Here is a 56,151-nt window from a genome sequence, read left to right as displayed (position 1 = left end):
TTCGTCCGGCAGATCGCCGGGTGGCGCGACTACGTCTGGCACCTCTACTGGTGGTTCGGCGACGACTACGGCGCGTCCGAGAACGCCCTCGACGCCCACGAGCGACTCCCCCGCTGGTGGAAGGAGCTCGACGCGTCGGAGATCGACGCGGCTTGTCTGCACACCGCGATCGACGGCTTGCACGAGCACGGCTGGCTGCACCACATCCAGCGGCTCATGGTGCTCGGCAACTTCGCCCTGCAGCGTGGCTACGACCCGGTGCACCTGACCGAGTGGTTCACCGACGTCTTCGTGGACGGGACCGACTGGGTCATGCCCGCGAACATCATCGGGATGTCGCAGCACGCGGACGGCGGGATGGTCGCCACGAAGCCGTACGCCTCCGGCGGGCGCTACATCGACCGGATGTCGGACCACTGCGGCGGCTGCCGGTACGACCCGACGAAGCGGGTCGGCGAGGACGCCTGCCCGTTCACCGCTGGCTACTGGGCGTTCCTCGCACGGACGGAGCTCGCGCTGCGGAACAACAACCGCATGGCGCGTCCCCTGCAGCAGATGCGGAAGCTGGCGGACCTCGACGAGGTGATCGCCCAGGAGGCGCGGCGCGGCACGCCCTGATGACACACGTCCGGAGGGTGGGCCGTCGCGGCGGGGCCGACCCGTGCCTCCCGTCCGGTGCCTGCCGCGCTGTGGGGGCGCTGTCGCGCCCGTGCAGTCGCCCGATAGTGTCGTGGACGTGAGCAACGAGGCATTCGACGAACGGTACGAGCTCCGCACGATCGCGCCGGCGCTGGACGAGCAGGGGGCGCCCACCGCGGAGACCGACGCGTGGATGCGCGCGGTCAACCTGGGCTTCCACGAGACCGACGCGACGCCCGAGCACGCAGCGCGCGCCGTCGGCGAATTCGCCGCGGACGACCAGACGTGGCTCGGTGCGTACGTCCGACACCCGCTGCCCGGCTCCGTCGACGAGACCTGGCCCGCCGGCACCTTCGCCTGGTTCCGCAAGGCGCTGAGCTGGGGCGACGGCTCGACGATCGACACGCAGGCGATCAGCGCCGTGACCGTCCGGCCCACCGAGCGGCGACGCGGGATCCTCCGCGCGATGATGACCCGTGCGCTCGAGCAGGGCGTCGCCGAGGGGTACGCGATGGCGTCGCTCACCGCCTCCGAGGGCACGATCTACCGGCGGTTCGGGTTCGGCAGCGCCATCCGCGAGCGCGCTGTCCGCGTCCGTCGTGCCCGCGCGCTGCCGCTGCTCGCGCCGACCTCCGGCACCGTCACGGTCGTCACGCCCGAGTGGCTCGAGGCCGGCCCCGCCCGCGAGGTCTTCGCCCGGTTCGACGCCCGCACGCCGGGGTCGATGGTGCGGAACTCCGGCACGTGGCCGGTGGTCCTCGGCCTCCGCGGGTACGACGGCGAGCCTGCGAAGGACGTGCGCGCAGCCGTGCACCGGCCGTCCGGGGCGGACCAGGTCGACGGCTACGTGACCTGGCGGTTGAAGGAGGGCCACGGTCGCGAGGACGAGACCGTCCTCGAGGTCGTCGACCTCGTCTACGCCACCGACGAGGCCTACCTGTCGCTCTGGGAGTTCCTGCTCTCGATCGACCTCAACGACGTCGTGCGGTACAACCGCTCGCGGCTGGACGACCCGATCGTCGCAGCGCTCGGCGACAACCGGGCGTACGACGTCGAGCACGAGGAGGACCACGTCTGGCTGCGCGTCCTCGACGTCGCCCGCGTCCTGGAGTCGCGGCCGTACGCCGTGGACGGGTCGCTGACGCTGGCGGTCTCGGACGCGATGGGGTTCGCTGCCGGCACGTACCGGCTCGACGTCGCCGACGGGCACGGTGCCGTCACGCGGACGGCCGACGCGTCGGACGAGGGTACCGACGGTGGGGTCGATGTCCGACTCGACGTCGCAGACCTCGGTGCGCTGCTCATCGGCTCGGTGTCCCCCACGACGCTCGCGGCCGCAGGACTCGTCCAGGCCGACGACCCGGCCGCCGTGACCCGGCTCCGGGCGATGCTGCTGCCGGAACGGACGCCGCACGGGATCACCTACTTCTGATGGGTGCGGGGGCGCCGTCGGGTGCAGGCGCATCGGCACCGTCGGGTGCGGGGCCGTCCGACGTCGCGCGCGCGGTGGCCCGTGCCCGGCAAGCCGTCGCGGTGCTCGCGAGCCCGACGCTCCGGGGCGCGCTGGTCGGCGGCGGCGAGCTCGACGACCGGACCCGCGCGGCCGTCGACGCATTCGACTGGGTGGACGAGCACGGTCCGGACCGGGCACTGCTCGGGTCGACCGCGCGGACACTGCAGCTGCTGCAGGCACCAGCGGCGGCCCTCGAGTTCGACCGGATCGCGCGGATGCCGCACGCCGAGGCCGAGCGCGTCCCGCTGTCCCTCCGCATCGTCGGGGTCGTGGGCGACCGGCTCGGTCGTGCACGGCCGATCAGCGAGCCGGTGCTGAACGCCGCCATCGCGATGTTCGCCGAGGACGTGGCGATCGTGCGGCGGGATGCGGTCGACCAGGGAGTGCTCGAGCGGACCGAGGACGGAGCGTCCTACCGCTTCGTGGGGTGAGGACTACACCCGGTCGAGGCTCGTCACGGGGACGACGACCGGCCAGGGCTCGTCGTCGAGGAGCACGCATCGGAGGCCCAGCGGGAGGTCGGGGGCGTCGTCCGCGGTGACGACCGAGCCCTCGAGTCCGACGAGGTCTCCGGTGCCGCGGCTGTAGCGCACACGATCGCCCGCCACCGGGACGATGATCGTGTCGTCGGGTTCGTGTCCGGAACCGAGCGCTTCGGTGAGCGCGAGCGCATCGGCGAGTGCGAGCGCGAGCGCCTGGCGGTCGAACTCGTCGAGCGCGTCGGGCTCGTCGAGCTCGTCGACGGCGTTCAGCGGGATCGCGAGCAGCACGGCGCACACCCCTTCGCCTCGTCGCGGGGATGGTGCTTCGCGTGGTGGTCCATCGGGTTGCCTTCGGGTCGGCTCCTCGCGGCCTCGGATCGGGCCGTGCCGGGACCGTACGTCCGTACAGGTCCACACCGCGAGGGATGCTCGACGACTTTGCGGGAACCTGCACCGGGGTGTCCTCCTCGGATCGCAGTCGTCAGGGGTGCGATCTGCCGGCAGCGCGGTAGCCTGCGCGGCATGGACGACGTCGTCGGATGGCTGCTCGACTCGGACCCGGCGATCCGCTGGCAGGTGGAACGGGACCTCGTCGGCGCGCCGGCCGAGGTGTGGCAGGCCACCCGCGCCCGCGTCGCCGCCGAGGGGTTCGGAGCCGCGCTGCTCGCCCACCAGGACGCCGACGGGCAGTGGGCCGGCGGCGCGTACTTCCCCGCCGACTTCGACTTCCAGGGTCCGGAGGCGTCTGCGCCCGGACAGCCGTACACGGCGACCACGTGGGCGCTCAAGGACCTGCGCGAGTGGGGGCTCGACGCCGCGGTCCTCGGCGACACCGCGGCACGACTCGACGCGAGCAGCCGGTGGGAGTACGACGACCTGCCGTACTGGGGCGGCGAGGTCGACTGCTGCATCAACGCGTTCACACTCGCGAACGGCGCGTGGCTCGGGGCGGACGTCGACGGGATCGCGCAGTGGCTCCTGGACCACCAGATGGACGACGGCGGGTGGAACTGCTCCTGGGTCGACGGGTCCACCGTGTCGTCGTTCCACTCGACCCTCAACGTGATCGACGGCCTGCTGCAGCACGAGGTCCTGACCGACGGACGGCACCCGCTCGCCCAGGACCTGCGCGCAGCCCGGCACCGTGGTGCCGAGTACCTGCTCGACCGCCGGTTGCTCCACCGGAGGTCCGACGGGGCGCTCGTCGGGTCCTGGGCGACCGACTTCGCGTACCCGTTCCGCTGGAAGTACAGCGTCCTCCGCGCGACCGACCACCTCCGGGCAGCGGCGCTGCGGGACGCCTCCGCGCCGGACCCGCGTGCCGCGGAGGCGGTCGCGGTCGTCCGCGCTGCCCGTGGCGCGGACGGCCGGTGGGTGCAGGGCGACCGACCCCCGGGTCGGCAGTGGCTCGAGGTCGACGTCCCCGCGGGCGAGCCATCGCGGTCGCTCACGCTCGTCGGGACGCGGGTGCTGCGGTGGTGGGACGCTCCCGTCACTCCGTGAGCAAGGACTCTTCGGGGCGTCCGTACACGCGACCGTCATCGAGACACTTCGCGGACCACTCATGTGAGACGTGTGGCTAGCGCCGTTTCGTGTCGTGTTTCTCGCCGCGTTCCGTGTCATAGCAAACCGCGTCCTCAGCAGCCCCTGGCCGCACACATTCGGCCGGGAGGCTCCATATCGAGCACGTGGATGACTGAGAGTTCATTAATAACGCTGCGGTACTACCGCTTCTGAACTGGGATTTTTCTATCGACCCCCAAGTGGGTGATACCGATTGAAGCCGGGACCACTCTTACGCTGCGAGAACGAACAGCAACTCATGCAGTTCGTTCATAGAGGGGGTCTCGTGCAACCAGTTCTGCACGCTCCGCGGGTGAGGAAGCGCAGCCTGGCTGCTGCGGTCCTCGGCGCGGTCGCACTCATCGGCTCATTGCTGGTGGCCACGCCGGCGCATGCGCTCAACGACACTGGTACGGGTGGTGTGTTCGTTCCTGCGACGGGCCGCATCCTCGACACTGCGAAGGGTACTGGCGGGTTTAGTACGCCGATGGAAGCCGGAAAGTACCGGACCATCAAGGTCACCGGGCTCGCGGGGTTGCCGGATGACGGGTCCGTGGGTGCGGTGTCCCTGAATGCCACCGTTGGCGGATCGAGCGGTGCTGGGACCCTCTTCGGGCGTCCCGACGCGGACTCGGGTCGGACGACGATGCTGATCTACAGCGGCGTTTCGGGGGAGTACACCTCCAACAGTGCCACGGTCGCGGTCGGCGCTGACGGCACCATCCAGGTCATGACCGAGAACGCGACCCGGCTGATCCTGGACGTGCAGGGGTACTACACAGCGAACACGGACGGCACTGCCGCTGGCGGGTTCGTGCCGGTCGCGAAGCGCATTGTCGACACTCGTTCAGGGCTCGGAGCTGCGAAGGCGACGATCGCGCCCGGGAAGAGCGTCGATGTGCAGATCACGGGATCGAACGGGATCCCGTCGGGCGCATCAGGTGTGGTGGTGAACCTGATCGCGATCAACAGCACCGACAGCGACGGCTACCTCACCCCCTACGCGACCGGTAGCACGAAGCCTCAGAACGCGCTGCACTACGCACCCTCCATCACCACCAGTGCACAGGCGCAAGTGCCGGTGTCCGCAGGCGGGAAGATCACAATCGCGAACGGCTCCGCCACCGCAAACCTCGTCGTCGACCTGCAGGGGTACTTCACCGCCGCCGGCAAGTCTGGGGCGGTCTTCACTCCCTCCTACGGGCGCGCGTACGACTCCCGGGCCTCCGGAAACACGGCGCTGGCGAGCGGGGAGACCCGTTCTATCCAGATCGCAGGCAAGGCCGGCGTACCCGTCATGGGTTCCGGCATCACTGCAGTCACGCTGACGCTGATCGTTTCCCACGCCGGCAGCGCGGGCTACGCAGAGGCCTGGGCTGACGGGACCAGCAAACCCGGCACGACCGCGATCAACTTCCAGGCCGACGACATCCGCACCAACACAATCACCGTCCCCCTCGGCGCAAATGGCAAGATCGCCCTCCGGAACGTTGCCGACGCGACGAACTACGTGGTGGACGTGCAGGGCTGGTACACGGACTCCACGCTCCCGACGATCGTTTGTGCAGCGCCGTATTCATCGGGGTCGTGGAACAACGCGGTCCCAGATGCAGACATTAGTTGCGTTGTCACCGCGCCTCGTGCAGCTGCAAGCGACGATGCGCTGGCGATCATCCTCGACGGCGAAGAACTCGATCCGATTGCCATGAGTGCGACAGCAACAACGCCTACCGACGTTGTAGTGGCTGCAACTCCAGGTAAGCACCTCCTGTCGTCGCGCGTCACCTCCGGGTCGCGCGGTCAATCAGCACCCGTCTCAACCTATTCTTTCGGTGTCGGCAACTGGGCGGAAAAAGCTATCGAGCCGTCAATTCTCGATGGCGACATTGTTGCACTCTCGCCGGACCTCGGGGTTGGCATCGAGGGAAGCGATGCCCTTCCGGCGACTGGGACGGTCAAGTACACTGTATGGTCCGCTGAAGATTCGACGAATCCTCTAATTGAATCTGATCCGATGGATCCCGACTCGCCTTTCTCGCTTCCTCAAGGCGTCCTGGAGGCGAACAGTACATATCGCTGGAACGCCGTTCTTTCGGGACCTTCGGGGCAGACTCAAGAAAATCGTGTAGTGACCTCCCCAACGTGGTCGTTTAGCACAAACGCCACCGACAACGTTGAAGACGCCAAGGAGACATGCGCCGACGCGCTTTCTGCCATGACCAGTAATGAGGATTACGACCCGCAAGATGGCGGACTCGGATACAACTGCTATGGGGATACTGCAGAGATCGCTTCTGTAGATGCAGCATCTCCGTCGTCATCCGTGGCGGCAACGACAAAGAGTCGCTCGATGGCAGCTGACGCGCCCTCTGAAACACCTACTCATGCTACCCACTACGTGTACAACAGGGTGTCGAATAAAATGGTGTCTCTGGTGGGACTCTCTGGCGAGAATGCTCGGGAAGCCGTTGATTCTATTCAGCCGGAAAGCACCGGGTCTGCGCCTGCTAAGCCAGTTATGCGAACGGCAAAGCTTGGGTTGTCAAACGTCTACGAGAAGATCAATAGCCAGTGGAAGGAGACCCTCGGACTCACTGTCACCTACGGAGAGCTGAACTCGCGCGGTGTGCCAACCTCTGCTTACGTTTTGAAAAACACAGTCACCTTCAATCTGGGAAAGTTCACGACTGCGGATTACTCGTACACCTGGACATCGCTCAGTAACCGGGACACCTCGCCACTTCTCGAGCTTCGTTCATACCAGCGCGCGCTGCCGCCAATCCGTATCGACACCGTCCATACTGGACAAGGCAAGGGCGCTGATATCGTGTTCCGCCGCTCGTATACACAAAAGGGCACTGTTCTACTCAATCGCGGGAAGTTCCAATATAATTTCGACCTTCGAAAGCTGACGATTAATGACCTTCGTAAGGGGTACTTCCCACAAGTTGGAGGGGATTGGCATCCAATGGTGACGGGCAAGCGTTTTCAGTGCTACAAGACCACAGTTTGCAAATTTCCGAACGGTAAGGAGGCTCCATGATGGTGCAGCCTGCGCTACTCGCCATTTTGTCTCGTATGCTAGGAAGGCAGTTTGATTCGAGCGGCGGGCTCCTCCATGCGATTGTTGCGCAAAAATTCGGTGTGGAACGGCGGGAGTATGAAGTTTGGGTGCTGCCACAGGCGAACTCGTGGGAGGTACTCGATCGTTCGCTTGGGGAGCGGCGAACCTACAATCCTGTCCATGGCTTGCTGATAGAAGAGGGCAAAACGCGAGAGGCGCATCCCCCTGAGATCGGACGCACGTACCCCGTTCCCCCACCGGTTCAGATGTTGCTGCCGGCCGCCCTTCCGATCTGGCGGGACAGCGACGACTGGCGGGTCGGTTCCGCGGAGCTCGGAGCCGACAGCCTGGAATTGAAGATATTCGCTCAAGATCCGTCCTATGTGATGGAAGGCACGGTTCGTATCTCCCAAGACGGAGTCGCTGAAAGGTTCTCAGTCCCGGAGTTTGAGCTGGTAATTGAGCGTTTGGTAGTGGAGGACGGCAGGTCGCGGTCTTCAATCTGGTGGGGTGTTTGAGAGTTTTGAGAGGGTGTTATTTCTGAATACTCTCGCTGTGCGGCGATATTCAGTTGTGCATCAGGTGCTGCGCGTTGGTCCCCACCGTTCTCGCGGTGGGGACCATTCCGCGGTTCGGCGACTACTGAAGGCGTGCGCGTCATCGTCCATTCATTTAGTCGCTGCGTCTCGTTTCCCTATGGTTGCGAGACGTCTCGTCGATCCGAGGTCGGGTACGCACGCTCCGCGAGAATCCGCAGCGCGGCGAGTCTGTGAGCAGTTTCGTTCTGTGTCGTCGGCCTCGCTTCGCTCCGTGTCGTGATCGCGTCTCGATAGCGGATCGGCAACCGAACGGGGTTGGCGGCCCTGACCGTGTCCTGGATGACGATCCACAAGCGGGCACGCCGAGCTGTTGTCCTCTCAGGAGGCGGCGAGAGCGTGGAAGAACTGGCCATGTGGGCCGACGATGGCAACAGGTGTGCCGTTGACCGCCAGGACGGTGCCGTTGTCGGCGTCTGCCGGGAGCTGCGCCGCGACCTCCGGCAATACCGACTTGCCTTCGTTACTGATCCACACAGCACCGCTCGCACACACCTTGCCGACGAACGACTCACGATCGTCCGGTCCCAGGTACACGAGCACGGCACTGTGGAACACGACCAACGTCGCGTCAGACGGAGCCCGCGCGACGACCTTCTCGAACTCCTCGTACAGGTCACCGGCCACGAGCAGCGGTCGTTCTGCCGCGACGAGGGACGCGGCGGCGTGCAGGTTCCGGCGGCGCTCGTCATGCTCGGGCCAGACGAGCGTCTCCAGCCATTCCAGTGAGGCCGGATCGGCGACATCGAGCGGGTTGAGGTCGATGCCAGCACGCCACACAACCTCCGGTAGGTGCGTCGGGGCTGGACACCCGCGCAGCTCGGTTTCGAGCACGACAGTGCTGCCGCTCGGAGGTGCCAGTTCGTCGACTCCGCTCTCGGTAAAGAAGCGGTAGGCATACCTGTCCGGGTACAGGCACAGTCCCGCCGATGCACCGACTTCGAGCAGGGCGATCGGTCCGGTGATCTTCGCCAGTTCGGGCAAGAGCACGGCACACCGGCGGACCTCGTTCGTCTGCGTCGCGTGTGTGAGTGTTACCGCGCGGACCGCGTCCCACCTGGCGACGAACTCGCTCCTTGCCTCGTGATAGGGCACGAGAGGGACGCCGGCCATCCGAGCAGAGGCGAAGACAAGGTTCGGTTGCCGCTTCGTCGCGGGCAGCTCGTCGATGAGCTGCACGACGTCATCATCAGCTGCAACACCAGTCGCCCAGTCGAAGTACAGGTCGGAGATGCCCTGCGCTTCGATCTCCGCCCACGCCAGGTACTTCTCGCCAGTCACGCTCACAGCCGCATCCTACGGAGGGGCCCATCGCCGCGGCGATCGCCCTGACGGTCACGACGTCCGCCTCTTTCTTCGCTCTGCGGTTGAGGCCGCCGCCGAGCTCGGGCGCTCTCGATGCTCGATCCCTGACCGGTCGAGCTACGGGATCAGGTGCTGCACGATCGAGCTGTCCGCTCCGTTGAGTCGGACCTCCGCCAGAGCGCCGTTCACGAGTGGCATCTGCGGCGGTTGGTGTCCGGTGTCGAAGTCGAGGAGTACCGGCACGTCGAGGTCGCCCAGCGCCCGACGCACGGCTTCTTCCTGGGACAGTTCGGGCACGGCCGAGCCATCGGTCCGACCGATCAGAACACCGTTCGCGTCGTCGAACCAGCCCGCGAGGCGCAGCGCAGTGAGCATTCGAAGGACGGTGACAGCGTTGGACTCGGCCGCTTCGAGGTAGACAATCGTGCCCTCCGGGGCATACTTCCGCGCGAACCCAGGTACGTCGCCGTAGGGCGTTCCAGCGAGCAGCGACACGGTTTCAAGGCAGCCACCGATCAGGCGGCCGCGCATCGTCACGTCATCCGTTCCGTCGAGGGACCGCCACTTCGTAGGGACTTCGTACGCGTGTCCGCGATCCAACGGCTCATCAGCCCATGCTCCCCACGGCCGGCTACGCCGACGAGGTGCGCTGCGTTGCCCGAAAGTGCTCCCTGGCGGAAGTGCCGCGACGGCGGTCCAACGCTCGAACTCGCCGGGCAGCTCGTACGGCTCGTCCATGAGGTTGGCACCGTGGATTGTCGCGAGCCCGGTCCGCGTGGTCAGGGGCAGCAGCAGTGTGGAGATGTCCGACCAGCCCACGAACCACGGGCGAGCCTCGGCGAGGGCGTCCCAGTCGATCTTCTCGACCAATTCGATAGCGAGCTCCCCGCCCCACGGTGGAAGAACCGCGTCGGCCGCCTCGAACGAAGCGTGCAGATCCTCGGCGCGCGCAGCTGCAGACGCTGGGGTGAGACCGGCCGTGGACGTGTGCGGGCGCACGTGGACCTCGAACCCGAGTGACGTGAGCGCTTCGACCGCATCCTGCATTCGATCGAGGAGATCCACTGGGACCCCCATCGACGGTGCAGGCACCTCGATCCGCCCGCCTGCTCGGAGCGGCGTCGGGTAGCTGATGCTCGCCATGCTTGAACCGTATCGGCATCCGAAGCGTGTCCCGCAAGCCGGTCGTCCACTGGTACAGGCTCGGAGGCCCGATGTCATCGGCTCCACCGTCGACGCCCGAGTCGCCGTCGGCAGCAACGAGCAGGGCGGGTTCGGGCTTGCCGTTCTCCTCGGGGTGACCAGCCCCGGCGTGGCCGCTGACCAAGCGCAGGCTCTCGCCGACGCCGCACACCAGATCTGCCCGTACTCCAACGCAACCCGCGGCAACATCGAAGTCACCGTCACCGTCACCGTCGCCGTGTCCGACGACTGGCCGACCGCCCGAACTACCGTGGTGCGCCGCCGCGTGGCGACGCACCACGGCCTCGGCCACCCGATGTGTGCTTGCGGAACGCCCGCGACGTGTGTCACAATCGTCCTGCGTCCATAGTGCGCGCAACCAGCCGACCCTCGGGTCGGTTTTTTTGTGCCCAAATATTCCGCCGCGATCCGCGCAGCCGGATGCGCCACCCCAGCGGGTTTCACCCGCACCCTCCCAATGGAGGCCACAGTCCTCGGACGTGCACGGTGCACGACCCCGAGAGTCAGCCGGTCGGCTGACAGATCGAACGGTGGAGGTCCCATGCTCCAGCTGTCGATTGAGATCCCTGCCCCCGCTGCCTACGCGGTCGGCTTCGCCCTCGCGATGCTCTTCATCGCGATCGCGATCCGCCACGCGTGGCCAGTCCTGAACGACAAGGCTGCACGCCGCGTCGCTCGAGTGCAGCGGGCCAAGGCTCTTCGCAAGAAGTAGCCGGACTCAAAAAACACGCCCCTCCATCGGCTAGGAGAGCTCTGTCCTCTAGATGTATCACAAACCTCCGATTCCGCTACATTCGACCGACCCGACGCCAGCGATCTCATCGAAGCGGCGTGTCTTGTAGCGGAACTCAGGCCCGGAATCTACGTTCCGCTACTACCCGCGCTGGTCGAGTTTCGCTACGTTCTCCTCATGGGTCACCTCCTCGGGTACGCGCGCGTGTCCACCACAGACCAGGACGCCTCGCTACAGATCGACGCGCTCAACGCCGCCGGCTGCTACCGCGTGTTCGTCGACACCATGTCCGGGTCACTCCAACACCGCCCCGAACTCGACAAGCTTCTCGATCAGCTCCGCCCGGGCGACACCCTCGTCGTCTGGCGACTCGACCGGCTCGGTCGATCCATCCGGCACCTCATCGACCAGCTCCATGCTCTCGCCGAGCGCGGCATCGGGTTCCGGTCGCTGCAGGAGACCATCGACACCACCTCACCCGGCGGCCGGCTCGTGTTCCATGTCTTCGCCGCGCTGGCGGAGTTCGAACGTGACCTCATCAAGGAACGCACCAACGCCGGCCTCGCCGCCGCCCGAGCCCGCGGCCGCACCGGCGGCCGCCCGTCACGTCTCTCCGCAGACCAGGTGCGAACCGCACGCCGACTCTACGAGCAGCAGGACATGACCGTCGCGCAGATCGGCGATGTCCTCGGCGTCAGCCGCACGACTATCTACCGGGCCCTCGCTCGCCACACTGAACCGGTCGCTGCGAGGCGGCCGAAGCCGTCGCCGACGATGTAGCTCGATCATGGACGCGGGTGAGCGGTGGCGGATCCTTCGACTGCACGTCGAGGACGCCATCCCGCTCGCCGCCCTCGCCCGCAGCACTGGCATCAGCGAACGCACCCTGCAACGCTGGCTCGCCCGCTACAGCACCAACGGGTACGACGCCCTCGCCGATGGAACCCGGACCGATCACGGCGTCCGACGGACGGCACCGGAACTCGTCCGCCTGGTCGAGGGCCTCGCGCTCACCAGGCCGAGACCGTCGATCGCCACGATTCACCGTCAGGTCGGCGTCCACTGCGCTGAACGGGGATTGCCGTCGCCGTCGTACTCCGTTGTGCGGTCGATCGTGAACGCGCTGGACCCCGGGATGGTGACGCTCGCGCTCGAGGGACCGGCCTCGTACCGAGACAAACACGAGCTGCTGCTCCGACGCCGCGCTGACCGTCCAAACGCGATCTGGCAGGCGGACCACACAATGCTGGACCTGCTCATCGTCGGACCCGCCGGCAAGCCCGAACGGCCGTGGTTGACGGTGATCCTCGACGACTACTCCCGCGCGATCTGCGGGTACATGGTGTTCCTCGGCGCCCCGTCAGCGGCGAACACGGCGCTCGCGCTGCGGCAGGCGATTTGGCACAAGTCGGAGCCGGACTGGCCGGTCTGCGGGATCCCAGACGTGCTCTACACAGACCACGGTTCCGACTTCACCAGCCACCGCCTCGGGGACACCGCCGCCGTACTGCACCTCCGGATCATTCACTCACTGGTCGCTCGACCTCAGGGGCGCGGGAAGATCGAGCGGTTCTTCGGCACGATCAACACCGAGCTGCTCCCAACGCTCCCCGGCCACCTCGCACCCGGGATCGCAGCACCGATACCGATCCTCGACCTTGCCGGCATCGACAACGCCATCAACACGTTCATCCGCCGCTACAACGCCCGCACCCACCGTGAGCTCCGGACGACTCCACTGCACGCGTGGATCGCAGACGGATGGGTGGCACGGCTTCCGGATTCCCTCGAACAGCTCGACGGCTTCCTGCTCACCGTCCCGACCACGCGGGTCGTGCAGCGCGATGGCATCCACTTCGAGGGCCTCCGCTACACCGCGGCCACTCTCGCGCCGTTCGTCGGCAGCACCGTCGCTATTCGGTACGACCCCCGCGACGTTACCGAGATCCGCGTCTTCCACCGCGACGCGTTTCTCTGCACCGCGATCAGCACCGAGCATCAGACCGAGACGATCAGCCTCAAGCAGATCCAAGCCGCCCGGAATGCTCAGCGCCGGGCGCTGCGCGGGCAGATCCGCGAACGCATTGCGATCGTCAGCCCGGCTTCAGACGACGCCAGCCCACCAGCCGACGAGCCGGAACAACCGCGACTGAAGACCTACGAGGAAGACAGGTCATGACAAGTCAATTCATCATCACCAAGGAGCACCGCCGGTTCGCGGAGTTCGCGGACGCCGTTCGGAAGCAGAACACCATCGGCGTCTGTTTCGGTCCCGCTGGCGTCGGCAAGACCCTCTCAGCTCGCCGCTACGCGCACTGGGACAGCATCGGCCCGTTCATCGCCAGGTGGGCCGCACGCAGCGAAGACGACACCAAGATCTACGCCGCCGCACACCGTGCCCGCACTGTCTTCTACACGCCCGAAGTCTCCGCAACAATGCGGGCCCTGCAGGACGATCTCCGGCACGACATGATCCGCACCGAACGCTGTATTGAGGAACACCTCCTCCTGCACGGTGGCCACGTCGACCACATGCACGGCCCCAACCCGTCCTTGCTCGAGCTGATCATCGTCGACGAGTCCGAACGCCTCACCGGCAACGCCATCGAGTGGCTCCGCGACCAGTACGACCGCACCGGCATCGCGATGATCCTCATCGGCATGCCCGGCATCGAGAAGCAGTTCACCCACTACCCCCAGCTCTACAGCCGCCTCGGGTTCGCCCACCAGTACCGTCCGCTCGGCCACGACGAGCTGCTGTTCGTCCTCGAACGTCAATGGCGCAAGCTCGGCAAGACACTCGACCCCGATGACTTCACCGACGCGCAAGCCATCGCCGCCGTCGAACGCATCACCCGCGGCAACTTCCGCCTCCTCGAACGCCTCCTCCCTCAGATCCAACGCGTCCTAAAGATCAACGAACTCGACGTCATCACCAACGACGTCGTCGAAGCCGCCCGCAGCACCCTCGTCATCGGCACCACCTGACCCGACACCGATCGCAGCGAAAACGACGACATAGATCGAAGCTGCTCACATGAGACGAGCTGGAGCGCAGGCGCTGGAGGTACGAACACGCGCACGTTCCTGTCCGCTGAAGGACCGGCTACTGAGACGGTGCGAGCGGCGCAGGCGGTGATAGACAGACGCATGCACATCCGACCCGCGACACTCACGCTTTTGGTCGTTCTCGCGGCTTGCGGAGTTGGCCTCTTCGTACTGCCCCCAGGAGTGCCGACGAAGATACTCGGGGCAGTACTCATCGTGGTGGCGTTCGCGGTGCTGATCGTCTCCGGGCGAGCTGGCCGATCGGACCGCTGACCGATCGGCTTTCGGACACGACGTCGTCGCAGCGGCGATACTGTGCGGTCATGGCGCTCATCTCGGACACCAGTCGAGGCGACTGGCTGCGCCCGCGCGCGGGAGACTGGTCGACTGCGGGTGGGGTCGCGGGAACTGGGTTCGAGGTGTACGCCCGGGTCCTGCACCCGCTACCCGCCGTCCGGGAGGACCTCGCGGCGGCCGACGGCTGGGGAGGTCACCCGATCGTCGAACATCGCGCGTGGACCTGGGCAGAGCTCGCAGCTCGGAACGGTCGACATGTGCACCCCCTCGTGCAGTGGGTGCGTTTGTCCGGCGAGGAGCAACCTCAGGGCGTCGAGACCGAGGACGGGTGGACCGTCGGTCCTCCAGAAGAGGGGCAACTCGACTCCGCAATCCTCGCAGCACTCACGGAGCACCTCGGACGAGCCACAACCACGCCGGACGACCTGGTCGCAGCCGTGTGGAATGGTTGGGGTGACCTCAACGGCGGTTCCGCTACAGCTTCTTTCGTCATCGGGGAACCGAGCGAGGAGCAGTTGCGAGAGATGCAGGAGCAGGCGGAACGGCGACGGCTCCGGAACGCCGCCGTCGCAGACGCGCTGGCGGGGCCGACGTTCGAGTGGCCGGGACGAGAGTTTCACCTGATGTCCGCGTCCCTCGCGCTGTTCGCGGAGCCCGACTGGCTCAAGACGGCTTCCCTCGATGTCTGGCCCGCTGCCGGGCACACGCCGCAGATGCTGTGGCCGGAGGACCGCAGCTGGGTTCTCGCGACCGAGATCGACTGGGACTTCACCATCGTCGCCGGCAGCCACGGCCTGATCGACTGCGTGCTCGAAGACCCTCGTTTCGAGGCGTTCGCCATCGTCGAAAGCGATGACCTGAGCTGGACGGGTGATGCGGTCAACCGAAACGGGCAGGCCTAGTGGTCACCATGCGTGACTTTCGATAGCCGATCCCTTTCGGACGCCGACTGGTCGATTCGATCACATCAATGCCCGCGCCATATGAAGGGACACCCTTGAGGGACCGCATTCGACGCGCACCGTTCAGCGGCCGCGCCGCCGGCTGGAACCTCGCCCTCATCTGGGTCGTCATCGTCGTCGGTCTGCTGAGCGCCATCGTCTGCGTCGGGTTCATCCTCAACGAGAGCCTCATCTCGTACAGCACCTGCTCGAACCGAGATGATGGCTGCAGCGGAGGGGATGCAGGCTGGTTCACCGGCATGGGCCTCACCTTCTTCGGCGGGTTCGCCGCCGTCATCACCGCCGGCGCTGCAGGCATCCGCTCCCACACCCGCAGGACCGGCGTCTGCTACCCACTCGGTGGCATCGGCGCGCTCCTCCTGATCACCGCAGCCGGGTACGTCCTCCTCAAGGCCCTGACCCTGACCTAGCCGGATCTTGCTGGTTCGGTCAGCGCCTCCGAGAGTCGATGCGCGCGGCGAAGTTCCTCGCCTGCGTCTCTCCTGCTGACGGGAGCGGGATGCTGCTGATTCCGTCTGTCAGCGTCTTCGTCAGGAGCCGCTCGCCGACCCGTAGTCTCGTCCCGTGACGGATCGGTTCTGGCATCAGCGCGATCCGATGGAGGTCCGTGACCGCGATGGTTCGGCCGGGTGGGTGGCTCTCGCACTCGTGGTGCTCTATTCCGCGGTGCTGGCGCTCGTGCTCTCCGTCTCGAACGGCGTCAGTGCGGCGGATCTCGCTGGCGCGGGCGCCGCACGGCACCCCTTCGACGACCCTCCGGTCCTGGTCGCGCGAGCGGGGTTCGTGGTCGGGCTCGTCGCTGTCGCCGCGCTCCCCACCGCACTCGCCGTGATCGCGCTCGGGTACCGCGGCGTGGTGCGAGGCAGGGTCGCCGGCCGTCGAGTCGGCTGGGTCGCGCTGGTCATCGGCGGGGTCGGTCTGCTCCCCGCGTTCCTCGCCTCCGCGCTGGGGGTCCTCGTCTGCATCCTGGACGGAGGTGCGATCGCCGCCTGATGGCAGGCGGGAGACGTCCGGCCGGTACGGTCGGCACATGGACGACATCGCATGGAGTGCCGGGACGTGGAGCAACCCGCCCGTCGCGGTAGCGACCTCGGAAGACGGCATCCGCGTCAGCGCCGCGGAGGGCAGTGATGCCTGGCGGCTGACCTCCTACGGGTTCGTGCACGACACCGAGCACGCACTCCTGGCCCCGTTCCCGAACGGCACCGCGATGGAGGTGACCTTCCGTTTGTACCTCGCCGAGCAGTTCGACCAGGCGGGGATCTTCGTCGCGGTCGACGAGGCGACCTGGATCAAGGCCGGGGTCGAGCGGAGCGACGGTGAGGACTGCCTCGGCGCTGTGGTCACGCGAGGGTTCTCGGACTGGTCCTTGTCCCCGGCCCCGGAGTGGCACGGCAGGCTCGTCACGATCCGCGCCAGTCGGTCTGACGACGCGCTCACGGTCCGCGCCCGCGTCGAGGACGAGCCGTGGCGGTTGGTGCGCGTCGCCCCGCTGGACGAGCGAGCCGTGGTCACTGCCGGGCCGATGTGCTGCGCACCGTCGCGTCCGGGCTTCGAGGTGCACTTCACCGCGTGGCAGACCGGCCCGGCTGACGGCAGTCTGCACGCGGACTGACGACGCAGCACCGCTTCGTGTCCACGGCACCAGCTAGCGGCTGGTCCTCCGCCGGACCTGCCGGAGGACGGCGCGCTCCTCGGAGGCGCTGAGACCTGAGCGGCGGACCCGATCGAGACTGCGAGCGCGCTCGTCCTCGAGCACCGAGCGCGCCGTTGCTCCCAACGGCCGTACCCGACCTCCCGTGCGTGAGAAGGCGCACGACGACCGCTGCGCGAAGGCGGCATCCGATAGTGGAAGCCACAACGGGAGGGATCGCGGCCCCGCCCAGTAGCGAACATCGTGTGCGAGCAACTCACTGTCCTCGACCTCGACGAGTTCGCCGTTGAAGCCGGTGACGCTCGCCACGGTCCGGAGGAAGTCGGCCAAGGCGACTGACTCCCCCACGGCGTTGACCACGCCGCTGTGACCGGCTCGTGCTGCCTGCCCGATCCAGGCGGCCAGGTCGGCGACGTCGATGACCTGCACGAAGCGGCCCGACGTCGTCGGGGTCAGGACGGGTCCGGTCCCGCTCAGCCGCGCGGGCCAGTACCCGAACCGGTCGCTGGGGTCGCCGGGACCGACGATGAGGCCGGGTCGACCGATCAACAGCCGGGACCCGAGACGAGCGGCGGAGCTGCGTTCGGCCGCCACCTTCGCATCCGCGTACTTCGACAGGTCCGTCGGCTCGACGACGTCGGCTGTCTCGTCCGCCCCGGGTTCGTCGTTGCGGGCGTACACGGAGACGGTGGACACCAGTGTCCAGTGCGCCGCGGCGTCAGCGAGGGCGTCGAGGGCAGGCTCGACGAGGTCCAGCTCGTGCGAGAGCTCGATGACCTCGTCCCACTCGCCGTGCACGGCCTTGTACGCACCCGGCGACAGGCGATCAGCCCGGACGAGACGAGCACCCTCCGGGACGGTCCCCGACTCCCCTCGAGCGAGACACGTGACCTCGGCACCTCCTTCGAGGAGGTGTTCGACCACCGCTCGTCCGGCCCACCCTGTCCCACCCAGCACCAGTGCTCGCATGGACCCAGTCAAGCGTGCCGTCAGAACCAGCGGAGCAGGAACTGTTCGAGGACGTTCCGCGCGACCCCCACCACTCCGGGCACCGGTTCTCCGGAGTCCCGGCCGACGCTCCTGAGGAGCGCACGCTGCGCAGCCTCGTACTCGTCACGCTCGGTGTCGGTGTACGTGTCCGGCGCGTCGGTCCGGCTCGCGCCCAGGGCTGCCAGCCGGCGCATGCCGTGGCGGAACCCGACCGGTCGTGGCGCAGCCTCGATCAGCTGCAGCAGGCGCGCGTGCGAGTAGTGCTCTGGACAGCGAGCAGCCCGCCCGATGAGGTCGGTGAGTCCTCGGAGCCCCGCTTCGGTCGAGACCGACCGGACCTGTACGAGCCGAGCACGGCTGCACAGGTCGTACAAGAGCGCTTCGTCCATGCAGTCCCCCTCGCCGCGCCACCATCTTGGCACGACGAGCCCTTCCGCTAGTATCTGCATGTGCACGTAGACAAGCAGCCTTGCGGACTCAGCCCGGAGTCCGAGTACGTCGAGCTCGCGGTGGAGGTGTTCGCCATGCTCGCGGACGCGACCCGCGTGAAGATCATCCTCGCGTTGCGGAACAGCGACGAGCTTTCGGTGAACCGCCTCGCAGAGGTCGTCGGCAAGAGCGCCCCGGCCGTGTCGCAGCACCTGGCGAAGCTCCGCCTGGCGCGGATGGTGTCGACCCGCCGCGAAGGCACGACGGTGTTCTACCGGCTGACCGACGAGCATGCTTCGGAGCTGGTCATCGACGCGGTCAAGGAGGCCGAGCACGTGGTCGGTCACGCACCCTACCACCAGCAGGCCTCCTCATGACGGACCACACGCACACCCACACGGACCGCAACGACCACGGGCACGACCACCACCACGACCATCCGCACGGCGGGGCGAAGGGGTTCCTGTACGACCTGTTCGTTCCGCACACGCACGACTCGGCGGACTCGATCGACGACGCGATGGAGGCCAGCACCGCCGGCGTCCGCGCCCTGAAGATCAGCCTGTTCGTCCTGTTGGCCACGACGGTCTTGCAGGCGGTGATCGTCGCGTTCACCGGGTCGATCGCGCTGCTCGCGGACACGATCCACAACTTCGCCGACGCCTTGACCGCGGTGCCGCTCTGGATCGCGTTCGTCCTCGGACGCCGCGTCGCGAACCGCCGCTACACGTACGGCTACGGCCGAGCGGAAGACCTCGCGGGCATGTTCATCGTGTTCGTCGTCGCCCTCTCCGCCGTCGTCGCTGGCTGGCAGGCGGTCGACCGCTTCATCGATCCTCGGCCGATCGAGCACCCATGGCTGCTCGTCGCCGCCGGACTCATCGGCTTCGCCGGCAACGAGGCCGTGGCGGTCTACCGCATCCGCGTCGGCCAGAAGATCGGCTCCGCGGCACTCGTCGCCGACGGCGTGCACGCGCGCCTCGACGGGTTCACTTCCTTGTCCGTCGTCCTCGGAGCGGTCGGCGTCCTCGTCGGCTTCCCGATCGCGGACCCGATCATCGGCCTGCTCATCTCGGTGTCGATCATGGCGCTGCTCTGGGGAACGGTGAAGTCCATCGGCGCCCGCCTCATGGACGCCATCGACCCGGGCCTCGTCAGCAGGACCGAGCACGCGCTCGAACACACCCCGGGCGTCGAAGCCGTCCGCGACGTCCGACTCCGTTGGGTCGGCCACCGCCTGACCGGCTCCGCCACGGTCGAGGTGGCGGCGCCGTCCCTGCACGAGGCCGCGGACGTCGCCGCGCACGCCGCCGAACACGTGCACGAAGCGATCGGCAACGTCGACGAGTTCACGGTGGTGCCCGCCGTCCACGCGCACCAGCACTGAGTCGACGTGCCGCCGCCGTGCACGCCGGACGTAGGGTGAGGTGTGCACTGGGGGACGAGCGGACTGCGGGACGAGCAGGTCGCCTTCCTGCAGTCGGTCTTCGACGATCCGGTCCTCGTGGCCGATGACTCGTGGGGACTGCTGGACACCCGCGTGCTCCACGTCCGTGACGCCGCTGGCGACTACGTCGTGAAGGCCTCGGGCCAGGACAACGCGCACTTCCCCCGGGAACTCGCGGCCCACCGCGACGGCTGGACGAGCGTCCTCGGCCGACGGACTTCCCGCTTGGTCGCAGCGGACGAGGACGCGCGCGTGCTGGTCCTCGATCGACTCCCGGGTCGGCTCGCGCTCGGTTCGCCCCACGAGCACGACCCCGACGTCCACCGGCAGGCCGGCACCGTCCTGCGACGGTTCCACCAGCAGTCCGCCCGGGAGGACCCGCAGTACCTCCACCGCGAGCGGGACAAGGCGCTCCGGCTGCTCGACGACCCGCACCGCATCGATGCGGACACGGCCGAGCGGGTCCGAGCGCTGTTCGAGGCGTGGGTGCCGCACCCGGTGACGGTCGTCCCCACGCACGGCGACTGGCACCCGCGGAACTGGCTGGTCGACCGGGGCCGTCTGCTCGCCATCGACTACGGTCGCTTCGCGCTCCGCCCGGCCGCCACGGACTGCACCAGGCTCGCCGTCCTGTACTGGGAGCGGCGCCCCGAGCTCGAGCGGGCGTTCCTCGACGGGTACGGGGAGGATCCCCGCGACCCCGAGGACTGGCGCTGGCTGCAGCTCCGGGAGGCCGTCGGCACCGCGGTGTGGGCGCACGCGGTGCACGACGAGGCGTTCGAGGCGCAGGGTCAACGGATGCTGCGGGACGCGCTCACCGCGTTCTGACCTGCCCGCACCCGATCGCGCCGGAGCAGTATGGGTGGGTGGCGTTCATCTCGGACCGGTGGGTCGAGCGTCTGCGTGACGGGACCGCAGCTCCGTCGTGGCCGATCCACCTGGTCGCACTGGTCCTCGTGCTGGGGGCACCTGCGCTCATCGTCGCCGAGTTCCGCTCCCCGAGCTTCGTCGCGGAGATGGCCCGCAGCAGTCGGGTCGGGAGCATCGTCCTGGTCGAGGCGTTCCTGGTCGTCGTCGGCTTCGCCATGTCGATCGGCACGTGGTGGAGCGGCCGACGCGATCGTCGGGTCCTCGCGCGGATCCGTGCGAGCAACCACCGACCGGCGTTCTTCCTCCCGGTACTGACGAAGGGCCTCCGCACGAGCGAGGACCTCCCCCATCCGCGCCCGGAGGTCTGGACGTTCGACACTGGAGGGCTGCACGGATGGACACCGGATCGGGACACCCCGGTGCTCGGCGTCCCGTGGCCTCGCATCCGGCGGATCAGCCTGGCCACCAAGGACTCGCGCGGCACCCGGATCGACTACGCGCTCTGGTTCCGGCTCGACGGCGGCGACCCGCTCGTCCTCGCACCACGGACCGCCCTCGGACGCCCGTTCGAGGCCGGGCCGGGTGGCCTCGAGACCCTCCTCCCCGTGGTGCGGGCGCTGCGGCTGGAGCTGGGCCACCGTGCGACGGCCGAGGCGAGCACGGAAGCCGGCGGACCGACGGTCGGCGGCGAGGAGCACCACCGATCCTGACCCGGAGAACGAGGCACACTGACAGACTGGCCGGGACTCGGAGGTCTCCATCGTGCACCTGCTCCTGTTCCTTCCCGTCCTCTTCCCCGTGCTCGCCGGTCCGGCGGGTGGCGGCGGATCACAACACGGCGTCTCGGCGCCGATCTGGCTCATCATCGCGGCTGTCGTGGTCATCGTCGTCATCGGCGTGGTGGGCATCGCGCGACGCCGACGATGAGCAGTGCGACCGTTGGACGGTCGTCGCGCGCCACCGCCGGCGAGAGCGGCGCCCTGCGGCGACCAGCTTGGAGGCGCGACCCGCCTGACCGACGCCGGTCGCGCCTCCAGGCCGTCGCCGGATCGCCGTCGGTCCGGTCCGGCTGCTCCCGACGGGACCCGCCTGACGGACGCCGCTCCCGCGGCCGCGCGGGGTAGCGTGAGGTCATGGGGAACGACGACGGTCCGCAGCGCGGTGGCGCCGCGTTCGTCCCCTTCGCCGCCTTCGCCCTCGGGGCGCTGGTCGTCGTCGCTGCCGGACTCGGGGCGCGTCCCGTCCTGACCGGTGCGCGCTGGTCCCCCACGGTCGCCCCCGCCCGCCCACCCGCCGTCGTGTCGACCGCGTCGCCGCCGCCCGCGACGAACGAGCCGCAGCCGCCCGGCGCCCGCGCGGCCCAGCACGTCGACACGACCTGGGTCCTCGTCGTCCTCGCGGTCGTCGTGGCCGCGCTGCTGGTGCTCGTGGTCGTGCACCTGCTGCGGAAGCGTCGTCGTCGTGGACGTCCGGAGGAGATCGGGGTCGCCGGCCTCACGGTCGCGGTGGCGGACGAACCGTCCGCCGAGGTCGGCCGACAGCACCTCCGACGCGGGATCGGCCGTGCGCTCGAGGTGCTGTCGGCGCCACGCGACCCGTCCGATGCCGTCACCGCTGCGTGGCTCGGTCTGCAGGAGTCCGCCGAGGACGCCGGGTTCCGTCGGGGCGCAGCGGAGACGCCGACCGAGTTCACGACGCGGATCCTCCGACAGCTCGACGTCGACGAGACCGCCCTCGCGACCCTGCGTCGTTGCTACCTCGCGGTGCGGTTCGGCGGGAGTCCGGCGCGCGACGCCGATGTCGCCGCCGTCCGCGCCGCACTGCGCACGCTCGACGCGCAGTGGGCCGACGCTCCGACGGGCCGATCGTGAACCGCCGCCGCACCACCGGCGTGCTCGTGCTCGCCGTCGTCGCGGCCGCGATCACCTGGTTCTTCGGTGTCGGCGTCCTGCAGTCGCTCGCCGTCGGCGGCGTCGTCGCCGCGGTCGGTCTGACGTGGAGCGCGGTCCGCGAGGACGTCCCGCTGACCTGGCCCGTGCCTCCCGTCCGCTCCGAACCCGGCGCACGACGTGAGCTCGCCGAGACGGCGTGGGCGTTGCGCGCCCGCGGCGGCGTGCCGGAGCGGACGCTCGCCCGCGCCCGCGCGGTCGCCCGGCACCGCCTGCGGACGCTGCACCGACTCGACCTGGACGACCCGGCCGACCGGACGGCCATCGAGGCGGTCCTGCCGCCGGGCGTGGTCGCCGTCCTGGTATGCGAGCGGCGGACCGAGATCGACCTCACCACCTTCGCGAGCGTCCTCACCGCGCTCGAGACCCTGGAACCCACGACCGAGAGGCACCCGTGACCGACACCCCGCCGCAGAGCGCACAGCCGCTGCCCATCGCCGACGTCGCCGCGCGCTCCCACGATGTCCTCGACACGGTCGGCGCGGTCGTCGTCGGGATGCGGGAGTCCCTCGAGCTGGCCTTCGCGAGCATCCTCGCCGGCGGTCACGTCCTGTTCGAGGACGTCCCCGGACTCGGCAAGACGCTCGCCGCTCGGAGCCTCGCCGCCGCCTGCGGGCTCGACTTCCGTCGGCTGCAGTGCACCCCCGACCTGTTGCCGGCCGACATCACCGGGTCGTTCGTCTACGCCCCGGCCACCGCCGAGTTCGTCTTCCGGCCGGGCCCCGTCTTCACCGGGATGTTCCTCGCCGACGAGATCAACCGCACGTCACCGAAGACCCAGTCGGCGCTCCTCGAGGCGATGGCCGAGGGACAGGTCACGGTCGAGGGCGAAGGCTTCCCGCTGCCCCGGCCCTTCCACGTCGTCGCGACGTCGAACCCGATCGAGTACGAGGGCACCTACGCCCTGCCGGAGGCGCAGCTCGACCGCTTCATGGTCCGCCTCTCGGTCGGCTACCCCACCCGCGAGGGTGAGCAGCAGGTCCTCCTCAACCGGATCGGGCGCCGCCAGGAGGTCGCGACGGTACCGGCGGTGGTCGACGCGGCCGACATGCTGCGCATGCAGGCGACGGTCGAGAGCGTGCACGTCGACGAGGACATCGCGCTCTACTGCGTCGACCTCGCGGCCGCGACACGGACCCACCGCGACGTGCAGGTCGGGTCGTCGCCGCGCGGGGCGCAGGCGCTCATGCTCGTCGGCCGTGCGCGGGCGGTCATGGACGGGCGCGACTTCGTCACGCCGGAGGACGTCAAGACCGCCGCGGTCGCGGTGCTCGCGCACCGGATCTCGTTGACGCCGCAGGCGTGGGCGAACGGGGTGGACCCGGCGGTGATCGTGCGGGGCATCGTCGCGCAGGTGGCCGGGCCGCCGGTCGTCGGGGCGGCGGGCGTTCCCGGCGGTACCGGCGGGTCCGGTGCTGCCGGCCTGGAGGCACGGTGAGCGTTCCGGACGGACCCCCGGCCAGCCCCGTGGCCGGGTCCACGCCGCTGTGGGTACGGAACCCCGCGCTCGTCTTCGGGCTCGCCGCCGGTGTGTTCCTCGCCGGGCTCGGGCTCGTCACCGGACGTCCCGAGCTCGTGGTGGTGGCGTTGCCGGCGCTCGTGACCGCAGCGTTCGGCGCCCGCCGTCACCACGCGGCACCGGTCCGTACGACGATCGAGGTCGCTCCCTCCGACTCCGGTCGGGGCGTCGGGTACCGGGCGGAGGTCGCCCTGCCTGCCACCGCTGAGGCCGTCGCCGTCGAGTTCCGCGTCGCCGGCGACCGTCGGCACGTCGTCGTGGTCGGACCTCGCCGTGCGGTGCACCTCACCGGCACCGTCCCGGTCACGCACTCCGGCCCCCAGGAAGTCCTGCGGACGCACCTGTCGCTCCTCGGCCGGGGCGGCACCGCGGTCTCGGTGCCGGACGCCGGTCCGGTGCGGTCCGCGGTCGTCCCGCCCCCGCAGCTCCCGATGCAGCACCTCCCGATGCCGAAGCGGGTGACGGGCATCACGGGTGCGCACGACTCCGCCCGTCCCGGCGACGGCGGCGAGTTCCGCGACGTCGCCCTCTTCGCCCCGGGCGACCGGCTCCGGCGCATCGACTGGCGACGCACCGCACGGCGGGCCGGGCGCCCGGGTGACCTCTACGTGCGCCGGACCTTCGCGACGGCGGACGCCCTCGTCGTCCTCGTGCTCGACGGCCGGGACGACCTCGGCGCGGACGTCACGGAGTGGAGCGGTGCCCGGCACGGCAGCCGTGACGCGACCTCGCTCGACCTCGCGCGCGAAGCCGCCGTGTCCCTCGCCACCGCGTACGTCGGGGCGGGTGACCGGGTCGGCTTCCGTGACCTCGCCGGCGCCGCGCGGTCGGTCGAACCCGGCGGCGGCACCCGGCACCTCGAGCGGCTCCGCTCGACGATCGCCGCGGTGACCCCGACCGGTGACGCGACGGCGACGGCGCGCATGCCGCTCGTCCCGGCAGCGTCGCTCGTCGTGGTCCTGTCGACGTTCCTCGACGACCAAGCGGCGACGATGGCGATGACGTGGGCCGCCACGGGACACCGCGTCGTGGCCGTCGACGTGCTCCCGACGCCCGACGACCGGCGAGCGAGCCGTCACGAGCGCGCGGCGTCACGGCTCCTCACGCTCGAACGTGCCGACCGGTTCACGGAGATGACCGCCACCGGCGTCGAACTGATCCGCTGGCGCACCGACGACGGCGACTCCCCCGCCGTGCAGCTCCGCCTGCTCAGCCGCGCTCGGCGGGCCGGATGACGGCCCCCTCGCGAGCGGAGCGGGCCGGCGCCCCGTCGATCGGTCCGGCGGTCCCCGCGTGGTCGATCGGCGCGCTCGGCCTGGTGGCGGGTGTCGTCGGGTCGGTCGTCGTGGTCGGCGCGAGCGGCTGGCTCGTCGTCGCGATCGTCCTCGCGGTGGCCGCCGCGGTCGTGCCCCGCGGCCCGTTCGCGGCGCTCCTCACGGTGCAGCTCGCCCTCGCCGGGATCGACGGGACGGAGCTCCCAGCGCTCCTCCTCACGACGCACCTCCTGCTCGCCACGAGCCTGCTGTGGGCGTGGACGCCGCGGACCGCCCGGGTGCAGCTCCGGGCACTCGTGCCGTCGGCGCTGCGGTTCGTCGCCCTGCAGGTCGGCGCCCAGGCGGTCGCGTTCGTGGTCGTGGCGCTCCTCAGCGGGGCCGGCCCGGTCGGTGGCGTGTGGCTGGCGGTGGCCGGGACCATCGCGCTCCTGGCGCTCGCCCTCGGCCTGTTCGTGCCGGTGCTGGTGCGCGCCGGCGACGACCCCGAGGGCTGACCGATCCCGCCGTCCGTCGGCGCGGTCAGTCCTCGTCGGCCCCGGGCAGCGCGCCGTACTCCTCGTCCGTCACCCGCTCGAGCCACTCGTTGCGGACCCCCTCGCCGGGCGTGATGAACGCCAGGTGCGAGAACCACGAGTCGGCCTTCGCTCCGTGCCAGTGCTTCGTCCCGGCGGGGACGCGGACGGCGGTGCCCGGTGTGAGACTGACCGGGTCGGAGCCCTCGGCCTGGTACCACCCGGACCCAGCGGTGCAGATCAGGACCTGGTCGCCGCCGCCGTCCTGACCGTGGTGCACGTGCCAGTCGTTGCGGCAGCCGGGCTCGAAGGTGATGTTGTTCACGGGCACGCCGCCGTCGACCACGGGGGCGTTGAAGCTCCGCCCGGTGAAGTACTGCGCGAACGCGTCGTTCGGTTCCCCGGTCGGGAAGGGCTGCTGGAAGGTGGTCTCGGTCATCGTGTTCGTCTCCGGTCGGCGTCAGGCGGGGTCGCGAGGGGTGATCTCGACGGTCGCGGCTCGGGGTCCGGCCGCGACCATCGGGGGGAGGTAGGGACTGCCGGCGTACTTCTCCTCGTACGCGGCGTCGATGCGGGTGCCGAGGTCGGGGTCGTCGACGGCCGTGAAGACGACGTCGTGCGTGGCGCCGTCGGCGGTGATCGTCCCCGCCCGCTGCGCGAGCGCCGCCCGATACCACTTCCCGGACGTGCCGTTCCAGGCGCGGACGAAGACCCGGCCGCCGACGACGACCGACCAGATCCAGGTCGGCGTCCCGGGCGTCCGGCCGTCGGGTCGGAACGGGGCGATGTGGAGGTCGTCCGTCGTGGCGATCCGCTGCACGGTGTCGGCGGGCCATGCGCTCACCGGTCGTTCTCCACGATGTCCTTGAGCACGGTGGTGGCGGCCATGCCGTTGGGCCACCCGGTGTAGAACGCCAGCTGCAGCAGGGCTTCCCGCAGCTCGTCGTCGGTCACGCCGTTCTGCCGCGCGAAGGCGAGGTGGAACCGCAGCTGGTCCGTCTTCCCGAGCGCGGTCAGGGCCGAGATGGTGACCAGGCTGCGGTCACGCTTGGAGAGACCCGCGCGCTCCCAGACCTCGTCGAAGAGCACCGCGTCGGTGTAGTGCACCATCCCGGGGGCGAAGTCCCCGAAGGCGTCCCTGCCGCCGGTCCATCCGGTCTGCTCGTCGTCGGTCGTCATGTGGTCCTCCCGTGGTCGTCGGCACCGGTCCATGCAACCGCGCACCTGCGGACGGCGTGAGGTTCCGCGTAGACGGGGTCCGGCAGACCCTCTCTCCCGCGTCGCGGCCGTCCCTACGGTGGGAGGACGATGCACGCACCCGCCGACCTCCGAGACGACCTCCGCCCCTCCGCCACACCGGACCGACTGCCGATCGTCGTGCCGGTGCTGGCGGTCGGTACGTTCCTCATGATCACGACCGAGTTCGTCGTCGCCGGCATCCTCCCCGAGGTCGCCACCGACCTCGGGGAGTCGCTCGGCCGCGCGGGCCTCCTCATCACCGTCTTCGCCGTCGGCATGATCGTCGGGTCTCCGCTCATGACGCTGCTCACCATCCGGCTGCCGAAGCGCCTCGCGCTCCTGTTGGCGCTGGCCCTGTTCGTCGCGGGGCACGTCGTCGTCGCCGTCGCGCAGGACTTCACCGTCCTGCTCGTCGCCCGGTTCGCCACCGCGTTCGCGACCGGCGCGTTCTGGTCGGTGGCCTCCGTGGTCGCAGCTCGCGCTGCCGGACCCAGGCTCGGGTCGCGGGCGCAGGGCGTCGTCGGTGCGGGCGGCTCGCTCGGCACCGTCCTCGGGGTGCCGCTCGGGGCGTTCCTCGCGCAGGCCGTCGGGTGGCGTGGGACCTTCTGGGCCATCGCCGCCGCCGCGGTCGTCCTCGCGGTGCTCGTCGCACGGTTCGTCCCGCACGCGACCGGAGCAGCCGAGCACACCTCGATCCGCGGCGAGTTCTCGGGGCTGCGCTCCGCACGGCTCTGGTGGACCCTCCTCGCCTGCGTGACGACCACCGGCGGGGTGGTGGCCGCGTACTCGTACATCGCGCCGCTGCTCACCGACCGGGCCGGCGTCCCCGCACAGCTCGTCCCGGTGGTGCTCACCGTGTTCGGCGTCGGCTCCTTCATCGGGACGCTCCTCGGCGGCCGCTTCGGCGATGCCCGACCCGGGCTGGTCACGATCGTGACCCCGGCAGCGAGTGTCGTCCTGCTCCTGCTGATCGGGCTCGTGACCGGCCAACCGCTTGTCACCGCGGTCCTCGTCGGCGTGCTCGGCCTGTTCGGGCTCAGCGCGAACGGCGTCCTCATCAACACCGCGGTGCACGCCGCCGGCAGCGCGGCACCCCTCGGGGCAGCCCTCACCGTGTCGGCGTTCAACCTGGGCACCGCCACCGGGACCGCGATCGTCGGCGGGATGCTCACCACCACCGGCGTCGCCGGTCCCGCGCTGATCGGTGCCGGCATCGTCGCCCTGACGCTCGTCCCCGTGGTCGTGATCGCGGTCGGCACCGACCGGCGTCCGACCGCGCACCGCGCGCCGGACTCGATGTCCGTCAACTGACCACGCGCGCCGCCCGCCGGGGGCCATCCGTGCCTCCCGGCCGACCGACAGACCGACAGACCGACCGACGGACCGACGGACCGACCGACCGACGGACCGTCTACGCCCGGCGCCGCACCCGCGGGTCGACGAACGCGTAGACGATGTCCACGATCATGTTCGCGACGACGATGAGCATCGCCGAGAACAGCGTGAAGCCGACGACCACCTGCAGGTCGAGGGTGTGCACCGCGTCGATGAGGAGCGCCCCGAGGCCCTGCATCGAGAACACCTTCTCGGTGATGACCGCACCGCCGAGGAGCGAACCGAGGTCGAGTCCGAAGAGGGTCACCACGGGCAGGATCGCCGTCCGGAGCCCGTGCCGCACGACGACCTGGCGTTCGCGGAGGCCCTTCGCGCGCGCGGTCCGGACGAAGTCCTGCGACATCGACTCGAGCATCTCCCCCCGGGTGAGCCGGGCGTAGATCGCGGCACTGATGAACGCGAGGACGCACCACGGCAGGACCAGGTGCGTGAACCAGCCCACGGGGTCGTCGGTGAAGGCCACGTAGCCACTCGTCGGCAGGACGCCCAGCACGAAGCCGAACAGCAGGATCGCGAGCAGCCCGATCAGGTACGACGGCGAGGACACCCCGGCGACCGCGACGGTCATCACCGCGCGGTCCACGAAGGTCCCACGGCGCAGTGCCGAGACCGCCCCGCCGACGACCCCGGCGACGAGCCAGAGCAGCGCGGCCCCGACGGCGATCGACGCGGTGACGGGCAGGCGCGACAGGATCAGGTCGGTGACGTTCTCGTGCAGCTGGAACGAGTACCCGAAGCACGGCGCGGCGCAGTGGATGACGGACGCTCCGGAGCCGAAGGTCCGACCGGCGAAGATCCCGGCGAGGTACGCCCCGAACTGCGCGAGCCACGGCTTGTCGGTGCCGAGGAACGCCTGCACCTCGCGGAGCCGGTCCGGCGTGCAGGGCTTGTCGCAGATCGCGCGCGCCGGGTTCGTCGGCAGCAGCAGGAACAGCGCGTAGGTGATCGCGGCGACGACGAGCAGGACGACGACGGCACCGAGGACTCGGACCGCGATGAAGCGCAGGGTGGTCACCGGGCACCTCCACGGGGGTCGAGGGCGTCGCGGAGCGCATCGCCGAGCACGTTGAACGCGAGGGTGACGAGGAACAGCGCGGCGCCGGGGAAGACGAGGTACATCGGGTCGGTCTGCACCCACCCGATCGCGTCGCCGATGCTCCGACCCCAGGAGGGCGTCGGCGGGGTGACCCCGACGGCGAGGAAGGACAGTGCGGCCTCGGCGCCGATCATCGACGGGATCGAGATCGTCGCGTAGACCGTGATGGTCGCGGCGAGGTTCGGCAGGAGCTGCGTCCGGATGACGTGCCAGCGACCGGCACCCATCGCGGTGGACGCCACGACGTAGTTGCGGGTCACGAGCGACAGCGTCTGGCCGCGGACGACGCGCGCGACGGCCGGCCAGCCGAAGAACCCGATGACGAGGACCACGAGCACCGGCTTCGGGAACGACGTCGGCACGATCGCGGTCAACGCGATCATGAACACGAGCGACGGGAAGCCGAAGATGACGTCGACGATGCGCGAGAGCACCCGGTCGTACCAGCCCCCGAAGAACCCGGTGGTGACGCCGACGAGCACGCCGATGAGGATCGACAGCGCCGTGGCGGCGAGACCGATCCCGAGCGAGGTCCGCGCGCCGTACGTCACGATCGCGAAGAGGTCGCGGCCGGTGAGCGGCTCGACGCCGAACCAGTGCGTCCCGCTCACACCCCCGAGTGCGCCGCGGGGCGCGCCGAAGTCGTTGAGCGCGTCCACGTGGTACGTGTACGGGTCCTGCCCGCTGACCGCGGCGATGAGCGGCGCGGCGATCGCGACCACCGCGAACAGCGCGATGACGACGGCGGACGCGACCGCCCAGCGGTCCTGCCGGACGCGTCGGACGACGGCCCGGAAGCCGGTGCTCCGGCCGGCGGACGCGGCGACCGGACGGTCGATGACGTTGGCGGTCACGAGGCCACCCCTTCCCACGCGCGCCACGCCTCACGACGCTCGGCCTGCCGCACGGGGTCGGCGACCGGCGCTGCCGCGAGGAGCATGCGCGTGTAGTCCTGCTGCGGGTCGTCGAGCACGGCCTCGGTGCGGCCGTGTTCGACGATGCGGCCGTCGTGGAGGACGACGACCTCGTCGGCGAGTTGCCGGACCACGGCGAGGTCGTGGCTGACGAGCAGCATCCCGAACCCGAACTCGTCCTGCAGCGTGGCGAGCAGGTCGAGCACGGCGGCCTGCACCGTCACGTCGAGCGCGCTCGTCGGCTCGTCCGCGATCACGACCGCGGGCCGGAGCGCGAGGGCCCGGGCAACCGCGACACGCTGCCGCTGGCCGCCGGAGAGCTGGTGCGGGAACCGCTCGGCCCACGACGGGTCGAGCTGCACCGCCCGGAGCAGCTCACCCACGCGCTCCCGCCGGTCGGCGTCCGAGCGCGGGTCGTGCACGAGGAGCGGCTCGGCGATGCTCCACCCGATGGTCTGCCGGGGGTTGAGCGACGACACCGGGTCCTGGAAGACGATGCCGACGCGGCTGCGGAGTTCCCGCAGGCGCTTCCCCCGTGCAGTCCGGAGGTCGCTGCCGTCCACCTCGACGCTGCCGTCGACGACGGGGACGAGCCCGGCGAGCGCACGGCCGATCGTGGACTTGCCGGACCCCGACTCCCCCACGAGACCGACGGTGCCGCCGGCGTGCAGCTCGAGGTCGATCCCGGAGACGGTCGGCTCACCACGGCGTGCGTAGCGCACGGCGACGTCGCGCAGGCGCGCGACCACCGGCCGGGAGGCAAGGCTCGCGTCGCCGCCGTCGGCATCCGTCGCGGGGGTGCCCGGCCGGGCATCCTGCGGGTCCGCCGCCGACGGGGCGGGGGCGATCCGTCCCTCTCCCCGCGGACTCGGCCGCCCCGCCGCTCCGCAGGCTCCGCCGCGCGCCGGAACCGATCCGAGGGGGCCCAGTGCGGGGACCGCGGCGAGGAGCTCGCGCGTGTAGTCCGCCTGGGGACGCGCGAAGACGTCGGCGACGCTCCCACGCTCGACGGGGTCGCCGCGACGCATGACGAGCACCTCGTCGGCGACGTCTGCGACCACGCCCATGTCGTGCGTGATGAGCAGGACGGCGAGCGACCGCTCGCGACCGAGGGTACGGAGCAGGTCGAGGATGCCCGCCTGCACGGTGACGTCGAGCGCCGTCGTCGGTTCGTCGGCGATGAGCGCCACCGGGTCGCCCGCGAGCGCCATCGCGATCATCGCGCGCTGCAGCTGGCCGCCCGAGAGCTCGTGCGGGTAGGCCTTTCGGATCCGCTCGGGGTCCCGGAGTCCGGCGGACCGGAGCAGCTCGTCGATCCGGGTCGAGACGCCGGCGCGGTCGAGACCGGTGGGGTGTGCCCGCACGGCCTCGGCGATCTGCGTGCCGACCGTCAGGACCGGGGTGAACGAGTTCATCGGTTCCTGGAACACGACGCCGATGCCCGCGCCGCGGACGGCACGCAGCTGCTCCTCGTCGGCACCGATGAGCTCCTCGCCGCGGAAGCGGGCGCTGCCGGACACCCGTGCCTCGGGCGGGAGCAGGCCGAGCAGGCTCATGGCGGAGACCGACTTGCCCGACCCGGACTCCCCCACGAGGGCGAGCACGCGGCCGGGCGTCAGGGTGAACGAGACGTCACGGACGACGGGCTCCGCGTCGCCGAACGCGACGCGGAGCCCCTCGACCTCGAGCAGCGGGTCGGTCACTGCTTCAGCGACACCGTGAGGTAGTTCGGGTACGCCGGGAAGTCCGCGATGCGGAAGTTCTCGACGTCCGAGCCGGCCAGGAAGGACTGCTTCGCGTACATCAGCGGGACGACGGGAGCGTCCTCCATGATCTTGCGGTCAGCCTGCGCCCAGAGCTTCTCGGCGTCGGCGCGGTCGATCGTCCCGGTCGCTTCCTTGATCAGGGAGTCGACCTCGGCATTCTTGTAGTGCGAGACGTTGTACCCGCCGCCACCGATCTGCGACGAGTCGTAGAGCGGCTGCAGGTTGGCGTTCGCGCTCGGGAAGTCCGGCTGCCAGCTGAACAGCACGAGGTCGTAGTCGCTGCCGTTCGTGGCGTCGGTGTAGAACGAGTCGGCGTCCTCGGGCTTCAGCGTGACGGTGATGCCCGCACGCTTCAGTCCGGCCTGCAGCGCCTGCGACTCCGCGAGGGACGACGAGTCGTTCTGGGTGAGGAGCGTCAGCTTGAGGTCCTCGGCCCCGGCGGCCTCGAGCATCGACTTCGCCTTGTCGACGTCGCCGGTCGCTGAGGTCTTGTAGAGGTCGTAGTCCTCGCGGCCCTCGATGCCGGGCGTGATCAGGGTCGATGCGTACGTCCCGGCGAGGGCACCGCCGGCGGCGATCCGGTAGGACTTCTTGTCGACGGCGTACTGCAGGGCCTGTCGGACCTGCTTGTCGGCGAGCTTGCCCTTCTGGGTGTTGATCGCCATGTACTGGATCGGGCCGGCCTTCGAGGTCGCGAGGCGGTCCTGCGCGGCCGGGTTCGAGCGGACCTGGTTCAGCTCGGCCGCACCGAGGTAGGCGGCGCCGAAGGAGTCCTTCGCGTCACCGTTGTCGGCGATGAGGGTCTGCGTGACCGTCGAGGGGTCCTGGCTCTCCTTGAAGACGACCTTCGACGGGCCCGCGGTGCGGACCGAGTCGGTATTCGCGCTCCAGTACTTGTTGCGCACGAGCGTGATCTGCGACCCCTGGGTGTTCGACTGCACCTGGTACGGGCCGCTCGCGACGGGCTTGGCGTCGTAGTCGCCCGTGTTCGTGCCCTTGCCGTCGGGCACCGGCGCGAAGGCGGGCATCGACACGAGCCAGGGCCAGTCGCCGTAGGGCGCGTTGAGCTTGAAGACGATCGTGGAGTCGTCGGGGGTCTCGATGCTGTCGAGGGTCTTCCCGTCGAACGGTCCCTTGTACGAGTCGCCGCCGACGAGGAGCGACTTGTGGTAGCTCAGGCCACCGGTGAGGGTCGGCGCGAACGAGCGCTCGATGCCCCACTTGATGTCCTTCGTGGTGATCGGAGTGCCGTCCTGGAACTTCAGTCCGTCCTTGAGGTGGTAGGTCCAGGTCTTCCCGCCGTCGCTCGAGTCGCCGGTGTTCGTCGCGAGGTCCGGCACGACCTTCGCGACCTGCCCGGGCTCGACGTCCCAGGCCGTCAGGCGACGGAGCACCAGGCCGAGGGTGGTGATGTTGAGGTTCTGGCTCGTCGCGGGGTCGAGGTGGACCGTGGTCGCCGTGGTGAGGATGTTGAGCGTGCCGCCCTTGGAGGTGCCGCTGGCGTCGTCCGACGATCCCCCGCCCGAGCAGGCGGTGAGCGCGAGTGCTGCTGCGACGGCGACCGCCGCGGTGGTGATCAGGCGCGTGGGGCGTCTCATGACGGTGCTGCTCCTCGTGGGGTGTGGGTGGCGCACGCGCGTGGGGTGGGCGTGCCGCTGGCCGGTGTCGGGCGCTCCGGCGGCGTCCATCCTGGCACCGCGGGCCTCGGCCGGCCGAATCTCGCGTACGACGGACGTCGCACGACGTAACGGTCCAATCGTCGTGCGACGTCGCGCATTCCCGATGCGCACACCCCGATCCCGCGACGCGAGTCTCGGCTCCGCGGACACCTTCGCGCTCGCGCCACCGCGGAGGTGTGCACGGAGCCGAGACTCGGCGTCCGCGCCCCGCCCGGGTCAGCGGTCGAACAGGCCGCCGAGGAAGTCGTTCCCGAGGTTCGACGCCTGCTCGCCGAAGCCGCCGAGCAACTGTTCGCCGTCGCCGAGGAAGTTCTGGGCGCCCTCTCCGAGGTCGGCGAGCCCCGTGTCCGCGAGCCCGAGGTCGCCGATCCCCGACGCGATCCCCTCGAAGTCGACGCCAGAGCCGACCGCCTCGGCGAGCACCGGCCCCGCCGCGGCACTCATGACCGCTGCTCCGGCGACCGCGACACCGATGCCGCCGATGGCCATCGCACCGGCACCCACCGCGGCTCCCCCGGCGAACGCACCGCCCCTGCCACCGAGGACACGGCGCAGGAGACCCGGGCGCTGGACCTCGCCCCGGGTCGCGGCACGGGCGAGTCCGGCGGCCGAGTCGTCGCGCAGGTGCTCGTTCGGCGGGAGGTGCGAGTTCAGCCGGTTGCGGATCTCCTGCCGCTGCCCGGGGGTGAGCCGCGCGAAGGCGTCGTGGTGCACCTGCTCGAGGCGCTCGGGCGGAGCGGTGCGGAGGAGGTAGTCGTACTTCGCGATCGCCACCTTGTCGGCGTCGACCGGACCGCGCTGCTGCCCGTGCGGCTGCCGCTGCGGCTGCTGCGGCGCGGCCTGCTGGCCGGAGGGCTGCGGTGCCGGGGGCTGCTGTGGCTGCCGGCCCCGGTCGTCGCCCGTGAGCTTGTCCGCCGCCGACCGGACCACGTCACGCCAGTCGGTCCCCCCGGACGAGGACACGCCGTTGCTCGGGGTCCCCGCCTGCCCGCGCTTGCCCAGCTGCTTGTCGATGACCTTCGAGGCCATCCCGAGGATGCGGTTGAGGTTCGCCATGACCCAACCTTTGTGATCACACATGTGAACACTCAGCGACCGACCGGTGCGTGCGCCGGACGACTGGTCACAAACCCCTGGGAGCCGCGGGCCTCAGCTCAGGATGCGCGCGAGGAAGGCGTTCCGGAAGCGTCCGGTCGGGTCGAGGTCCCGCGCGAGCGCCGCGAAGTCCCCGAGCCGCGGGTAGGCCTCGTGCAGTCGCTCGGCACTCGCGACCGAGACCTTGCCCCAGTGAGGCCGCGGGTCGAACGGGGCCAGGGCCTCCTCGATCCGGTGCACCGCGGCCTCGACCTGCTCCGGCTCACGGCGGAAGGTGAAGTGGATGCCGACCGACTGCCGTTCGGACGACGGCGCGAGCCAGGCGGTGTCGGGCGCGATCGTGCGGACCTCGGCGGCGATGAGGACCGGTGCCAGCACGTCCTGCAACGGGCGCAGCGCCTGCAGTGCGGACACGGCGTGCGAGGCGGGGATCAGGTACTCGGACTGGATCTCCGCGCCGGTCGACGGGGTGAACGCCGAGCGGAAGTGCGGCAGCCGTTCGGACCACGGTCCCGGCACGCCGCCCTGCTCGGTGACGCCGGCCGGGTCGTTCTCGCCGGGGTGCACCGGCCCGGTCGCGGCCCGGGCGCCGAGGGCGACGAGATCGACGGCCGGCGCGGGCTCGTCGACGCGGTGCTTCACCCACACCTGTCGCGCGCCGCGGTCGTCGAACGCCGTGAAGAGCGACACCGAGTAGGCGTCGGACACCACGGCGTCGAAGTGCTCGGTCACGGCCTCCCACGGCAGGTCGAGGAACACGGTCGTCGCGACCTGGAACGAGGGCTCGATCGCGAGCTCAAGAGCGGTGACGACACCGAGCGCACCGAGTGCCACCCGGTGGGCGTCGAGGGCGCCGTCCGGGGTCGACGCCTCGACGCGCTCCAGCGAACCGTCCGACCGGACGACCTCGAGGCCGACCACCGCCTGCGCGAGCGACGGGTTGCGGACACCGGAGCCGTGCGTGCCGGTGGCGACCGCCCCTGCCGTGGAGATGTGCGGCAGGGAGGCGAGGTTCGCGAGTGCCCAGCCACGAGCCTCCAGGCCGGCCGCGACCTGCGCGTGCGTCGTGCCGGCCGCGACCCGGACGACCCGGCGGTCGCTGTCGACGTCGAGCACGGGCGGGAGCCCGGCGAGCGTCAGCTGCGCGCCGTCGGTGTCGGCGATGCGGTTGAAGGAGTGCTTCGACCCCAGCGCTGTGAGGCGCGGCGTCGCCGCGACGACGCGACGGACCTCGTCGACGGAGGTCGGCGAGAGGAGTTCGGTCGCCCCGTAGGTGACGTTCCCTGCCCAGTTCGTACGCATCGTCGCGGTCACGGTCACGAGCCTAGAACCCCCGGTCGAGTCGGTGCCAGGTCTGCTGGAGCCTGAGCTCGTCGCGGAAGCCGCGCGCCGTGGTGTGCTCGTCGATGACGAGGAACTCGGTGCCGACCATCGTCGCGAAGTCCTCGACGACCTGCAGGCCGACGGCGGTCGTCATGACGGTGTGGTGCGCGGCGCCCGCGGTCAGCCAGGCCTCCGCGGCGACCGGGAACGACGGACGCGGCTCCCAGACGGCACGGCCCACGGGCAGGTTCGGCAGCGCCTGGGTGGGCGGCACCACGTCGACGACGTTCGCGGTGAGGCGGAAGCCGTCGCGGGTGTCGGAGAGCGCGACCACGACGGCCTCGCCGGCGTCGGCGGTGAAGACCAGGCGCACCGGGTCGTCCTTGCCGCCGATGCCGAGCGGGTGGATCTCGAGGGTCGGCTTCGTGGTGGTGAGCGTCGGCGACACCTCGAGCATGTGCGCGCCGAGGATCTTCTCGGCACCCGGGGTGAGGTCGTACGTGTAGTCCTCCATGAGGGAGGCGCCTCCGGGCAGGCCCGCACCGGCGACGTTCATCGCGCGGACGAGGACCGCCGTCTTCCAGTCACCCTCGGCGCCGAAGCCGTAGCCGTCGGCCATGAGGCGCTGCACCGCGAGGCCGGGGAGCTGCTTGAGCGTGCCGAGGTCCTCGAAGTTCGTGGTGAACGCGGCGGAGCCGTTCTGCTCGAGGAGGGCGCGGAGGCCGAGCTCGATGGCGGCGCCGTCGCGGAGCGCGGAGCGGCGTGCACCGCCGTCGCGCAGGTCGTCCACGACGTCGTACTGCTCGTCGTACTCCGCGACCAACGCGTCCACCGCGGCGGTGTCCGCTGCCGCTGCGTCCACCGCGGCGGCCAGCTCGTTCACCGCCCAGGTGTTCACCTGCACGCCGAGCTCGATCTCCGCCTCGGTCTTGTCACCCTCGGTCACGGCGACGTAGCGCATGTTGTCGCCGAAGCGGGTGAGCTTGAGCTCCCGCACGGCCGCGGCACCGGCCGCCGCACGGGTCCAGTTCTGGACGCGAGCGACGACCCGCTCGTCCGACACGTGCCCGACGGCGGTGGCGTGCCGCACGCCGAGACGGGCGAGGGCGTAGCCGAACTCGCGGTCGCCGTGCGCCGCCTGGTTGAGGTTCATGAAGTCGAAGTCGATGTCGCCCCACGGGAGCGCGACGTTCGCCTGCGTGTGGAGGTGCAGCAGCGGCTTCGTGAGCGCCTGCAGCCCGCCGATCCACATCTTCGCGGGGCTGAACGTGTGCATCCAGGTGGTCACGCCGATGACCTTGTCGTCGGCGCTGGCCTCGATGAGGGCGCGGCGGATGCCGTCGGCGTCCTTGAGGACCGGCTTCCACACGAGCTTCACCGGCACGTGCGGCGCCAGGGTCTCGTGCACGGCCTTGCTCTGCTGCTCGACCTGACGGAGGGTCTCCTCGCCGTAGAGCCCCTGGGAGCCGGTGAGGAACCAGACCTCGTAGCCCGCCAGCGTTTCGGCGGGGTCGACGACGTGCGTCATGAGAGCGCTCCTTCGGGGTTCTGTCCGTAGACGTTCTGGTAGCGATCGAAGAGTCGATCGATGTTGTCCTGGGCGATGGGGACGACCTCACCGCCCTGTTTCGCGATGTGCACGGTCCGGGCGACGTCCTCGCACATCACCGCGGCCTTCACGGCGTCCTTCGCGTCGCGCCCGATCGTGAACACGCCGTGGTTCTGCATGAGCACGGCACGGCTCCGGTGTCCGCTGAGGGTGTCGACGATGCCGTGCCCGATCGAGTCGTCGCCGATGATCGCGAACGGGCCGACCGGGATCGGACCGCCGAACTCGTCCGCCATCGCTGTGATGACGCACGGGATCTCCTCGGCGCGCGCGGCCCACGCGGTCGCGTACGTCGAGTGGGTGTGCACGACCCCGCCCACCTCGGGCATGTTCCGGTACACGTAGGCGTGCGCCGCGGTGTCGGAGGACGGGCCGTGGGCGTTGCCCCACCCGTCCGCCGGCACGCCGTCGAGGGTGCAGACGACCTGGTTCTCGGGGCGGAGCTCGTCGCTCGACACCCCGCTCGGCTTGATCACGAACAGGTCGGTGCCCGGGACGCGCTCGGACACGTTGCCGCCGGTCCAGATCACCAGGCCGTAGCGGACGAGCTCGCCGTGCAGGGTGGCGACGCGTTCGCGCGCGGCGGCGACGGCCGCCTTCGTCTCGTCGGTGGTCGGGTCCGTCATCGTGTCGGCTCCTTCTCGGTGCGTGCGTCGTCCGCGTGGTCGGTCGGTGCGCTGGTGCGCGTCGCCGCTGCCGCCACGTCCTGGACGGGCAGGGCGGCGCGGTACCGGTCGAGGTAGTCCCGGAAGCCGTCGACGTCGCGCTGGTCGGGCTCGGCGACCTGGACGGCGTCGCCGCGGAACACGGTGTCGGCGAGGAAGTCCGCCAGCGGCCGGTCGGTGTGCTCGAGGTACGCCGCGAGGACCGCGATCCCCCAGGCCCCGCCCTCGCCCGCGGTCTCCTCGAGGGCGACGGGCACGCGGAGGGCGGCGGCGAGCAGGCGCTGCGGCGCACCGGGCGTCCGGAAGAGGCCGCCGTGCGCGGTCATCCGGTCGACGGCGACGTGCTCGCCGTGCAGGACCTCCATGCCGATCGCGAGGGTGGCGAAGGCGCCGTGCACCTCGGAACGGACGAGGTTGCCGAGGGTGAAGCGGGAACCGGGCGTGCGGAGGAGCAGTGGTCGGCCGTCCTCGACCCCGGTCACGGGCTCACCGGCGAGGTAGTTGAAGGACAGCAGGCCGCCGGCGTCCGGGTCGGCGTCCTCGCCCGTCGCTTCGCCGAGCAGGACCGCGTAGAGGTCGTCGACGTCGACGGCCGGACCGCCCGTTCGTGCGCTCGTCGCCGCCGCGAACCGCGCGAACACCCGCGCCCACGCGGCGATCTCGCTCGCCCCGTTGTTGCAGTGCACCATCGCCACGGCGTCGCCGGACGGGGTGGTGACCACGTCGAGTTCCTCGTGCGGGGTGCTCAGTGGGCGTTCGAGGACGACCATCGCGAAGATGCTCGTGCCGACGCTGACGTTGCCGGTCCGAGGCGCGACGGCGTTCGTCGCGACCATGCCCGTGCCCGCGTCGCCCTCCGGCGGGCAGAAGGCCACGCCGGGCTCGAGCGTGCCGGTCGGGTCGAGCCACGCGGCGCCCTCGGGGGTGAGCGCCCCCGCTTCCTCGCCGGCGACGAGCACCTCGGGCAGCAGCGCACGGAGGTCCGGCACCCGTTCCCCGAGCAGCTCCTGCGTGGTCGCGAGCATGCCGGCGTCGTAGTCGCGGCGCCCGGGGTCGCCGGGGGCGCTCTCGACGGGCGCGGAGTCGATCGGGAACAGGCCGCTCGCGTCGCCGACGCCGAGGACGTCCCGGCCGGTGAGGCGTCGGTGCACGTACCCGGCGAGCGTCGTGATCCCGGCGATCTGCGCGACGTGCGGCTCGTCGTCGAGGACGGCCTGGGCCAGGTGGGCGATGGACCAGCGCTGCGGGACGTTGAAGTCGAGGGCGGCGCTCAGTCGCTCGGCGGCCGGGCCGGTGGAGGTGTTGCGCCACGTCCGGAAGGGCACGAGCAGCTCGCCGTCCGCGTCGAACGCGAGGTAGCCGTGCATCATCGCGGAGACACCGGCGGCGCGGAAGGTGGTCGGGCGGACCCCGTACTGCCGCTCGACGTCGTCCACCAGGTCGGCGTACGCGGCCCGGAGCCCGGTCTCGACGGCGTCGAGCGAGTAGGTCCACCGGCCGTCGACGTACTCGTTCTCCCACTCGTGGGAGCCGCTCGCGACGGGACGGAGGTCCTCGTCCACCAGCACGGCCTTGATGCGCGTCGAGCCGAGTTCGATGCCGAGGGTGGTCCGGCCGTCCACGACCTGCCGAGCGGCGTCGTCACCCATGTCGTCCTCCAGACGTCGTCGTCCTGCGTGAGCGCTCACATCCTGGCACGTGAGCGCTCACTCGCGCAACGCGGCGCGCCCCGGGGACGCCTCGCTTCCTCGTGCGGTCGCGACACCCCGCACGCGCGGCGCCTGACGGTCACGATGTGTCGCTCGACCGCGCCGAGACCGACACGAGGTGACCCCTCGCCGGAGCTGAGCGGGGCGTCGCGACCTCGCGGCTACGCGCCGACGGTGCTCTCGCGCACCACGAGCGACGGCGTCACGGTCGACGAGGTCGCCGTCCCGCCGTCGATCAGCTCGAGCAGCGTCCGCCCGGCCACCCGTCCGAGCTCCTCGAGCCGGAGGTCGACCGTGGTGAGCGGCGGACGGGACGCCAGGGCCATCACGTCCCAGTCGTCGAACCCCGCGACGGCGACGTCACCCGGGACGGACCGCCCCGTCTCGCGCAGCCGGTCGCACACGCCGCGTGCGATCTGGTCGCTCCCGGCGACGATCGCGTCCACGTCCGGAGCGGTCCGGGCCAGCAGGTCGACCGCCTGCCGACCCCACCGCTCCGACCACTCCCCGTACGACGCCGGACCGACCAGGTGCTCGCCGAGGACCCGTGCAGCACCCTCGACGCGTCGCACCGCCGACGCGTGCCGTTCCGGGCCGGTGACGATCGCGATGCGCCGCCGCCCCAGGCTCAGCACGTGGTCGGCGACCATCGCGGCACCGGCGGCGTCATCGAGGGTGATCGACACGTCAGCGGGGTCGGTCGACGGCGTGAACGCGTACACGACCGGCACCGGGACGTCGATCGGCGGGCGCGCGTCCGCCGATCGGCCGGTGACGATCACACCGTCGACACCGCGCGCGGCGAGCGACCGGAGGTAGTGCGCCTCGCGGACGTGGTCGTCGCGGGTGTCGCAGAGGAGCACGGCCATCTGACCGGCGGAGAGTGCGTCCTCGGCGCCGAGCAGGACCGGGATGGTGAAGCGTCCGAACGAGTCGGTGGTGATCATGCCGACCGTGTACGTGCGTCCGGAGGACAGCGCCCGTGCACGCGCGTCACCGACGAAACCGAGCTTCTCCGCCGCCTGCTTGACCCGCTGCCGCGTCGACTCACGGAGCTGTCCGGTGTCGTTGAGCGCCTTGGACGCCGTACCGATGGACACCCCGGCGAGCGCCGCGACATCGCTGATCCGGACGGGCGGTGCGACTCGGTCGATCGTCACGGCAACTCCTTTCCGGATCGGCTCGGGTAGCGCGATCATACGCAATTCCCGGCAGTCCGGGGTTGCGCAGTGCTGGAGCGTGACGTACGGTCAGCGACAGAAACCGTTTTCCGGCATCGTTGGCACCTCGACTCCGAGGTCATCGACCCCGCGACCGGGACGGCACCGGCATTCGCAAGGAGGCGACATGACCACCACGCTCGCGACCGACAGCCGCGCGCACACCGCGACCCCGGTCCTCCCGACCGACGGCGCGCACCTGACCTTCCGGCCGCTCCCCGCCGGGGCGGCGCGGATCACGGGCGGGTTCTGGGCGCTCCGGCAGGACCGCAACGGGCTGGACGCGATCCGCAGCGGGTACCACCAACTCGAGGCCGCCGGGAACTTCCGGAACCTGCGGATCGCCGCGGGTGACGAGGAGGGCGAGGCCGTCGGACCGATCTTCATGGACTCCGACGTGACGAAGTGGCTCGAGGCGGTCGCGTGGGAGTACGGGCGCGCCCCCGCCGAGGACCTCCTGGCGCTCCAGCGCGAGGTCACGGACCTCTACGCCCGTGCCCAGGCCGACGACGGGTACCTCGACTCGGTGCAGCAGGTGCGCGGGAAGGGCGAGCGGTACGTGGACCTCAAGTGGAGCCACGAGCTGTACTGCGCCGGGCACCTGTACCAGGCAGCGGTGGCGCAGCACCGCGCGACCGGCGACACCGGCCTGCTCGACGTCGCGACGAAGAACGCCGACCACCTGGTCGCCACGTTCGGTGACGGACCGGGGAGGACCGTCGACATCGACGGACACCCCGTCGTGGAGATGGGGCTCGTCGAGCTCTACCGCGAGACCGGCACCCGCGCCTACCTCGACCTCGCGCACTGGTTCGTCGATGCCCGTGGGCACGGCATCATCGAGCGCGCGGGCGGCGAGCCGACGTACTTCTCCGACCGGGTCCCGGCACGCGAGGCGACGACCGTCGAGGGGCACGCGGTCCGTGCCGTGTACCTGGCGGCCGGAGCGGTCGACGTGGCGATCGAGACCGGTGACACCGAACTCCTCGCCGCGAGCGAGCGCCAGTTCGCCGACATGATGGCCACGAAGGCGTTCATCACGGGCGGCCTCGGCGCACGGTGGGACTACGAGGCCTTCGGTGACCCGTACGAGCTTCCGACCGACCGCGGCTACGCCGAGACCTGCGCCGCGATCGGCGGGGTCCAGTGGGCGTGGCGGCTGCTCCTCGCGACCGGGGAGCCCGTCTACGCGGACGCGATCGAGCGTCTGCTGTACAACGCGTTCCTCGCGGGGGTGAGCCTCGCCGGCACGGAGTACTTCTACGTGAACCCGCTGCAGCAGCGGGACCACGCGCACCAGGACGAGAACCGCTCCCCCGCGCACGGCCGCCGCGGCTGGTTCGACTGCGCCTGCTGCCCGCCGAACATCATGCGCACGTTCGCGAGCCTCGACGGCTACCTCGCGACCGCCACCGACGGCGGTCTCCAGGTGCACCAGTACGCCACCGCCGACCTCGGGCCGGTCCGCGTGGAGACCGGGTACCCGCACGACGGCCGGGTGGTCGTCACCGTGACCTCGGACGGTCCGCTCGCCCTCGGGCTGCGCATCCCCGCGTGGTCGGACACCACGACCGTGACCGGACCCGACGGCGAGGCGTCGCCGGAGCCGGGCACCCTGCACGTCCTCGACCGTACGTGGACAGCCGGTGACACGGTGGAACTCGTCTTCGACACGACGCCGCACCGGTACGTCGCCGACTCCCGCATCGACGCCTCGCGCGGGCAGGTCGCGATCGAGCGCGGTCCGCTCGTCTACGCGGTCGAGCAGGCCGACCAGGAGGGCTTCACCGTCGACGACCTGACGGTCGACCCGTCGGCACCGATCAGCGAGGAACGGCGCGACGACCTCCTCGACGGCGTCGTCACGCTGCGCGTGCCCGGCTCCGCGCCCTCGTCGCACGAGCAGGCAGCGTGGCCGTACCGCCGGATCGACGCGACCAGGACGGGAGGCGCGACACCGGCTCTCGACGCGACCAGCGTCGGCGGCGCGGCCGGTGGCGCCGGGGGCGAGCCGCGCCTCCCGGCCGACACGGCGAGCGCCGACTCGGCGAGCACCGACCCAGCGAGCACCGACCCGGCGCACGCCGTGACCGCGACCGCGGTCCCCTACTACGCCTGGGCGAACCGCGGAGCCGCGCCGATGCGCGTCTGGCTGCCGATCGCGCGGTGACGTGATGGACCGCAGAGCGTTCCTCGTGGGTGGTCTCGCCGGAGCCGCCACGCTCGCCCTCGCGGGGTGCTCCGGCACTCTGCCGAAGGTCGACGCGCAGGTGGCGAGCTTCGGGAAGGGCGCCACCGGCACCGTGCAGGTGTGGTGCCGCGCGGCGACCCAGGCCGGGCTCACCGCGACCGTGGCCGGCTTCAACAAGGCGAACCCGGAGCTGCAGGTCGAGCTGACGCCGGTGCCCGACGGGCAGTACGTCACGAAGCTCGCGACCGCGATCCGCGGAGGCGAGCCGCCGGACGTGGTGGACCTCGACGACATCAACTCGCAGCTGTTCATCTTCCGCGAGGCCTTCGCGGACCTGACCGACGTCGTGAAGGGCCTCGACTACTTCTCCGAGCTGTCTCCGGGGCACCTCCGGCTGCTCGAGTACCGCGACCGGTATTACGGCCTGCCGTACCTCGCCGACAACTCGCAACTGTTCGTCAACACCGAGCTGTTCGAGCGTGCCGGCCTCGACGTCGACGACTCCACGAAGGACCTCGACTCGCTCCTGGCCGCGGCGAAGGCGCTCCGGAAGGTCGCGGACGACGTCTACGGATGGTCGATCGCGGGCAACTCCGCCGGCATCATCGGGTTCGTCACGCAGCCGCACGTCTGGGCGACCGGCGTCGACATGATGTCCGGTGAGGTCGGGTCCCAGAAGCCGAACATCACCGGCAACGACGCTCTCGAACGGATGCTCGAGTTCTACCGGGAGCTGTGGAAGGACGGCGTGCTGTCGAAGGCCGCGTTCTCGGACGCCGGCACGACGTGGGGGGCCGACTTCCGCGCCGGCAAGGTCGGCATCTTCCCGACCTCGTACGGCGCGACCGTCCCCGCTGCCACGAAGTCGATGCGGGCGAAGATGCGGACGGTGCTCATCCCGTCGTGGGACGGCAAGCGGTCGTTCTTCGACGGCGGCGACAACATGTGCATCCCGAACGGAGCGGCGAACCCCTCGGGCGGCTGGGCGTTCATGCGGTACGCGAACGGGCTCGGTCCGCAGCAGGCGCTTCCGGACGGCGGCTACTTCCCGACGCGCTCGGACGCGGCCACACCGGCGTACCGGAAGCGGTACCCGCTCGCCTCGGGTCCGCTCGACGCGATCGACAAGGGCTACGCGCCGCGGACGCTCGCCTACAACCTGCTCGTCAACCAGCCCTCGTCGCCGTACTTCGCGATGTTCCGCGAGGCCGTCTTCGGCGCCGGGGTCGGCCCGGCCATGCGGGCTGCACAGCCCGAGTACGAGCGGATCCTCGACCAGGTCCAGGCCTGACCCGCACCGTCATCCCGTCGCACAGAGAGGTGCACGCATGTCGACCATCCCCGCCAAGCGCACGTCGGGCTCCGCAGCCCGGTCCCGCCGCTCGGGAGCCGGGCGCCCCACCGTGGGCGGCCGCCGTCCGGCAACCCGGAACTCGCTCACCCACCCACCCCGCACCGGAGCGTTGCTGGTCACCCCGGCGATCGCGTTCGTCGCGGTGTTCGTCCTCGCACCGCTCCTCTTCGCGCTGTACATCTCGCTCACGAACTGGCCCCTGATCGGCCCGTACCGGTTCATCGGGCTGCAGAACTACCTCACGCTGTTCCAGGACCCGACGTTCGTGCACGCGATCGGCTACACGCTGCTGTACACGGCGATCGTGACGGTGCCGATCCTCGCGCTCGGCTACTTCCTCGCGGTGGTCGTGCGCGCCCGGCGCCGAGGCAGCACGTTCCTCCGGACGGTGTTCTTCCTGCCGTACGTCGTCGGGCTCACGACCCTGAGCTTCACCCTCGTCCTCGAGGCACAACCGAACTCGGGCGCGGTGAACATGGTGCTCCGCTGGCTCGGCATCACCGACGGCAGCACGGCGTGGCTCGTCAACGGCCCGCTCGCAACGCTGCTCATCTGCGTCCTCGTGGTGTGGGCCGTCTCCGGGCTGACCATGGTGCTGCTCATGTCGGCGATGCAGGGCGTGCCGGACGAGGTGTACGAGTCGGCCCAGCTCGAGGGCGCGTCGTGGTGGCAGACCGAACGGCTCATCACGTTGCCGATGATCCGGTCGACGGTCGCGCTCAGCGTCATCATCTCGGTGATCGGGTCCCTGCTCGCGTTCAACCAGTTCTACATCCTCACCCAGGGCGGACCGGGCACCGAGACCACCACGATCGTGAACGCGATCTACAACCGCGGGTTCGTGAACCTGCAGCTCGGCGCGGCGACCGCGGAGTCGATCGCCCTCGTCGTCGTCATCGCCGCCGTCACCGTGTTCCAGTTCTGGGCACTCCGCGAGAAGGACTGAGCCATGAGCACCACGACCACCCCGTCGACCATCGCCGCGGCCGACCTCTCCACCCGCGCGGTCACGACCGGCGACGGACACCGGCGTCGGCACCACCAGGGCAGCGTCCGGCACCCGCGCGACACGGCCGTCAAGCGGACCCTGTACGTCATCGCCGGCGTCGGCTCGGCCCTCGTGTTCGGCGTTCCGCTGATCTGGGCGATCCTGCGGGCGTTCCAGCCGGAGTCGGTGATCACGCAGGCCCCGGACCCGGCGACCTTCTTCCACCTCACCTGGCAGAACTTCCAGGCCGTCTTCAGTCCGTCCGCACGCCTGCTCTCCGGCGTGATCAACTCGCTCGTGGTGTCGATCTCGACCGCGGTGCTCACCGCGGTGCTCGCCACGATGGCCGGGTACGGGTTCGCTCGCTTCCGGTTCCGTGGCGCGGGCCTCGTGTTCGGACTGGTGCTGCTCACGATGATGGTGCCGTTCCAGGCGATCCTCACGCCGCTGTACCTCGAGATGAACGCCATGAAGCTCACGAACTCGCTGCTCGGCCTCGTGCTCTTCTACACGACGGTGAACCTGCCGTTCGGGGTGTTCGTCATGCGGAACGCGTTCGAGTCGATCCCGACCGAGCTCGAGGACTCGGCGTTCGTCGACGGCGCCTCGCGCTTCCGGGTCGTCGTGTCGGTCCTGCGCGCGCTCCGCGCGCGCTGGTCCGCTGCTCCTCCCCGGGGCTGCCACCGCTGCGCTCTACGCGTTCCTGGCGTCGTGGACGGAGTTCCTCGGAGCGCTGACCTTCCTGACGAAGGACTCGCTCTACACGCTCCCGGTCGCGCTGCTCAACCTGCAGACGGGGGCGTACGGGCAGGTGTCGTACGGGAACCTCGTCGCCGGGTCGGTCGTGGCGATGATCCCCTGCATCGCGCTGTACGTGGGCCTGCAGCGGTTCTACGTCGCCGGGCTGTCGTCGGGCGCGCTGAAGGGCTGACCGGGCCGACGGCTCCGTCGCGGGCTTCGCGCTACGCGCTCCGCCGCACCACCAGCTCGGGGGCGATGAGCCGGTCGTCGTGGGACTGCCCCTCGACGAGTCGCCGCACCGAGGCGAGCACCCGCTCCCCCATCGCCATGAAGTCCTGCCGCACCGACGTGAGCGGCGGCGTGAAGTGGGCGGCCTCCGGGATGTCGTCGAAGCCGATCACCGCGATGTCGTCGGGGACGCGCAGCCCCTCCTCGGCGAAGGCGTGCAGCACGCCGAGCGCCATCTGGTCGTTCCCGGCGAAGACGGCATCGACGGCGTGCACGTCGATCGACTGCGCCGCACGGAAGCCGCTCGCGGGGGTCCAGTCGCCCTCGAGCACGATCGGCTCGAGCCCCCGGTCGGTCATGATCCGCTCGTAGGTCGCCCGGCGCACCTCGGACTCCTGCGAGACCGAGGGCCCGGCGATGTGCACGATCCGACGGTGTCCCGCCGCGAAGAGGTGCTCCATCGCGAGGGTGGCGCCCGCGGCCTGGTCGATCGCCACGGCGGCGACGTTCGGTGCCGCTCCGGTCCGTTCGGCGTCGCGCTGCACGGCGTTCGCCACCACGACGGGCACCGACACGGGGACGGTCAGCGAGGCAAGGGCGTCGAGCACGCGGTTGTCCGCGGCGACGAGCACGACCGCGGCGACGTCCTGCGCGAGCAACGAGGCGAGCGCGCCGGAGAGGTCGGCGGGCACCGGGTCCTCGGGCAGGGTCGACAGGAGCACGTGGTACCCGGCGGTGCGGGCAGCACGTTCGAAGCCGATCGCGGTGCTCGACGGCCCGTACAGGGCGTCGCCCGTGCTGACGAGTCCGAGCGCGCGGCTCCGACCCCCCGCGAGCGCCCGCGCCGCGGCCCGTGGGCGGTACCCGAGCTCGGCGACGGCGGCGACCACCTGGTCGCGGAACTGCTCGCGGACGGTGGGATCGCCGTTGATGACACGGGAGACGGTCTGGTGCGAGACCCCGGCACGCTCGGCGACGTCGAAGATCGTCGGCGCCTTGCGGCGTTTGCCCTCGTGGGCCGTCGTGGTCGTCACGTGGGAAACCGTACCCCCGGAACGGGGCCACGACGAAAGGTCGCGAAACGATCACGACGAGTTGACACCCCGTGAAACAACCCACATGATGTGAGCGCTCACTTTGAGCAGCACCCCAGGGGCACAGCAGCCCGAACCCAGCGCGTCGAGGACGACGTGAGAGGAACAAGAGGTACTTCGATGATGAAGCGCAAGATCGCAGCGGGGATCGTCGCCGTCGGACTGGCAGTCAGCCTGGCCGCGTGCTCCGCAGGGGGCCGTGGCGCCACGGGCAGTGGTGACGGCGGAAGCGGCGACAACAAGGGCGCCCTCGTCGGCGTCGCGATGCCGACCAAGGTCTCCGAGCGGTGGATCAAGGACGGCGACGCCGTCAAGAGCGACCTCGAGAAGGCCGGCTACAAGGTCGACCTCGAGTACGGCGACAACAAGGTCCAGCAGCAGGCGCAGCAGGTCAGCAACATGATCACCAAGGGCGCGAAGGTCCTGATCATCGCGTCGATCGACGGTGGCGCGCTGTCCGACCAGCTCGACGCCGCCGCGAAGGCCGGCATCAAGGTCATCTCGTACGACCGCCTGCTCACCGGCAACAAGAACGTCGACTACTACGTGTCGTTCGACAACTACAAGGTGGGCGTCGACCAGGCCACCTCGCTCCTCACGGGTCTCGGTGTCCTCGACTCGGACGGCAAGAAGACCGACAAGAAGGGCCCGTTCAACATCGAGGTCTTCGCCGGCTCGCTCGACGACAACAACGCCGGGTTCTTCTTCAACGGCGCGATGGACACCCTCAAGCCGTACCTCGAGGACGGCACGCTGAAGATCCAGTCCGGCCAGGACCAGCTGTCCCAGGCCGCGACGCAGCAGTGGGACCCGGCGACCGCCAAGGCCCGCATGCAGAACCTCATCGCGAAGTCGTACTCCGGCGGCACCACGCTGAACGGCGTGCTCTCGCCCTACGACGGCATGTCGATCGGCATCATCTCGGCGCTGCAGGGTGCCGGCTACGGCTCGGGTGACCGCCCGCTGCCGACCATCACCGGTCAGGACGCCGAGGCGGCATCCGTCAAGTCGATCATCGCCGGTCAGCAGTACTCGACGATCTACAAGGACACGCGCAAGCTCGCGAAGCAGTCGGTCACGATGGCCGAGGACCTGCTCTCGGGCAAGAAGCCCGAGGTGAACGACACCAAGAGCTACGACAACAAGGTCAAGGTCGTCCCGACCTACCTCTTCCAGCCGACGGTCGTGACGAAGGACAACTACAAGTCCGTCCTGGTCGACAGCGGCTACTACACGGAAGCCGACCTCAAGTAGCACGCAACCCATCTCACGGACCGGAGGCGCGGTGCGAGCCCGCACCGCGCCTCCAGTCCGTCATCACCAGCGCGCCCACGCGCGCACGACGGAAAGGCGGTCCCAATGGCGGACACCATCCTCGAGATGCGGGACATCACCAAGACCTTCCCCGGCGTGAAGGCCCTGCAGGGCGTCTCGATCGAGGTCGAGCGCGGCCAGGTCCACGCGATCTGCGGCGAGAACGGCGCGGGCAAGTCGACCCTCATGAAGGTGCTGTCGGGGGTCTACCCGCACGGCAGCTTCGACGGCGAGATCCTGCTCGACGGTCAGCCGGTGCGGTTCGGCTCCATCAACGACTCCGAGGCCGCGGGCGTGGTCATCATCCACCAGGAGCTCGCCCTCAGCCCGTTCCTGTCGATCGCCGAGAACATCTTCCTCGGCAACGAGCGCGTCAAGGGCGGGCTCATCGACTGGAACCAGACCAACCTCGAGGCCGCGTCGCTGCTGCAGCGCGTGGGGCTCAAGGACAACCCCGTCACGAAGATCGTGGACATCGGCGTCGGCAAGCAACAGCTCGTCGAGATCGCGAAGGCGCTCTCGAAGGACGTCAAGCTCCTCATCCTCGACGAGCCCACCGCGGCCCTCAACGACGACGACTCGGCCCACCTGCTCGACCTCATCCGGTCCCTGCAGGCCGAGGGCATGACGGCGATCATCATCAGCCACAAGCTCAACGAGATCAAGGCGATCGCGGACAAGGTCACGATCATCCGCGACGGCAAGACCATCGAGACGCTCGACATGCACGCGGACGACGTCTCCGAGGACCGCATCATCCGCGGCATGGTCGGCCGCGACCTGTCGAGCCGCTACCCGGAGCGCGCGAACCCGGTCATCGGCGAGGAGCTCCTGCGCATCGAGGACTGGACCGTCCACCACCCGCTCGACGGCTCACGCGAGATCATCCACCAGGCGAACCTCAACGTCCGGGCCGGCGAGGTCGTCGGCATCGCGGGACTCATGGGCGCCGGCCGCACCGAACTCGCGATGAGCGTGTTCGGGCACTCGTACGGCACCGGCATCAGCGGGACCGTGTACAAGCGCGGCGTCCCGATCAAGACGAACACCGTGACCCGCGCGATCGACAACGGCATCGCCTACGCGACCGAGGACCGGAAGCGCTACGGCCTCAACCTGATCGACGACATCAAGCGGAACATCTCCGGGTCGGCGCTCGGCAAGCTCGCCAACTGGGGCTTCGTGAACAGCTCGCAGGAGACCACGGTCGCGTCGCAGTTCCTGAAGAGCATGAACATCAAGGCCCCGTCGGTGAACGCCGTCACGGGCAAGCTCTCCGGCGGCAACCAGCAGAAGGTCGTGCTGTCGAAGTGGATGTACGCCGACCCCGACGTGCTCATCCTCGACGAGCCGACCCGCGGCATCGACGTCGGCGCGAAGTACGAGATCTACACGCTCATCAACAGCCTGGCGGACCAGGGCAAGGGGATCATCGTGATCTCCTCCGAGCTCCCGGAGCTCCTCGGCATCTGCGACCGCATCTACACACTCTCCGAGGGCACGATCACCGCCGACGTGCCCCGCTCCGAGGCCACCCCAGAGGTCCTCATGCAGTACATGACCCAGGAACGGGAGACCCCTGTCAATGAACGCGCTTAAGTCCGCAGCGAGCTACCTCACCGGACAGCTCCGACAGATCGGCCTCTTCATCGCGCTGATCGTCATCGTGATCTTCTTCCAGGTGGCGACGAGCGGCATCACCCTGGCACCGATCAACGTGTCGAACATCATCGTCCAGAACAGCTACATCCTGATCCTGGCGATCGGCATGGTGATGGTCATCATCGCCGGCCACATCGACCTGTCCGTCGGGTCGGTCGTCGCGTTCAGCGGCGCGATGGCCGGTGTGATGATCACCCAGTGGGGTCTGCCGTGGCCGGTCGCGGTGGTCCTCTGCCTCGTGATCGGCGCGCTCGTCGGTGCCTGGCAGGGCTTCTGGATCGCCTACTTCGGGATCCCGGCGTTCATCGTGACACTCGCCGGCATGCTCGCCTTCCGCGGCGCGGCGCAGATCGTCCTGCAGAACCAGCAGATCTCGCCGTTCCCGGCCGGCTTCCGGTCGCTCGGCTCGGGGTTCCTGCCGTCGTTCGGCACCACCGGGTACGAGCCGCTCACGATGGTCCTCGGGCTCGCCGCCGCCGCCATCATGGTGATCGCCGCCTTCCGGGGCCGCGCGACGCGTCGGAAGTACCAGCTCGAGAGCGAGCCCTTCGCGTGGTTCATCGTGAAGACGGCGTTCGGCGCAGCGCTCGTGATCTACGTCGCCCTGCTGCTCGCGAGCTACAACGGCACGCCGATCGTCCTCGTCGTCCTCGGCGCCCTCGTGGTGATCTACTCGGTCGTCATGCGCAGCGCGGTGTTCGGTCGCCACGTCTACGCGATCGGTGGGAACGCCCTCGCCGCGCAGCTGTCCGGCGTGAAGACGAAGCGCGTCACGTTCCTGCTGTTCGTGAACATGGGCGTCATCGCGGCGCTGGCCGGTGTGGTGTTCACCGGACAGCTCAACCTCGCGGCACCGGGTGCGGGCAACGGCTTCGAGCTCGATGCCATCGCGGCCGTGTTCATCGGTGGCGCTGCCGTCACGGGTGGCATCGGCACGGTGCCGGGCGCGATCGTCGGTGGTCTCATCATCGGCATCCTGAACAACGGCATGTCGATCCTCGGCGTCGGCACGGAGTTCCAGTCGCTCATCAAGGGCCTGGTGCTGCTCGCCGCCGTCGCGTTCGACGTGTTCAACAAGCGTCGGGCGGCCGCCGCGCGCAAGTAGGGGCGGCTCGGCCACGCTCCAGCGCGTCCGTTCGGCCGGTTCAGTTCGGCAAAGCGACAGATCTCCGCGGTTCGACCGCGGAGATCTGTCGCTCTCGCGTTGTGACAGCCGCGGTCCGTCGCTTCGGCAACGCGCTCACGCCGCCAGGACGGCCCAACCCCCGGCCGGGAGGCGCAGGGTGCCGTCCCGCAGGTCCCCGCCGCCCGCCTCGACGCGCGTCGCACCCGCCGTGGGCAGCTCGACCGGGTCGTCCGCCAGGCTCAGGGCGGTCACCACGGCAGCGTCCACGGTCGCGGTCCGCAGCACGATCGCGGTGTTCGTCAGGTGCACGACATCGGTGTGCGCCCGGTGCAGCCACGGGTTCCGTCGTCGGAGCGCCACGAGCGCCTCGTACGCGTGCGTCAGGTCGGTCGGCGCCGGGGGCACTCCGGGGAACGCGGGGCGCACCGCGTCGTCCCCGCCCTCACGCTCCTCCTTCACCCCGGCCCAGCCGTACTCGTCGCCCGCGTACACGACCGGTGTCCCCGCGAGCGTGAACAGCACCGCGGCCGCGTGCCCGGCGAACCGCTCCCCCACCGCGCTCGCGATCCGGGTGACGTCGTGGTTGCCGACGAACGTGGTCGGCACCTGGGCCCCGAGCAGTTCGTCGTGCCGCTCGACTGCGTGCGCCAGCTCGAAGAGGTTCCGGTCCGCGATGCCGTGCCAGATGCCCTGCCACAACTCGTACTGGGTGGTCGAGTCCATCGTCGACGCGCGGATGATCGCCGCCGCGTCGCCGTGGATGACCTCGCCGCTGAACCAGGCGTCCGGGAACCGCTCGCGCACCCGCGGCAGCACCCGGGCCCAGAACCCCGGGGGCACGGCGTAGGCGGCGTCGAGCCGCCAGCCGTCGATGCCACGCTCGAGCCAGTGCGTCATGACCGCGACGACGAGGTCCTCGGCGGCGGTGCCGTCGTGGTCGAGCGCGACGAGGATGTCGTGCCCCTCGAAGTCGCGCACCGGGACCGGCTGTCCGGGCGCCCACCCCGACCAGTCCACGGCGAACAGGTCGGCGCTGGTGGCGTCGGGTCCGTCCTGCTCGACGGCGCGGAACCCGGTGTGCTCGCGGCCGACGTGGTTGAACACCCCGTCGAGCAGCACCCGCACACCGCGCTCGTGCGCCGCCCGGACGAGGCGGTCGAAGTCCTCGTCGTCGCCGAGGCGCGGGTCGATCCGGAAGTGGTCGACCGTGTCGTAGCCGTGCGTCGAACTCGCGAAGACCGGGCCGAGCAACAGGCCGTTGAGCCCGAGGTCGACGACGTGGTCGAGCCACGGGGTGATCCGGTCGAGCCGGTGCTCCACGGGTCGGTCCTCGACGGGGGTCCCGGGTCGGACGTCGGCTCCGACGAACCCGAGCGGGTAGACGTGCCACCACATCACGTGCCGCGCCCAGGCGGGTTCCGGCGGACGGACGGGATCGGGTTCGGCGTTCACCGACCCGATGCTGCCAGCCGTGCCTGGGCTGTGCGCCGGACCGGACAGCCCCGGGCTGAGCGCCGGAGCGGGCGAGGAGGACAGGATGGGGACATGGGACGCGCGATCAGGACCGAGTCGGACGCGGCGGCGAACGAGGCCGAGCACGCCGAACGCACCTGCGCCTCGTGCGGTCGTCGGATGCCGTCGTCCGCAGCCCCGGACGCGAAGTACTGCTCGGCGGCGTGCCGGAAGCACGGCGTCGACGCCACCGACCGGGCGCTCGAACAGCGGATCGACGAGCTGCTCGCCGCACGCTCACGGTCGTCGAGCATCTGCCCGTCCGACGCCGCACGGGCCCTCGACCCGGACGACTGGCGGGACCTCATGGAACCCGCCCGCCGGGCCGCTCGTCGCATGGTCGCCCGCGGCGAGGTCGAGATCACCCAGCACGGCAGCGTCGTCGACCCGTCCACCGCCAAGGGGCCGATCCGGATCCGACGGCCCCGGTAGGGAACACCTGTCGTCCGCGGGCGTTGCACCCGGGGATGACACTCGACACCACTCCGACCGACACGGCCACCACCACCGACCGCCGCGAAGCCCTCGTCGTGGGCGCCAGTGGCATCACGGGGTCCGCGCTGGTGGACCACCTGCTCGACCTCGGCTGGGACGTCACCGCGCTCTCCCGGCGACCGCTCCCCCGTGACGGCGTCCGCAGCGTGGCCGCCGACCTCCGTGATCCCGGGTCGCTGCAGGCGGCACTCGCCGACGAACGTCCGACGCACGTCTTCTTCACCGCGTGGCAGCGGCAGGACACCGAGTCCGAGAACATCCGCGTGAACGGCGGCATGGTGCGGGACCTCCTCGCGGCCCTCTCGCACGCACCACTCGCGCACGTCGCCCTCGTCACCGGCCTGAAGCACTACCTCGGCCCCTTCGAGGCGTACGCCGCGGGCGAGATGCCGGACACGCCCTTCCACGAGGAGGAGCCGCGCCTCGACACCCCGAACTTCTACTACGCGCAGGAGGACGAGCTCTTCGCCGCGGCCGAGCGCCAGGGCTTCACGTGGTCCGTGCACCGGTCGCACACCGTCATCGGGCACGCCGTCGGCAACGCGATGAACATGGGCCTGACGATCGCGGTGCAGGCGACCCTGGCGAAGGAGCTCGACCTCGACTTCGTCTTCCCCGGCAGCGACGCGCAGTGGAACGGCCTGACCGACATGACCGACGCGGGCATCCTCGCCGAGCACATGGTCTGGGCGGCGACGTCACCCGAGGGGGCGGACGAGGCGTTCAACGTCGTGAACGGCGACGTGTTCCGCTGGCGCTGGATGTGGCCACGGCTCGCCGCGCACCTCGGCGTCGACCCGGCCCGCGTCGTCGGGTTCGAGGCCGTGGCTCGGCCCCTCGAGGAGCAGATGGCCCCGTACGAGCAGGCGTGGCCCGGGATCGCCGCGCGGCACGGGCTCACCGAGTCGGACATCACGCGGCTCGCGTCCTGGTGGCACACCGACGCCGACCTCGGGCGGGCGATGGAGGTCGTGACGGACATGGGCAAGAGCCGCGAGGCCGGGTTCACGGCGTTCCGGCGCACCGAGCGCGCCTTCGCCGAGCTGTTCGACCGCTACCGGGCGGACCGCCTCATCCCCTGATCGGACGCTCCCGGCCCGGCGGGCCGGGTCGCGACGCGACCGGACAGCGGACGGGAGGCACGGTGCGGGCCCGCACCGTGCCTCCCGTCCGCGCGTGGCGCGTCAGCGCAGGCCGCTGCGTGCGAAACCCTGCACGAACCAGCGTTGGAACACCAGGAACACGACGAGGATCGGCACCACGTCGAGCAGGGCGAACGCCATGGTCGCGCCGTAGTCCGAGCCGAACTGCCCCTGCAGGTAGAGCAGGCCGATCGGCAGCGTGAAGAGACGGTTCTCCCGGAGCGCGATGAGCGGCCACGCGAAGTCGTTCCACGCCTGCAGCAGGCTCATGAAGAACAGCACCGCGATGAGCGGCCGCGACATCGGGAGCACGATCCTGAAGAACACGCCTGCGTGCCCGGCACCGTCGATGCGAGCCGCCTCGACGAGCTCCTTCGGGATCCCGAGCAGGAACTGCCGGGCGAGGAACACCCCGAACGCCGAGGCCGCACTCGGCAGGATGACCGCCCAGTACGTGCCGTAGAGGTGCAGACCGGTGACGATGCGGAACAGCGACACCATGATGACCTGCACCGGCACCGCGAGGGTGGCGAGCGCGACGAAGA

The 56,151-nt window shown here is 70.2% G+C and carries 54 protein-coding genes and 2 pseudogenes (2 of these 56 only partly in view); 35 read left to right on the top strand and 21 right to left on the bottom strand.

Annotated features, from left to right (window positions below; translation table 11 throughout):
- The 3 genes from ACIPYW_RS09530 to ACIPYW_RS09520 all read left to right on the top strand — a co-directional run.
- Positions 1-618, top strand: partial view of a cryptochrome/photolyase family protein gene (locus tag ACIPYW_RS09530; protein ID WP_400412867.1) — the final stretch only. 873 nt of this gene lie to the left of the window's left edge; the window shows 618 of its 1,491 coding nt (coding positions 874-1,491); the start codon falls outside the window, past its left edge; its stop codon occupies positions 616-618.
- A 118-nt stretch (positions 619-736) separates the two neighbouring features.
- Positions 737-2,071, top strand: coding sequence for a GNAT family N-acetyltransferase (locus ACIPYW_RS09525; RefSeq protein ID WP_400412865.1), 1,335 nt, complete (start codon positions 737-739; stop codon positions 2,069-2,071).
- The gene (locus ACIPYW_RS09520) at positions 2,071-2,583 is read left to right on the top strand and encodes a DUF2087 domain-containing protein (RefSeq protein ID WP_400412864.1); all 513 of its coding nucleotides are present in this window, start codon (positions 2,071-2,073) and stop codon (positions 2,581-2,583) included. Before ACIPYW_RS09525 ends, ACIPYW_RS09520 begins: the two co-directional genes overlap by 1 nt.
- Before the next feature lie 3 nt (positions 2,584-2,586).
- Here the strand turns inward: ACIPYW_RS09520 and ACIPYW_RS09515 are convergent, their stop codons facing one another.
- The gene (locus tag ACIPYW_RS09515) at positions 2,587-2,922 is read right to left on the bottom strand and encodes a hypothetical protein (RefSeq protein WP_400412863.1); all 336 of its coding nucleotides are present in this window, start codon (positions 2,920-2,922) and stop codon (positions 2,587-2,589) included.
- Between the two features lie 234 nt (positions 2,923-3,156).
- Between ACIPYW_RS09515 and ACIPYW_RS09510 the strand changes: the two genes are divergently transcribed.
- The 3 genes from ACIPYW_RS09510 to ACIPYW_RS09500 all read left to right on the top strand — a co-directional run bounded on the left by ACIPYW_RS09510 (position 3,157) and on the right by ACIPYW_RS09500 (position 7,779).
- Entirely contained in the window at positions 3,157-4,137 is a 981-nt protein-coding gene (locus ACIPYW_RS09510) for a prenyltransferase/squalene oxidase repeat-containing protein (protein WP_400412862.1), read from the top strand.
- Positions 4,138-4,510: 373 nt separating this feature from the next.
- The gene (locus tag ACIPYW_RS09505) at positions 4,511-7,240 is read left to right on the top strand and encodes a hypothetical protein (RefSeq protein WP_400412861.1); all 2,730 of its coding nucleotides are present in this window, start codon (positions 4,511-4,513) and stop codon (positions 7,238-7,240) included.
- Positions 7,237-7,779, top strand: coding sequence for a hypothetical protein (locus ACIPYW_RS09500; RefSeq protein ID WP_400412859.1), 543 nt, complete (start codon positions 7,237-7,239; stop codon positions 7,777-7,779). Before ACIPYW_RS09505 ends, ACIPYW_RS09500 begins: the two co-directional genes overlap by 4 nt.
- A gap of 399 nt (positions 7,780-8,178) precedes the next feature.
- Here ACIPYW_RS09500 and ACIPYW_RS09495 read toward each other — a convergent pair whose 3' ends face one another.
- Both ACIPYW_RS09495 and ACIPYW_RS09490 read right to left on the bottom strand, forming a co-directional pair.
- Positions 8,179-9,144 carry a DUF2332 domain-containing protein gene (locus tag ACIPYW_RS09495; protein WP_400412858.1) on the bottom strand — a complete coding sequence of 322 codons (966 nt, stop codon included), beginning with the start codon at positions 9,142-9,144 and terminating at the stop codon, positions 8,179-8,181.
- A 135-nt stretch (positions 9,145-9,279) separates the two neighbouring features.
- Positions 9,280-10,305, bottom strand: coding sequence for a S66 peptidase family protein (locus tag ACIPYW_RS09490; RefSeq protein WP_400412857.1), 1,026 nt, complete (start codon positions 10,303-10,305; stop codon positions 9,280-9,282).
- Between the two features lie 88 nt (positions 10,306-10,393).
- Here ACIPYW_RS09490 and ACIPYW_RS09485 point away from each other — a divergent pair.
- The 9 genes and pseudogenes from ACIPYW_RS09485 to ACIPYW_RS09445 all read left to right on the top strand — a co-directional run.
- A pseudogene (locus ACIPYW_RS09485) lies at positions 10,394-10,576 on the top strand (organic hydroperoxide resistance protein); the annotation flags it as partial.
- Positions 10,577-10,906: 330 nt separating this feature from the next.
- Positions 10,907-11,077, top strand: a complete 171-nt coding sequence (locus ACIPYW_RS09480) for a hypothetical protein (RefSeq protein WP_400412856.1) — start codon at positions 10,907-10,909, stop codon at positions 11,075-11,077.
- A 198-nt stretch (positions 11,078-11,275) separates the two neighbouring features.
- Positions 11,276-11,878 (top strand): recombinase family protein, encoded by a 603-nt coding sequence (locus tag ACIPYW_RS09475; protein ID WP_400412855.1) that lies wholly within the window; start codon positions 11,276-11,278, stop codon positions 11,876-11,878.
- Positions 11,879-11,885: 7 nt separating this feature from the next.
- Complete coding sequence (locus tag ACIPYW_RS09470; protein WP_400412854.1) at positions 11,886-13,277, top strand: Mu transposase C-terminal domain-containing protein; 1,392 nt, start codon at positions 11,886-11,888, stop codon at positions 13,275-13,277.
- Positions 13,274-14,086, top strand: coding sequence for an AAA family ATPase (locus ACIPYW_RS09465; protein WP_400412853.1), 813 nt, complete (start codon positions 13,274-13,276; stop codon positions 14,084-14,086). The genes ACIPYW_RS09470 and ACIPYW_RS09465 overlap by 4 nt, the downstream gene beginning before the upstream one ends.
- Before the next feature lie 383 nt (positions 14,087-14,469).
- Positions 14,470-15,345, top strand: a complete 876-nt coding sequence (locus tag ACIPYW_RS09460; protein WP_400412851.1) for a hypothetical protein — start codon at positions 14,470-14,472, stop codon at positions 15,343-15,345.
- Between the two features lie 95 nt (positions 15,346-15,440).
- Positions 15,441-15,815, top strand: coding sequence for a hypothetical protein (locus tag ACIPYW_RS09455; RefSeq protein WP_400412850.1), 375 nt, complete (start codon positions 15,441-15,443; stop codon positions 15,813-15,815).
- A 154-nt stretch (positions 15,816-15,969) separates the two neighbouring features.
- The gene (locus tag ACIPYW_RS09450; RefSeq protein WP_400412849.1) at positions 15,970-16,398 is read left to right on the top strand and encodes a hypothetical protein; all 429 of its coding nucleotides are present in this window, start codon (positions 15,970-15,972) and stop codon (positions 16,396-16,398) included.
- Between the two features lie 37 nt (positions 16,399-16,435).
- The gene (locus ACIPYW_RS09445) at positions 16,436-17,020 is read left to right on the top strand and encodes a DUF1349 domain-containing protein (RefSeq protein WP_400412847.1); all 585 of its coding nucleotides are present in this window, start codon (positions 16,436-16,438) and stop codon (positions 17,018-17,020) included.
- Between the two features lie 33 nt (positions 17,021-17,053).
- On the opposite strand, the gene ACIPYW_RS09440 is transcribed toward ACIPYW_RS09445, so the two are convergent.
- Both ACIPYW_RS09440 and ACIPYW_RS09435 read right to left on the bottom strand, forming a co-directional pair.
- A complete protein-coding gene (locus ACIPYW_RS09440) occupies positions 17,054-18,028 on the bottom strand; it encodes an NAD-dependent epimerase/dehydratase family protein (RefSeq protein ID WP_400412846.1) in 975 nt (324 codons plus the stop codon).
- Between the two features lie 20 nt (positions 18,029-18,048).
- The gene (locus ACIPYW_RS09435) at positions 18,049-18,438 is read right to left on the bottom strand and encodes a hypothetical protein (protein ID WP_400412845.1); all 390 of its coding nucleotides are present in this window, start codon (positions 18,436-18,438) and stop codon (positions 18,049-18,051) included.
- 60 nt (positions 18,439-18,498) lie between these two features.
- Here ACIPYW_RS09435 and ACIPYW_RS09430 point away from each other — a divergent pair, with 60 nt between their 5' ends.
- The 10 genes from ACIPYW_RS09430 to ACIPYW_RS09385 all read left to right on the top strand — a co-directional run bounded on the left by ACIPYW_RS09430 (position 18,499) and on the right by ACIPYW_RS09385 (position 26,031).
- A complete protein-coding gene (locus ACIPYW_RS09430) occupies positions 18,499-18,855 on the top strand; it encodes an ArsR/SmtB family transcription factor (protein WP_400412844.1) in 357 nt (118 codons plus the stop codon).
- Positions 18,852-19,865, top strand: a complete 1,014-nt coding sequence (locus ACIPYW_RS09425) for a cation diffusion facilitator family transporter (protein WP_290131029.1) — start codon at positions 18,852-18,854, stop codon at positions 19,863-19,865. Before ACIPYW_RS09430 ends, ACIPYW_RS09425 begins: the two co-directional genes overlap by 4 nt.
- 42 nt (positions 19,866-19,907) lie before the next feature.
- A complete protein-coding gene (locus tag ACIPYW_RS09420; protein WP_400412843.1) occupies positions 19,908-20,753 on the top strand; it encodes a phosphotransferase in 846 nt (281 codons plus the stop codon).
- Between the two features lie 38 nt (positions 20,754-20,791).
- Positions 20,792-21,505 carry a hypothetical protein gene (locus ACIPYW_RS09415; RefSeq protein WP_400412842.1) on the top strand — a complete coding sequence of 238 codons (714 nt, stop codon included), beginning with the start codon at positions 20,792-20,794 and terminating at the stop codon, positions 21,503-21,505.
- Between the two features lie 52 nt (positions 21,506-21,557).
- The gene (locus ACIPYW_RS09410) at positions 21,558-21,722 is read left to right on the top strand and encodes a hypothetical protein (RefSeq protein WP_400412841.1); all 165 of its coding nucleotides are present in this window, start codon (positions 21,558-21,560) and stop codon (positions 21,720-21,722) included.
- Positions 21,723-21,928: 206 nt separating this feature from the next.
- Positions 21,929-22,666 (top strand): DUF4129 domain-containing protein, encoded by a 738-nt coding sequence (locus tag ACIPYW_RS09405; protein WP_400412840.1) that lies wholly within the window; start codon positions 21,929-21,931, stop codon positions 22,664-22,666.
- On the top strand, positions 22,663-23,142 hold the full coding sequence (locus ACIPYW_RS09400; protein ID WP_400412839.1) for a hypothetical protein: 480 nt from the start codon (positions 22,663-22,665) through the stop codon (positions 23,140-23,142). The genes ACIPYW_RS09405 and ACIPYW_RS09400 overlap by 4 nt, the downstream gene beginning before the upstream one ends.
- Positions 23,139-24,182, top strand: coding sequence for an AAA family ATPase (locus ACIPYW_RS09395; protein WP_400412837.1), 1,044 nt, complete (start codon positions 23,139-23,141; stop codon positions 24,180-24,182). Before ACIPYW_RS09400 ends, ACIPYW_RS09395 begins: the two co-directional genes overlap by 4 nt.
- Positions 24,179-25,498 carry a DUF58 domain-containing protein gene (locus ACIPYW_RS09390; protein ID WP_400412836.1) on the top strand — a complete coding sequence of 440 codons (1,320 nt, stop codon included), beginning with the start codon at positions 24,179-24,181 and terminating at the stop codon, positions 25,496-25,498. Before ACIPYW_RS09395 ends, ACIPYW_RS09390 begins: the two co-directional genes overlap by 4 nt.
- Positions 25,495-26,031 (top strand): hypothetical protein, encoded by a 537-nt coding sequence (locus ACIPYW_RS09385; RefSeq protein ID WP_400412835.1) that lies wholly within the window; start codon positions 25,495-25,497, stop codon positions 26,029-26,031. Before ACIPYW_RS09390 ends, ACIPYW_RS09385 begins: the two co-directional genes overlap by 4 nt.
- 25 nt (positions 26,032-26,056) lie before the next feature.
- Here ACIPYW_RS09385 and ACIPYW_RS09380 read toward each other — a convergent pair whose 3' ends face one another.
- The 3 genes from ACIPYW_RS09380 to ACIPYW_RS09370 are packed head-to-tail and all read right to left on the bottom strand — an operon-like array spanning position 26,057 to position 27,228.
- Positions 26,057-26,488, bottom strand: a complete 432-nt coding sequence (locus ACIPYW_RS09380) for a cupin domain-containing protein (RefSeq protein ID WP_290131020.1) — start codon at positions 26,486-26,488, stop codon at positions 26,057-26,059.
- Positions 26,489-26,509: 21 nt separating this feature from the next.
- Positions 26,510-26,893 (bottom strand): DUF2255 family protein, encoded by a 384-nt coding sequence (locus tag ACIPYW_RS09375; protein ID WP_400412834.1) that lies wholly within the window; start codon positions 26,891-26,893, stop codon positions 26,510-26,512.
- Entirely contained in the window at positions 26,890-27,228 is a 339-nt protein-coding gene (locus tag ACIPYW_RS09370; RefSeq protein ID WP_290131018.1) for a carboxymuconolactone decarboxylase family protein, read from the bottom strand. The genes ACIPYW_RS09375 and ACIPYW_RS09370 overlap by 4 nt, the downstream gene beginning before the upstream one ends.
- Before the next feature lie 129 nt (positions 27,229-27,357).
- Between ACIPYW_RS09370 and ACIPYW_RS09365 the strand changes: the two genes are divergently transcribed.
- Positions 27,358-28,599: an MFS transporter gene (locus ACIPYW_RS09365; RefSeq protein ID WP_400412833.1), complete on the top strand. Its 1,242-nt coding sequence runs from the start codon at positions 27,358-27,360 to the stop codon at positions 28,597-28,599.
- 100 nt (positions 28,600-28,699) lie between these two features.
- Here ACIPYW_RS09365 and ACIPYW_RS09360 read toward each other — a convergent pair whose 3' ends face one another.
- The 10 genes from ACIPYW_RS09360 to ACIPYW_RS09315 form a co-directional block, all read right to left on the bottom strand.
- A complete protein-coding gene (locus ACIPYW_RS09360; protein ID WP_400412832.1) occupies positions 28,700-29,698 on the bottom strand; it encodes an ABC transporter permease in 999 nt (332 codons plus the stop codon).
- Complete coding sequence (locus tag ACIPYW_RS09355; protein WP_400412831.1) at positions 29,695-30,633, bottom strand: ABC transporter permease; 939 nt, start codon at positions 30,631-30,633, stop codon at positions 29,695-29,697. Before ACIPYW_RS09355 ends, ACIPYW_RS09360 begins: the two co-directional genes overlap by 4 nt.
- A complete protein-coding gene (locus ACIPYW_RS09350) occupies positions 30,630-32,396 on the bottom strand; it encodes a dipeptide ABC transporter ATP-binding protein (RefSeq protein WP_400412830.1) in 1,767 nt (588 codons plus the stop codon). Before ACIPYW_RS09350 ends, ACIPYW_RS09355 begins: the two co-directional genes overlap by 4 nt.
- The gene (locus ACIPYW_RS09345) at positions 32,393-34,057 is read right to left on the bottom strand and encodes an ABC transporter substrate-binding protein (protein WP_400412829.1); all 1,665 of its coding nucleotides are present in this window, start codon (positions 34,055-34,057) and stop codon (positions 32,393-32,395) included. Before ACIPYW_RS09345 ends, ACIPYW_RS09350 begins: the two co-directional genes overlap by 4 nt.
- Positions 34,058-34,354: 297 nt before the next feature.
- On the bottom strand, positions 34,355-35,194 hold the full coding sequence (locus tag ACIPYW_RS09340) for a cation-transporting ATPase (RefSeq protein WP_400412828.1): 840 nt from the start codon (positions 35,192-35,194) through the stop codon (positions 34,355-34,357).
- A gap of 93 nt (positions 35,195-35,287) precedes the next feature.
- Positions 35,288-36,547: a D-arabinono-1,4-lactone oxidase gene (locus ACIPYW_RS09335; RefSeq protein WP_400412826.1), complete on the bottom strand. Its 1,260-nt coding sequence runs from the start codon at positions 36,545-36,547 to the stop codon at positions 35,288-35,290.
- Positions 36,548-36,557: 10 nt separating this feature from the next.
- Entirely contained in the window at positions 36,558-38,084 is a 1,527-nt protein-coding gene (gene araA / locus ACIPYW_RS09330; protein ID WP_400412824.1) for an L-arabinose isomerase, read from the bottom strand.
- A complete protein-coding gene (locus tag ACIPYW_RS09325) occupies positions 38,081-38,791 on the bottom strand; it encodes an L-ribulose-5-phosphate 4-epimerase (protein ID WP_290131009.1) in 711 nt (236 codons plus the stop codon). Before ACIPYW_RS09325 ends, araA begins: the two co-directional genes overlap by 4 nt.
- Positions 38,788-40,479 (bottom strand): xylulokinase, encoded by a 1,692-nt coding sequence (locus ACIPYW_RS09320; protein WP_400412822.1) that lies wholly within the window; start codon positions 40,477-40,479, stop codon positions 38,788-38,790. The genes ACIPYW_RS09325 and ACIPYW_RS09320 overlap by 4 nt, the downstream gene beginning before the upstream one ends.
- A gap of 221 nt (positions 40,480-40,700) precedes the next feature.
- Positions 40,701-41,699, bottom strand: a complete 999-nt coding sequence (locus ACIPYW_RS09315) for a LacI family DNA-binding transcriptional regulator (protein WP_400412821.1) — start codon at positions 41,697-41,699, stop codon at positions 40,701-40,703.
- 187 nt (positions 41,700-41,886) lie between these two features.
- Here ACIPYW_RS09315 and ACIPYW_RS09310 point away from each other — a divergent pair, with 187 nt between their 5' ends.
- The 4 genes and pseudogenes from ACIPYW_RS09310 to ACIPYW_RS09295 all read left to right on the top strand — a co-directional run.
- Positions 41,887-43,929 (top strand): glycoside hydrolase family 127 protein, encoded by a 2,043-nt coding sequence (locus tag ACIPYW_RS09310; protein WP_400412819.1) that lies wholly within the window; start codon positions 41,887-41,889, stop codon positions 43,927-43,929.
- Between the two features lie 4 nt (positions 43,930-43,933).
- Complete coding sequence (locus ACIPYW_RS09305; protein WP_290131005.1) at positions 43,934-45,241, top strand: sugar ABC transporter substrate-binding protein; 1,308 nt, start codon at positions 43,934-43,936, stop codon at positions 45,239-45,241.
- A 37-nt stretch (positions 45,242-45,278) separates the two neighbouring features.
- Positions 45,279-46,250: a carbohydrate ABC transporter permease gene (locus ACIPYW_RS09300; RefSeq protein ID WP_400412817.1), complete on the top strand. Its 972-nt coding sequence runs from the start codon at positions 45,279-45,281 to the stop codon at positions 46,248-46,250.
- Positions 46,251-46,253: 3 nt separating this feature from the next.
- A pseudogene (locus ACIPYW_RS09295) lies at positions 46,254-46,865 on the top strand (carbohydrate ABC transporter permease); the annotation flags it as partial.
- Between the two features lie 389 nt (positions 46,866-47,254).
- On the opposite strand, the gene ACIPYW_RS09290 reads toward ACIPYW_RS09295, so the two are convergent.
- Entirely contained in the window at positions 47,255-48,295 is a 1,041-nt protein-coding gene (locus ACIPYW_RS09290; protein WP_400412815.1) for a substrate-binding domain-containing protein, read from the bottom strand.
- A 180-nt stretch (positions 48,296-48,475) separates the two neighbouring features.
- On the opposite strand from ACIPYW_RS09290, the gene chvE reads away from it, so the two are divergent.
- From chvE to mmsB, 3 genes are all read left to right on the top strand, one after another.
- Positions 48,476-49,609 carry a multiple monosaccharide ABC transporter substrate-binding protein gene (chvE, locus tag ACIPYW_RS09285; RefSeq protein ID WP_400412813.1) on the top strand — a complete coding sequence of 378 codons (1,134 nt, stop codon included), beginning with the start codon at positions 48,476-48,478 and terminating at the stop codon, positions 49,607-49,609.
- A gap of 105 nt (positions 49,610-49,714) precedes the next feature.
- The gene (gene mmsA, locus ACIPYW_RS09280; RefSeq protein ID WP_400412812.1) at positions 49,715-51,268 is read left to right on the top strand and encodes a multiple monosaccharide ABC transporter ATP-binding protein; all 1,554 of its coding nucleotides are present in this window, start codon (positions 49,715-49,717) and stop codon (positions 51,266-51,268) included.
- Entirely contained in the window at positions 51,255-52,436 is a 1,182-nt protein-coding gene (gene mmsB / locus ACIPYW_RS09275; protein ID WP_290130999.1) for a multiple monosaccharide ABC transporter permease, read from the top strand. Before mmsA ends, mmsB begins: the two co-directional genes overlap by 14 nt.
- 135 nt (positions 52,437-52,571) lie before the next feature.
- Here the strand turns inward: mmsB and ACIPYW_RS09270 are convergent, their stop codons facing one another.
- A complete protein-coding gene (locus ACIPYW_RS09270; protein ID WP_400413582.1) occupies positions 52,572-53,852 on the bottom strand; it encodes an alpha-amylase family glycosyl hydrolase in 1,281 nt (426 codons plus the stop codon).
- Positions 53,853-54,002: 150 nt separating this feature from the next.
- On the opposite strand from ACIPYW_RS09270, the gene ACIPYW_RS09265 reads away from it, so the two are divergent.
- A complete protein-coding gene (locus ACIPYW_RS09265) occupies positions 54,003-54,401 on the top strand; it encodes a DUF3253 domain-containing protein (RefSeq protein WP_400412810.1) in 399 nt (132 codons plus the stop codon).
- A 35-nt stretch (positions 54,402-54,436) separates the two neighbouring features.
- Positions 54,437-55,546, top strand: coding sequence for an SDR family oxidoreductase (locus tag ACIPYW_RS09260; protein ID WP_400412808.1), 1,110 nt, complete (start codon positions 54,437-54,439; stop codon positions 55,544-55,546).
- Between the two features lie 102 nt (positions 55,547-55,648).
- Here ACIPYW_RS09260 and ACIPYW_RS09255 read toward each other — a convergent pair whose 3' ends face one another.
- Positions 55,649-56,151, bottom strand: partial view of a carbohydrate ABC transporter permease gene (locus ACIPYW_RS09255; protein ID WP_400412807.1) — the 3' portion only. Its footprint extends 322 nt past the window's final position; the window shows 503 of its 825 coding nt (coding positions 323-825); the start codon falls outside the window, past its right edge; the stop codon is at positions 55,649-55,651.

Source organism: Curtobacterium sp. NPDC089689 (assembly GCF_044749145.1).
Lineage (GTDB): Bacteria > Actinomycetota > Actinomycetes > Actinomycetales > Microbacteriaceae > Curtobacterium.
This window is presented reverse-complemented; position numbering and strand designations above follow the sequence as displayed.

Excerpts from the sequence above, each read along its gene's own strand:
- ACIPYW_RS09520 (WP_400412864.1), top strand. The coding sequence starts at position 2,071 with ATGGGTGCGGGGGCGCCGTCGGGTGCAGGCGCATCGGCACCGTCGGGT.
- ACIPYW_RS09510 (WP_400412862.1), top strand. The coding sequence starts at position 3,157 with ATGGACGACGTCGTCGGATGGCTGCTCGACTCGGACCCGGCGATCCGC.
- ACIPYW_RS09500 (WP_400412859.1), top strand. The coding sequence starts at position 7,237 with ATGATGGTGCAGCCTGCGCTACTCGCCATTTTGTCTCGTATGCTAGGA.
- ACIPYW_RS09490 (WP_400412857.1), bottom strand. The coding sequence starts at position 10,305 with ATGGCGAGCATCAGCTACCCGACGCCGCTCCGAGCAGGCGGGCGGATC.
- ACIPYW_RS09480 (WP_400412856.1), top strand. The coding sequence starts at position 10,907 with ATGCTCCAGCTGTCGATTGAGATCCCTGCCCCCGCTGCCTACGCGGTC.
- ACIPYW_RS09475 (WP_400412855.1), top strand. The coding sequence starts at position 11,276 with ATGGGTCACCTCCTCGGGTACGCGCGCGTGTCCACCACAGACCAGGAC.
- ACIPYW_RS09470 (WP_400412854.1), top strand. The coding sequence starts at position 11,886 with ATGGACGCGGGTGAGCGGTGGCGGATCCTTCGACTGCACGTCGAGGAC.
- ACIPYW_RS09465 (WP_400412853.1), top strand. The coding sequence starts at position 13,274 with ATGACAAGTCAATTCATCATCACCAAGGAGCACCGCCGGTTCGCGGAG.
- ACIPYW_RS09460 (WP_400412851.1), top strand. The coding sequence starts at position 14,470 with ATGGCGCTCATCTCGGACACCAGTCGAGGCGACTGGCTGCGCCCGCGC.
- ACIPYW_RS09445 (WP_400412847.1), top strand. The coding sequence starts at position 16,436 with ATGGACGACATCGCATGGAGTGCCGGGACGTGGAGCAACCCGCCCGTC.
- ACIPYW_RS09440 (WP_400412846.1), bottom strand. The coding sequence starts at position 18,028 with ATGCGAGCACTGGTGCTGGGTGGGACAGGGTGGGCCGGACGAGCGGTG.
- ACIPYW_RS09435 (WP_400412845.1), bottom strand. The coding sequence starts at position 18,438 with ATGGACGAAGCGCTCTTGTACGACCTGTGCAGCCGTGCTCGGCTCGTA.
- ACIPYW_RS09425 (WP_290131029.1), top strand. The coding sequence starts at position 18,852 with ATGACGGACCACACGCACACCCACACGGACCGCAACGACCACGGGCAC.
- ACIPYW_RS09405 (WP_400412840.1), top strand. The coding sequence starts at position 21,929 with ATGGGGAACGACGACGGTCCGCAGCGCGGTGGCGCCGCGTTCGTCCCC.
- ACIPYW_RS09385 (WP_400412835.1), top strand. The coding sequence starts at position 25,495 with ATGACGGCCCCCTCGCGAGCGGAGCGGGCCGGCGCCCCGTCGATCGGT.
- ACIPYW_RS09380 (WP_290131020.1), bottom strand. The coding sequence starts at position 26,488 with ATGACCGAGACCACCTTCCAGCAGCCCTTCCCGACCGGGGAACCGAAC.
- ACIPYW_RS09370 (WP_290131018.1), bottom strand. The coding sequence starts at position 27,228 with ATGACGACCGACGACGAGCAGACCGGATGGACCGGCGGCAGGGACGCC.
- ACIPYW_RS09365 (WP_400412833.1), top strand. The coding sequence starts at position 27,358 with ATGCACGCACCCGCCGACCTCCGAGACGACCTCCGCCCCTCCGCCACA.
- ACIPYW_RS09345 (WP_400412829.1), bottom strand. The coding sequence starts at position 34,057 with ATGAGACGCCCCACGCGCCTGATCACCACCGCGGCGGTCGCCGTCGCA.
- ACIPYW_RS09340 (WP_400412828.1), bottom strand. The coding sequence starts at position 35,194 with ATGGCGAACCTCAACCGCATCCTCGGGATGGCCTCGAAGGTCATCGAC.
- araA (WP_400412824.1), bottom strand. The coding sequence starts at position 38,084 with ATGACGCACGTCGTCGACCCCGCCGAAACGCTGGCGGGCTACGAGGTC.
- ACIPYW_RS09325 (WP_290131009.1), bottom strand. The coding sequence starts at position 38,791 with ATGACGGACCCGACCACCGACGAGACGAAGGCGGCCGTCGCCGCCGCG.
- ACIPYW_RS09320 (WP_400412822.1), bottom strand. The coding sequence starts at position 40,479 with ATGGGTGACGACGCCGCTCGGCAGGTCGTGGACGGCCGGACCACCCTC.
- ACIPYW_RS09310 (WP_400412819.1), top strand. The coding sequence starts at position 41,887 with ATGACCACCACGCTCGCGACCGACAGCCGCGCGCACACCGCGACCCCG.
- ACIPYW_RS09305 (WP_290131005.1), top strand. The coding sequence starts at position 43,934 with ATGGACCGCAGAGCGTTCCTCGTGGGTGGTCTCGCCGGAGCCGCCACG.
- ACIPYW_RS09300 (WP_400412817.1), top strand. The coding sequence starts at position 45,279 with ATGTCGACCATCCCCGCCAAGCGCACGTCGGGCTCCGCAGCCCGGTCC.
- chvE (WP_400412813.1), top strand. The coding sequence starts at position 48,476 with ATGATGAAGCGCAAGATCGCAGCGGGGATCGTCGCCGTCGGACTGGCA.
- mmsA (WP_400412812.1), top strand. The coding sequence starts at position 49,715 with ATGGCGGACACCATCCTCGAGATGCGGGACATCACCAAGACCTTCCCC.
- mmsB (WP_290130999.1), top strand. The coding sequence starts at position 51,255 with ATGAACGCGCTTAAGTCCGCAGCGAGCTACCTCACCGGACAGCTCCGA.
- ACIPYW_RS09270 (WP_400413582.1), bottom strand. The coding sequence starts at position 53,852 with ATGTGGTGGCACGTCTACCCGCTCGGGTTCGTCGGAGCCGACGTCCGA.
- ACIPYW_RS09265 (WP_400412810.1), top strand. The coding sequence starts at position 54,003 with ATGGGACGCGCGATCAGGACCGAGTCGGACGCGGCGGCGAACGAGGCC.
- ACIPYW_RS09260 (WP_400412808.1), top strand. The coding sequence starts at position 54,437 with ATGACACTCGACACCACTCCGACCGACACGGCCACCACCACCGACCGC.